The organism is Marinagarivorans algicola, from assembly GCF_001292705.1.
GTDB lineage: Bacteria > Pseudomonadota > Gammaproteobacteria > Pseudomonadales > Cellvibrionaceae > Marinagarivorans > Marinagarivorans algicola.
Window position 1 is genome coordinate 1 of record NZ_LGAK01000003.1, and the last position, 57,671, is coordinate 57,671.

At 44.2% G+C, this 57,671-nt stretch carries 43 protein-coding genes, 2 tRNA genes and 2 pseudogenes (1 of these 47 running past the window's edge); 19 read left to right on the top strand and 28 right to left on the bottom strand.

Annotated features, from left to right (window positions below; translation table 11 throughout):
- Window positions 1-170 precede the first annotated feature (170 nt).
- Genes AC438_RS01145 through AC438_RS16460 form a run of 3 tightly spaced genes read right to left on the bottom strand, consistent with a single transcriptional unit; the run spans window position 171 to window position 737 of the window.
- Window positions 171-509, bottom strand: a complete 339-nt coding sequence (locus tag AC438_RS01145; RefSeq protein ID WP_053979453.1) for a hypothetical protein — start codon at window positions 507-509, stop codon at window positions 171-173.
- Window positions 506-637, bottom strand: a complete 132-nt coding sequence (locus AC438_RS16455; RefSeq protein WP_082353844.1) for a tail protein X — start codon at window positions 635-637, stop codon at window positions 506-508. Before AC438_RS16455 ends, AC438_RS01145 begins: the two co-directional genes overlap by 4 nt.
- Window positions 612-737, bottom strand: coding sequence for a hypothetical protein (locus AC438_RS16460; RefSeq protein WP_082353847.1), 126 nt, complete (start codon window positions 735-737; stop codon window positions 612-614). The genes AC438_RS16455 and AC438_RS16460 overlap by 26 nt, the downstream gene beginning before the upstream one ends.
- A 394-nt stretch (window positions 738-1,131) precedes the next feature.
- On the opposite strand from AC438_RS16460, the gene AC438_RS17300 reads away from it, so the two are divergent.
- Entirely contained in the window at window positions 1,132-1,461 is a 330-nt protein-coding gene (locus AC438_RS17300) for an HNH endonuclease family protein (RefSeq protein ID WP_274377600.1), read from the top strand.
- A 10-nt stretch (window positions 1,462-1,471) separates the two neighbouring features.
- Window positions 1,472-1,831 (top strand): endonuclease I family protein, encoded by a 360-nt coding sequence (locus tag AC438_RS17305; RefSeq protein ID WP_274377601.1) that lies wholly within the window; start codon window positions 1,472-1,474, stop codon window positions 1,829-1,831.
- A 237-nt stretch (window positions 1,832-2,068) separates the two neighbouring features.
- Here the strand turns inward: AC438_RS17305 and AC438_RS01155 are convergent, their stop codons facing one another.
- Together AC438_RS01155 and AC438_RS01160 are read right to left on the bottom strand one after the other, a co-directional pair.
- On the bottom strand, window positions 2,069-4,627 hold the full coding sequence (locus tag AC438_RS01155; RefSeq protein WP_082353850.1) for a glycoside hydrolase family 3 protein: 2,559 nt from the start codon (window positions 4,625-4,627) through the stop codon (window positions 2,069-2,071).
- 83 nt (window positions 4,628-4,710) lie between these two features.
- On the bottom strand, window positions 4,711-6,054 hold the full coding sequence (locus AC438_RS01160) for a glycoside hydrolase 5 family protein (RefSeq protein ID WP_053979455.1): 1,344 nt from the start codon (window positions 6,052-6,054) through the stop codon (window positions 4,711-4,713).
- A gap of 390 nt (window positions 6,055-6,444) precedes the next feature.
- Here AC438_RS01160 and AC438_RS01165 point away from each other — a divergent pair, with 390 nt between their 5' ends.
- Together AC438_RS01165 and AC438_RS01170 are read left to right on the top strand one after the other, a co-directional pair.
- Complete coding sequence (locus tag AC438_RS01165) at window positions 6,445-7,953, top strand: glycoside hydrolase 5 family protein (RefSeq protein WP_053979586.1); 1,509 nt, start codon at window positions 6,445-6,447, stop codon at window positions 7,951-7,953.
- A gap of 192 nt (window positions 7,954-8,145) precedes the next feature.
- Complete coding sequence (locus AC438_RS01170) at window positions 8,146-9,642, top strand: cytochrome P450 (RefSeq protein WP_053979456.1); 1,497 nt, start codon at window positions 8,146-8,148, stop codon at window positions 9,640-9,642.
- 70 nt (window positions 9,643-9,712) lie between these two features.
- Here the strand turns inward: AC438_RS01170 and AC438_RS01175 are convergent, their stop codons facing one another.
- Window positions 9,713-10,351, bottom strand: a complete 639-nt coding sequence (locus tag AC438_RS01175) for an HAD family hydrolase (protein WP_053979457.1) — start codon at window positions 10,349-10,351, stop codon at window positions 9,713-9,715.
- The gene (locus tag AC438_RS01180; RefSeq protein ID WP_053979458.1) at window positions 10,335-11,285 is read right to left on the bottom strand and encodes an RluA family pseudouridine synthase; all 951 of its coding nucleotides are present in this window, start codon (window positions 11,283-11,285) and stop codon (window positions 10,335-10,337) included. The genes AC438_RS01175 and AC438_RS01180 overlap by 17 nt, the downstream gene beginning before the upstream one ends.
- 921 nt (window positions 11,286-12,206) lie before the next feature.
- Here AC438_RS01180 and AC438_RS01190 point away from each other — a divergent pair.
- The 6 genes and pseudogenes from AC438_RS01190 to AC438_RS01215 all read left to right on the top strand — a co-directional run.
- Window positions 12,207-15,386, top strand: a complete 3,180-nt coding sequence (locus AC438_RS01190; RefSeq protein ID WP_053979460.1) for an Rne/Rng family ribonuclease — start codon at window positions 12,207-12,209, stop codon at window positions 15,384-15,386.
- 155 nt (window positions 15,387-15,541) lie between these two features.
- A tRNA-Ser gene (locus tag AC438_RS01195) sits at window positions 15,542-15,629 on the top strand.
- A 441-nt stretch (window positions 15,630-16,070) separates the two neighbouring features.
- Window positions 16,071-16,158: transfer RNA gene (locus AC438_RS01200), tRNA-Ser, on the top strand.
- Between the two features lie 329 nt (window positions 16,159-16,487).
- Window positions 16,488-16,823 carry a hypothetical protein gene (locus AC438_RS01205; protein ID WP_053979461.1) on the top strand — a complete coding sequence of 112 codons (336 nt, stop codon included), beginning with the start codon at window positions 16,488-16,490 and terminating at the stop codon, window positions 16,821-16,823.
- Entirely contained in the window at window positions 16,813-17,073 is a 261-nt protein-coding gene (locus AC438_RS01210; protein ID WP_053979462.1) for a hypothetical protein, read from the top strand. Before AC438_RS01205 ends, AC438_RS01210 begins: the two co-directional genes overlap by 11 nt.
- A pseudogene (locus AC438_RS01215) lies at window positions 17,070-18,200 on the top strand (PepSY-associated TM helix domain-containing protein); the annotation flags it as partial. The gene AC438_RS01210 and the pseudogene AC438_RS01215, both read left to right, overlap by 4 nt.
- A gap of 794 nt (window positions 18,201-18,994) precedes the next feature.
- Here AC438_RS01215 and AC438_RS01220 read toward each other — a convergent pair.
- From AC438_RS01220 to AC438_RS01285, 13 genes and pseudogenes are all read right to left on the bottom strand, one after another.
- Window positions 18,995-21,130 carry a TonB-dependent receptor domain-containing protein gene (locus AC438_RS01220; RefSeq protein WP_053979464.1) on the bottom strand — a complete coding sequence of 712 codons (2,136 nt, stop codon included), beginning with the start codon at window positions 21,128-21,130 and terminating at the stop codon, window positions 18,995-18,997.
- Window positions 21,131-21,270: 140 nt separating this feature from the next.
- Entirely contained in the window at window positions 21,271-21,537 is a 267-nt protein-coding gene (locus AC438_RS01225; RefSeq protein ID WP_156316957.1) for an ATP-binding protein, read from the bottom strand.
- 232 nt (window positions 21,538-21,769) lie between these two features.
- A complete protein-coding gene (locus AC438_RS01235; RefSeq protein ID WP_053979467.1) occupies window positions 21,770-22,456 on the bottom strand; it encodes a response regulator transcription factor in 687 nt (228 codons plus the stop codon).
- Between the two features lie 137 nt (window positions 22,457-22,593).
- A pseudogene (locus AC438_RS01240) lies at window positions 22,594-23,850 on the bottom strand (saccharopine dehydrogenase family protein).
- A gap of 124 nt (window positions 23,851-23,974) precedes the next feature.
- Window positions 23,975-24,712 (bottom strand): type III PLP-dependent enzyme domain-containing protein, encoded by a 738-nt coding sequence (locus tag AC438_RS01245; RefSeq protein ID WP_053979468.1) that lies wholly within the window; start codon window positions 24,710-24,712, stop codon window positions 23,975-23,977.
- A 9-nt stretch (window positions 24,713-24,721) separates the two neighbouring features.
- Entirely contained in the window at window positions 24,722-25,600 is an 879-nt protein-coding gene (locus AC438_RS01250; RefSeq protein ID WP_053979469.1) for a sugar phosphate isomerase/epimerase family protein, read from the bottom strand.
- Entirely contained in the window at window positions 25,597-26,889 is a 1,293-nt protein-coding gene (locus AC438_RS01255; RefSeq protein ID WP_053979470.1) for a DUF6005 family protein, read from the bottom strand. The genes AC438_RS01250 and AC438_RS01255 overlap by 4 nt, the downstream gene beginning before the upstream one ends.
- 36 nt (window positions 26,890-26,925) lie before the next feature.
- On the bottom strand, window positions 26,926-28,071 hold the full coding sequence (locus AC438_RS01260; protein WP_156316958.1) for an AMP-binding protein: 1,146 nt from the start codon (window positions 28,069-28,071) through the stop codon (window positions 26,926-26,928).
- Window positions 28,072-28,209: 138 nt separating this feature from the next.
- Window positions 28,210-30,111, bottom strand: a complete 1,902-nt coding sequence (locus tag AC438_RS01265) for an IucA/IucC family protein (RefSeq protein ID WP_053979472.1) — start codon at window positions 30,109-30,111, stop codon at window positions 28,210-28,212.
- The gene (locus AC438_RS01270; RefSeq protein ID WP_053979473.1) at window positions 30,101-31,993 is read right to left on the bottom strand and encodes an IucA/IucC family protein; all 1,893 of its coding nucleotides are present in this window, start codon (window positions 31,991-31,993) and stop codon (window positions 30,101-30,103) included. The genes AC438_RS01265 and AC438_RS01270 overlap by 11 nt, the downstream gene beginning before the upstream one ends.
- Before the next feature lie 858 nt (window positions 31,994-32,851).
- Window positions 32,852-34,231, bottom strand: coding sequence for an MATE family efflux transporter (locus tag AC438_RS01275; RefSeq protein ID WP_053979474.1), 1,380 nt, complete (start codon window positions 34,229-34,231; stop codon window positions 32,852-32,854).
- Between the two features lie 245 nt (window positions 34,232-34,476).
- Window positions 34,477-34,773 carry a DUF2218 domain-containing protein gene (locus AC438_RS01280; RefSeq protein WP_053979475.1) on the bottom strand — a complete coding sequence of 99 codons (297 nt, stop codon included), beginning with the start codon at window positions 34,771-34,773 and terminating at the stop codon, window positions 34,477-34,479.
- 96 nt (window positions 34,774-34,869) lie between these two features.
- Window positions 34,870-35,535 (bottom strand): response regulator transcription factor, encoded by a 666-nt coding sequence (locus tag AC438_RS01285; RefSeq protein ID WP_162230672.1) that lies wholly within the window; start codon window positions 35,533-35,535, stop codon window positions 34,870-34,872.
- Between the two features lie 260 nt (window positions 35,536-35,795).
- Between AC438_RS01285 and AC438_RS01290 the strand changes: the two genes are divergently transcribed.
- Window positions 35,796-36,176, top strand: coding sequence for a DUF6746 family protein (locus AC438_RS01290; RefSeq protein WP_053979477.1), 381 nt, complete (start codon window positions 35,796-35,798; stop codon window positions 36,174-36,176).
- An 80-nt stretch (window positions 36,177-36,256) separates the two neighbouring features.
- Here AC438_RS01290 and AC438_RS01295 read toward each other — a convergent pair whose 3' ends face one another.
- Window positions 36,257-37,273: a Gfo/Idh/MocA family protein gene (locus AC438_RS01295; RefSeq protein ID WP_053979478.1), complete on the bottom strand. Its 1,017-nt coding sequence runs from the start codon at window positions 37,271-37,273 to the stop codon at window positions 36,257-36,259.
- 285 nt (window positions 37,274-37,558) lie between these two features.
- On the opposite strand from AC438_RS01295, the gene rep reads away from it, so the two are divergent.
- Complete coding sequence (gene rep, locus AC438_RS01300; protein ID WP_053979587.1) at window positions 37,559-39,583, top strand: DNA helicase Rep; 2,025 nt, start codon at window positions 37,559-37,561, stop codon at window positions 39,581-39,583.
- Window positions 39,584-39,732: 149 nt separating this feature from the next.
- Here rep and AC438_RS01305 read toward each other — a convergent pair whose 3' ends face one another.
- From AC438_RS01305 to trmH, 4 genes are read right to left on the bottom strand one after another with little or no spacing between them, the layout of a single operon-like run.
- Complete coding sequence (locus tag AC438_RS01305; RefSeq protein WP_238376295.1) at window positions 39,733-40,098, bottom strand: rhodanese-like domain-containing protein; 366 nt, start codon at window positions 40,096-40,098, stop codon at window positions 39,733-39,735.
- A 27-nt stretch (window positions 40,099-40,125) separates the two neighbouring features.
- Window positions 40,126-41,910, bottom strand: coding sequence for an alpha/beta hydrolase (locus tag AC438_RS01310; RefSeq protein ID WP_053979479.1), 1,785 nt, complete (start codon window positions 41,908-41,910; stop codon window positions 40,126-40,128).
- Complete coding sequence (locus AC438_RS01315) at window positions 41,892-42,605, bottom strand: pseudouridine synthase (RefSeq protein WP_082353860.1); 714 nt, start codon at window positions 42,603-42,605, stop codon at window positions 41,892-41,894. Before AC438_RS01315 ends, AC438_RS01310 begins: the two co-directional genes overlap by 19 nt.
- The gene (gene trmH / locus AC438_RS01320) at window positions 42,598-43,326 is read right to left on the bottom strand and encodes a tRNA (guanosine(18)-2'-O)-methyltransferase TrmH (RefSeq protein WP_053979480.1); all 729 of its coding nucleotides are present in this window, start codon (window positions 43,324-43,326) and stop codon (window positions 42,598-42,600) included. The genes AC438_RS01315 and trmH overlap by 8 nt, the downstream gene beginning before the upstream one ends.
- Before the next feature lie 441 nt (window positions 43,327-43,767).
- Here trmH and AC438_RS01325 point away from each other — a divergent pair, with 441 nt between their 5' ends.
- From AC438_RS01325 to AC438_RS01350, 6 genes are all read left to right on the top strand, one after another.
- Window positions 43,768-44,802: a PhoH family protein gene (locus tag AC438_RS01325; protein ID WP_053979590.1), complete on the top strand. Its 1,035-nt coding sequence runs from the start codon at window positions 43,768-43,770 to the stop codon at window positions 44,800-44,802.
- Window positions 44,795-45,343: an rRNA maturation RNase YbeY gene (gene ybeY / locus AC438_RS01330; RefSeq protein WP_053979481.1), complete on the top strand. Its 549-nt coding sequence runs from the start codon at window positions 44,795-44,797 to the stop codon at window positions 45,341-45,343. Before AC438_RS01325 ends, ybeY begins: the two co-directional genes overlap by 8 nt.
- A gap of 154 nt (window positions 45,344-45,497) precedes the next feature.
- A complete protein-coding gene (locus AC438_RS01335) occupies window positions 45,498-46,358 on the top strand; it encodes an HlyC/CorC family transporter (RefSeq protein WP_082353862.1) in 861 nt (286 codons plus the stop codon).
- Between the two features lie 71 nt (window positions 46,359-46,429).
- Window positions 46,430-47,986, top strand: coding sequence for an apolipoprotein N-acyltransferase (gene lnt / locus AC438_RS01340; RefSeq protein WP_053979482.1), 1,557 nt, complete (start codon window positions 46,430-46,432; stop codon window positions 47,984-47,986).
- 99 nt (window positions 47,987-48,085) lie between these two features.
- Window positions 48,086-50,395, top strand: coding sequence for a HAMP domain-containing protein (locus AC438_RS01345; RefSeq protein WP_156316959.1), 2,310 nt, complete (start codon window positions 48,086-48,088; stop codon window positions 50,393-50,395).
- A gap of 593 nt (window positions 50,396-50,988) precedes the next feature.
- Window positions 50,989-52,059, top strand: a complete 1,071-nt coding sequence (locus AC438_RS01350; RefSeq protein WP_053979484.1) for a 3-deoxy-7-phosphoheptulonate synthase — start codon at window positions 50,989-50,991, stop codon at window positions 52,057-52,059.
- A gap of 161 nt (window positions 52,060-52,220) precedes the next feature.
- Here the strand turns inward: AC438_RS01350 and tilS are convergent, their stop codons facing one another.
- Window positions 52,221-53,504 carry a tRNA lysidine(34) synthetase TilS gene (tilS, locus tag AC438_RS01355; protein ID WP_053979485.1) on the bottom strand — a complete coding sequence of 428 codons (1,284 nt, stop codon included), beginning with the start codon at window positions 53,502-53,504 and terminating at the stop codon, window positions 52,221-52,223.
- Window positions 53,505-53,565: 61 nt separating this feature from the next.
- A complete protein-coding gene (locus tag AC438_RS01360) occupies window positions 53,566-54,450 on the bottom strand; it encodes a hypothetical protein (RefSeq protein WP_053979486.1) in 885 nt (294 codons plus the stop codon).
- Between the two features lie 261 nt (window positions 54,451-54,711).
- On the opposite strand from AC438_RS01360, the gene AC438_RS01365 reads away from it, so the two are divergent.
- A complete protein-coding gene (locus tag AC438_RS01365) occupies window positions 54,712-56,202 on the top strand; it encodes an RsmB/NOP family class I SAM-dependent RNA methyltransferase (RefSeq protein ID WP_162230673.1) in 1,491 nt (496 codons plus the stop codon).
- Between the two features lie 266 nt (window positions 56,203-56,468).
- On the opposite strand, the gene AC438_RS01370 is transcribed toward AC438_RS01365, so the two are convergent.
- Window positions 56,469-57,671, bottom strand: partial view of an ankyrin repeat domain-containing protein gene (locus AC438_RS01370; protein WP_053979488.1) — the 3' portion only. 816 nt of this gene lie beyond the right edge of the window; only the last 1,203 of its 2,019 coding nucleotides appear in the window; its start codon lies off the right edge, out of view; its stop codon occupies window positions 56,469-56,471.

A 57,671-nucleotide genomic window follows, 5' to 3' on the forward strand; every position in this document is an offset into this window, starting at 1 on the left:
TAAAAAGAGGAAATAAGGAAACAGAAGATACTGACAGCAGGCCGATGCCTGCAAGGGGAGGGAAATAAAGACAGCGAAGCCCAGAGCTCGCCGCCTCTATTAAAAACGGATTAAAAACTGATTGAAAACTTAAAGACTAAAAACCTAAAAAGCCCCACATCGAGCAACCCTCAAACCACGACCCGATCACAAGAGACACTCAGCGATCCACCATGACTCTTCACCGAAATATCAACAGAATCAATGCGCCACAAGCCATTAATGGAAGAATCAAAACCCGAGACCTCTAAACGACCCTCAGCGGCTATATCGATAAGATCGAGCGAAAGCGCAGCCGTCGCCGTGAACGACTCTTTACCACCCTCAGATGCTCTAAGATGGGCTTTTGCAGCGGCTTTAGCCTCAGATTTAGTCGTGTAGGTGTAAGCTAGGGTAAACACAGGCTCACCCGCACCCACTTCCACATTGCCGGCCACGCCTTTTGAGTCATCGCTATAACTCGCTGTCACACGCTTAACCCCTTTCGCTGATCAGGGTTAGCCTCTAACACATCCACAAAGCGGCTCTCATCGCCATATTCATGCCAGCAAATGCGATCTAGCACATCACCCTCAAGCGTTATGTAAGTTCGCGCCATAAAACGTTAACTCCAGTGTAAATGCTTGCCTGCGCGCAGCGCCGCCGGCGACAAAACGGGTGCCCACCTCTTCGGCATTTGTCACCACCCAATAACCCATGACCTCACCGGTGCTGGCTACCCATCAATAGCCGTTTAACTCGTGGCACTTGCAATAATATAAAAATCTGGCATCTTGTCGCTGGTAAGGTAAAGATATGGACTCGCAGTTCTATCTCTTATCATGACGTTATAGACTTCGCGTTTGAATCCAGAGGGTTTTTTACTGCCTAAATATCTAGGATGATTTAAAAATGCAAAACACCGCACCACCCATCTTTTTATTTTTTAGTCGATAAAATAAAACTCAGCTTAACCGCTATAAATCACTATACCCCTCTGCTTTTATATCGCACCCATTCACAGAGCCCGCATTTTCGCACACACACGGACGCGTCAATTTAAGCGTTTGCTGCCTCATCTAACACACAAATATTGAATAAACCAGAGGCTTTATGCGCGCCCTAATCACTGCACTACTATTCATATTACCTGGCCCGCTTGTCGGTGCTGCACAACAGTCACTAAAACCGCCACAGTCTTTTAGTCAAGCTAAGCGAATAGCAAGGCAAATTTACCAAGATCACCCCACGAGTTTTTATTGTAATTGCGCGATTACCTGGAACGGTAGAAAAGGAACACCCGATTTAAAAGCCTGCCAATACAAAGTAAGAAAACAACAAAAGCGCGCCAACCGTATCGAGTGGGAGCATCTAGTTCCCGCCTCGCAACTGGGTAATCAATTACAATGTTGGCAAAACGGCGGGCGTAAAAACAAGTGCTAAATTTCGTAAAATGGAAGCCGACCTTCATAATTTAGTCCCCGCTATTGGTGAGGTCAATGGCGATCGCAGTAATTATAATTTTAGCGAATGGAACGGCAAAGCCACTCAATATGGGCAATGCCAAATGATTGCCGATTTTAAACAACGACAAGTTCAACCGCCCGAGCACACTCGTGGCATGATTTCTCGCACTTATCAATACATGGCAGAGGTGTATCATTTAACGCTCTCTTCGCAACAACAAAAACTACTGCGAGCCTGGGATATTATGTACCCGCCATCACAATGGGAATGCCATAGAAACGAAAAAATCACTCAACAAACTGGCAGCTATAACCATCACACTAAGGCCAGGTGTGCAAACCCATAATTTACGGATACGGCCATACGCTCTTCATATGGCCGTTAAACTCACGCCTCAATTAACCGCTAAAATAATACCTAAAACCATCAATAATGCTATTTTTTTAAATGTGTATTATTAGGCTTTAGATAATGACACTCTAAATGCTTTTTACTTTAATGGGGACTCGGCTAAATTAATGCCGGTAACAGCCACTTGCTTTGTTGACTGGCATTAATTTAGCTGTATGCCTTAACGGCCAGTTCAATCACATGTTATATGCTGTTTTGCGCGGCTTAGGCTAAACCCTACATCTTTAATGTCAATATCCAATGCACCCTCAGTATCCAAACCAAACGGTATATCAACTTTGCTCATATCGGCGCGCTCGCGTGTAAAGCAATTTAAATCAACAGTGAGCCGCTGCCATTGATTGTGCGGTAAAGCGGCTAGCGCTTGAGTGATATCGACAGGAGTTGCGGCTAAATGCCCGCTGGCAATAATCGCGTTAACAGGTAAATTAGGTGCCTGCTTAATCCGCACCGTTAACTCAAGGGCTGCGCCATAGGCGTATTGCAATAAAAAGTCGTTATCGGGGCGACCATTGCGTAATACGACGCGGCCAAAACCCTTGCCGCTCCACTGCAGTGCCACACCCGCTTCACCGTTTAAGGGCTGGGCTTTAATGTTTTCCATCGCGACTGGCGCATCAATAACTTTACGTGCTAATGATTTTTTTTCTAAGGCAAAAAACCAGTCATGCGAGGCCAAATTAGCCGCCTGATATGCTGGGCGCTTAGCCCCCATTAAACAGCCATAAGACCCAGCTTGCGTGCTTTCGGGCAATGGCCGCCAAGGTTTGATATGAGAGTCATAGCCTAAACCAAAACCAACAGCATATAAGGGTTTAGCACCTGCTTCGCCTTGGTTAATGACCGCATCACACACGCCTGCTGGCCATGAAAACGGCAACTTACCGGTAAAGTTATACTGCACTTTACCGTGTTTATCGCTGAGCAATACATCGGCTATACCTTGGCCTTCGGTGCCGGGCAGCCAAGCCGCTACAAAAGCATCGGCGGCATTTAATTCTTTATTCACCCACAAAGGACGGCCACTTAAAAACACCGCGACCGTTGGAATACCGCGTGCTTTTAAGACTTTGAGCTGTTGTAGTGCAATTTTATTGTGTTGCTGAAACTCTAGCGTATCAAGGTTTTGAATATCGCCGTACATTTCAGCATAAGGGCGCTCACCAAATACCACAATAGCGGCATCCACATCACCCACCGCTTGCGCGCTATCGCTGTAACTTACTCGCCCGCCAGCCGCTTGAATAGCCGATTGTAAACCCTGGTAAATATGACTAGCTCCTGGGAACATAGCATTGGGAATGTCAGTTGCCTGCCACGTAACAGACCAACCACCCGCTTGGGTGGCAATACTTTTTGCCGCCTTACCTACTACAGCAATGCGCTGCGTGGGGTTGAGTGGTAAAACATGATTATTTTTTAATAACACCAACGACTCGCGTACCGCTTGGCGCGCTAACGCGCGGTGCTTACTATCACCAATAATCTCGCTCATCGCCGTCACTTGACGCTGCTTGGGGCTAGCTTTTTGCCATAAACGGGCGCGCATTTTAACCCGCAAAATACGCGCTACCGCATCATCAATACGTGCCTGTGTAATATCACCGGCGCGCACTTGCGCTAAAGTATTGGCATAAAAGGCCTGCCAATCGGGCGCGTAAGGAATCATAAATAAGTCGATACCGGCATTGACCGCCTGCGGGCAATTATCAATTCGACAGCCTTCAATATGCGCCATTCCTTGCCAGTCACTCACCACAATACCGTCAAAATTTAAACGCCCTTTGAGCACATCGGTTAACAAGTAAGTATTGCCGTGCGAATGCACACCTTGCCACCAGCTATAACTGGCCATTACCGTTTGCACACCCGCCTCAATAGCCGAAATATAACCGGGTAAATGCGTTTTAATCAGCTCGGCTTCATCACCGAGGGTATGACCTTGGTCATCACCTAATGCGGTACCACCATCACCAATAAAATGCTTAGCAGTCGCTAGCACTCGCCGATCGGATAAAAAATCTTGTGTGTCCGCTGCACCTTGCAAACCGCGTACAGTAGCGGCCCCCAAGCTAGCCACTAATGCGGGGTTTTCTGAAAAGCTTTCGTACGTTCTACCCCATCGGTCATCGCGTGCAACTGCCACGGTAGGCGCAAAGTTCCAGTCAATACCCGATACTGCCACTTCTAATGCGGTTGCTTTGGCAATTTCCTCAACAAGATCAGCATTACCGGTCGCACCTAAAGCAATATTGTGAGGATATAACGTAGCACCTTTTAAATTACCGTGACCGTGCACGGCATCGGTACCCCAAAGTAATGGGATAGCCACTTTGCCCGCCTCGGGTTTCATGGCCGCTTGATACAACATCTCGGCATAGGCTGCCCACTCGCCTACCGAAGCGTCGGGGTTTTTATTCGGTGGCTGGCCACCCCCATTTAACACTGAGCCTATACGGTATTGTGTGATATCTTCGGGTGTCACATGCGCCAAATCCACTTGAATCATTTGGGCAACTTTTTGCTCAAGACTTAATTGGCTTAATAGCTCTTTAACGCGCGCCTCTATGACAGGGTCTTTTTTAACACCGGGGGTCACCGCTGGCCACTGTGTCAGCGCACGGGTAACAGGCTCTGCACGTGCCCCATCAGTCTCTATTGATTGGCAGCCAAGTACACTAGCCGCTGCCATGACCACAGTTACAGAGCTGAATAATTTTATCGCTTTCATATCTCTACTCGTATTATTATTGTTACTATTTAGAGGTTATTTTTTGGTTAGAGGGTATTTTTTGGGTCTTTAAGCACTGAGCGTTAACGTTTAAGGTTTTTGGCATGCTGAGTCATTAAGCGGATCGTTGAGGTATCATCAGCATAGACCGAGTTTAAACCTTGCTCTTCTTGTGGTGGGTCACCAACAAATTGGTTATCGCCTGCGCGCCATCGGTAATCGCTATGCTGCGCTTTACCAAAACCACCCCACGCCCATATATTACTGCCCACTAACGGGCCACCTGCGGCGCTATTGCGCTCTATTTCATCATAAACCAGCGCATAAAAATCATCGCGGTAGGTGGTGGCTACTGCCGGGTCAAAACTGCCAGCATCGCGTTCTAAACCAAATTCCTCTAATACCGCCGGTAGACCCAAGGTATTGGCAAATCCAACATGCTGCTTAATATAAGCGCGAGCTGTTTTTTGGGCGGTCTCAAAAGTAGCCTCGGGATTAGCCGCATCATACCAACCCCAATTTTTCATCCATAAGTGAAAGGTCATATAATCAATGCCTGTCTCTTTATGAGAATCCATCACACATTGAACGCTTTCTAGGCAGCCCATCGTGCCTTCTGAGCCTAGCGAAACCAGTTGGTGAGGCGCTTGTGATTTAATTAAGTCCGACGTTTTTTTGATCCAATCGTAATAACTGGGCAAATAAGGTGTGCTGTGGCTTTTATGCCCTGGGCGTGGCTCATTGGCGAGCTGCCAAGCCATAATGGTTGGATCGTCACGATACGCCTCGCCCGAAATAAGATTAACCCTTGAGGTTATCATTTTTACATAATCATGAAATAACGCGATAGCCGCAGGCTCGCGATAAAATTGCGAAGTAAATATCGGAAAGGCCGGCCACGGAGTTGCCGCATCACTGGGGTCAACAATTTGGCCATCTTTAACCCACGATAAATAAGTGGCCATACCACCTGACCACTCCCAGAAATTATTAAGATAAATAACTGCACGCATATTGCGCTTGCGCATCTCGACCAATAAAAAGTCTAAGCCCAGTAAAATATCATCGCGCTGAATATTGCCTCGATCATTAATGGCTGGGTTAATCGCATCGCGTAATATTGATTTTTCAGAGGCGCCTAATACGCGAATATTCGTTACCCCCATTGCACTTAAAAAATCAAGCTCTTTAATTAAGCGCGTACGGTCACCAATATCAGCTTTTGGAGAGCCTAGATAAGCCCCATACCACATATTGACACCCACATAACGATAAGGCTGCCCGGCAACAAAAAATTGATTGCCCTGCACACGAACAAACGCATCACTGCCTTGCGCTTGAAGAGTGTCGGCGTTGCGCGACTGTGCACAGCCCACCGCCCATAGCGCAAAAGCAATCAATGCACTGCGCATAAAAAAATTCGACATATTATTATCCTAATTGATTGGGCGGACAATCACACCGCTATACGCTAACGATGAGACTAACATTTAAGCAATATACTAAACATGCCTTATTTAGTATATTCGCCGAGCGCACAATTTAACAAGAAAACTTAGATGCCATTGCAATATTCAAGCTGTGCACCTTGTATAGGCCCACAAATAGCGTCTTACACAAATAGCCGGCAGTTAGTAGAATAGGCATACAATAAATACTCAACACTAAACATAAAGCTCACGGGTATACTCACTCGCTTTTGCCCTAGAGCTCACAAAATAAAATTTATACGCTAGCCATAGAAGCAGGTATTGGACCCAATCCAGTATTTGCACCTCATAAGGATCGATACAATGATGAGAATACTGATAATTAATATGCGTCTATGTGTTGGTATAGCACTGTACTTAAGCACGCATATCGCATCGGCAGAGTTTTCGCATTTTATTAGTCGCGATGGGCATCGGTTACTCAACGGCAACCAAGAATTTCGATTTGCTGGTATACACGCCCCCGAGTTGCATCGCATTGAAAATGACGCGGCAGGCACCTGCTCACAAGACCCAAGAGGTTGGGGTCAGTATTTTCAGTGGCCCACAGCCGATGAACAAGAAAACTGGATAAAAGCCCTCGTGCGTACCGGCCACAAAGCCATGCGCATTTATGTTTTGTCGGTGGCAACGCCCTACGATAAAGCCTGCAAAAGAGAAACCCACATTTTACCCCCCGCAACCCCAAACGGTATGCCAAGGCTCAATGAGAATGCAATGGTTGTTTACGACCGTATGATTGCCCTAGCCGAAAAACACCACTTACGCCTAATACTGCCCTTTATTGATCATTGGGAATGGTGGGGCGGGCGCAAACAACTGGCTGCCTTTTATCAGGAAACAGCCGAAGACTTTTACGACACTCAGAGTAAAACCTACCAAGCGTATTTACATATTATTCGCACTGTTATTAACCGCAAAAACACATTAACTGGGCGTTTGTATTCACAAGAAAAAGCGATTATGGCTTGGGAAACCGGTAACGAGCTCCGCCACTCCAACGCGGCTTTTGTTCAGCAAACAGCCGCGGTCATTAAGCACAATGCGCCGCAGCAATTGGTCATCGACGGTACTTATTTAACAATATTACCCTCCTCGCTTGACGACCCCAATATCGATATTATTTCTAATCATTTTTACACGACAAATAACAACAATAACCCCGAGCAAATAGAGCATGACCTTAAAGCAATTAACGGTAAAAAAGTGTATTTTATTGGTGAATATGGGCTCAAAGATGCGGCCAGCCTAGATGCCATTATGCAAAAGGCAGTGCACTATGACTATAACGGCGCGCGTGCAGCTGGCGCGTTTATTTGGGGTTTTCGTGGGCATAGGCATCACGGCGGCTTTTATTGGCATAAAGAATATACCGGCCATTACAGCTACCGCTTACCCGGCTTTACCGAAGGTGACTCTAATGAAGAGCGCCTAGTTATTGATTTAGTACGTCAAGCACAGGCGCAGTTAGATGGACGCAGTGTCGCGCAGCCACTGCCCGTGCCTGAGCCCCCAATACTGCGCAATATAACAACAACCGGCGCCATTACATGGATGGGCTCGCCCGTTGGCCAACACTATCGTATTGAGCGCAGTCTCAAAAATCCGTTGTGGCAAGTATGGCAACCATGGGGGCCTTGGGTCACTATAGGGCGTCATATCAGTGACGGCCAGCAGAGCTTTAACCCCAATATAGACACGCTATTTATTGATACACTGATCGCGCAAAACCCGTTAAGCCGCGCGATTTATCGCTACCGCATTTTTGCGGCTAATACATCTGGCGAGTCGCCAGCCTCAAATATTATTAAAACCCAACAGCATCAGTATGAATAGGAGCTAGTTGGCACTGAGTGACTTCAAGGGCTAGCGTTAATAATTGTCAAAAGTACGTGATAGTAGCTCTTTAGGCGCTCTTTTTTTAAAAACGGCGCCAATAAAAAGCAAACGGTCCTCTAATTATCAATAAAAGGCTAGGCAGTATCGATTCAGCCGCTAGAATGCACAGTTTTTTAGCTTGGATACCTAATGCCAAACATCCCCAGAACGCTCAAAGACCTTCCCTCCCCTAAAGAGCATTGGCTCAAAGGTAGCCTTGGGCAGTTTAAACCGGATGAAATTCACACCTATTTTTACACCCATGCCAAAGCACTCGGCGACATGTACAAAATTCGTCTACTCAATAAACCCGTGGTGGTGGTCTCTAATGCCGCTGTGGTATTTGATATCCTTAAACAGCGGCCCTCACGCTATCGGCGAGCCAAATCAATTGCGTTGACCTACAAAAATGCGCGTATTCACGGTGCTTTTTCAAGCGAAGGAGAACAATGGAGAAATTATCGCCAACTATTAGCACCGGCATTTAAGCCTAAATACATCGCGCGAATGCTGCCTATTATTCAGAAATCAGTCATGCGTTTTGTAGCGCATATCGAGCAAGCACCGCAACCGCTTGATATACAAGTCCCGCTGCAGCGACTAATTGTTGATATCACCTCTGAGTTAGCTTTGGGTTACGATATAAACTCCCTCAGCAACCCCGACAACCAACTGCAAGACCACCTTAATATTATTTTTGAGCATCTCAGCCACGCCAATACTCCGCCGGCCTTTTATTCCCGTCTTGTCCAGCCTTGCCCCAAAACACTAGCAATCTCTTTAGCCTATGTGCGCAAAAACATCTTATCGTTGATTCGCACCACCAAAAGCCAGCTCACCCCCGAGCACGCACCCAACACGATTTTAGAGGCTTTATTACTCGCCAAAGATGAGCAAGGCCAAACGTTTAGTGAAGACATGATTTACCGCAACATTATTTCCTTACTCAGTGCAGGTGAAGATACCACCGCCAGCACTGTCGCTTGGGCGGTTTACTATCTCGCCAAAAACCCCAGCGTGCAACAAAGCCTGCGCAATGAAATTACTGCCAACTACCCACAAAAAGGGACGCTGCAATGGCAAGATTTAGAAAACTTTCCATTGACACTAGGGGCATGCCAAGAGGCACTGCGCTTAGCACCAGCCATTCCCTTTTTGTTGCTAGAGCCGTTAGGCGATGAGGTCATCAATGGGGTCTATGTTTCTAAGGGCACCACAGTAGCCGTCCTTTTAGCATCAGACAATCACAATGCTTCGCTTTTTAAAGACAGCGAGCAATTTCACCCCAACCGCTGGCCAGCTTTTACTGACGAGCAAAAAAAGCAAGCGAGCATAGCACTCAGCCCCTTTGGTGGCGGCCCGCGCTTGTGCCCTGGCATGCAACTCTCGCTCATCAAACAAAAGGTTATTCTTATTGAATTGCTTAAGCATTATACTCTCACACTCGACAGTACAGTGCCCGTCACCAGCCATTATCGCCTAGCTGCTGCGCCATCGCATTTAAAGGTTAAAACAGCAAAGGTCGCGACAACACGTGTGGCACCACCACTTGCCATCAAAACCGCTAATGCCCTAGCGTCAAAGACACATCAGACCCAAGCGCTGGAGCATCATGCCGATAACCAAACACCACACGCCATTGATTAACTTGAAAATAATCAACCGCACTTAGAAAAGCGCACCTGAGAATAAGGTGCGTCATACTCAGTGCTCACACTCAACGACTCAATAACTGACGGCTCATATCCAATAAGTTACCCACACACAGTATGGGGTCGTAGTTTTTTAGGCGATCGATAGCGTGCGCGCCATAATCAACCGCAATACGCGGCATATTAATCGCCTGCGCCATGGCCATATCAAATTCTGTATCTCCTACCATAATCGCATGCTCAGCAATACTACGATGCTCTTGCAATAACTCATTGAGCATTTGAGGGTCCGGTTTTGAGGCAGTCTCATCGGCGGTGCGGGTTGCGTTAAAAAAGCCCTCAAGCCGCAGTTGCCTTAATACACGGTTTAAACCTTGGCGACTTTTGCCCGTCGCAATACCCAGTGCCACACCAGCATCACGTAACTGCTCTAAGGCTTCACGGGCGCCAGGGTAAAACCCAGGCACCTCACAATCGGCAACATAATGTTGACTATAGGCCTGTGCCAAAGCCTGAATACCTGCGTTATTTAACGTCGGATAAAGCTCGGCCACTGCCTTGGGCAAACTTAAACCAATAATCTCTTTAATTTGTGCAGGTGCCAATGTAGGCAAATTCAGAGAACGCCCCGCCTGCTGTACACAGCGCACAATTTTGCCCGTCGAATCGCTCACGGTGCCATCCCAATCAAAAATAACGAACATCAAACGCCTCCAAGCCCATTTTTTTTAAGGGTGCTGCTATTTCTGTCGGCAGATCGGCCATGACGCTGACCGGCGTCTTATCGGCGAGTGTCAGGTCTAAATTGTGCGCGTGTAAGCACAAACGCTTAAAACCCTGGCCACGCATTGCTTTATTGAGCTCTGGCGGCGTGTATTTATCGTCGCCCACTAGCGGGTGACCAGCATGCAATGCATGCACCCTAATTTGATGCGTACGACCGGTTAACGGCTTCGCCGCAATTAAAGTGCAGCCTTCAAAATACTGAATCACTTTAAAATGCGTCACCGAAGCCTTACCCTCATCATGAACACGCACCACCCGCTCGCCATTAGGGTACTCGCACCGCTTCAGCGGCACGTCAACCACCGTCATATGCTTTGGCCAATGACCATTCACGACCGCTAAATAACGCTTCTGGATAACACCTTTATGCCGTAGGGCCTCTTGTAGGTGTTTTAATACGCTACGCTTGCGCGCCACCATCACGCAACCAGAGGTATCTCTATCTAGCCGATGCACCAACTCCAAAAATGGTGCCTTATACGCTTGACGCAATGCTTCAATAAGCCCAATATTAATTCCGCTGCCGCCGTGTACAGCAAGTCCAGAGGGCTTATTAATAATCAACAGGCCCTTATCATCATGTATAACGGCTTTATCCAGCGTATTAATCAGCCCTTGTGAAGGCGTCACGGTTACAGTCTCTGTCACGCGAATAGGCGGTACGCGGACTATATCGCCACTTTCAAGCTTACGATCGGGCTTAGCACGCCCCTTATTGACCCGCACTTCCCCCTTGCGAATGACACGATAAATCATGGATTTAGGTACGCCCTTTAAGCGTGCCAACAAAAAATTATCGAGCCTTTGGCCCGCATAATCTTCGGGTACTTCTATCAACCTGACTTCACTCATGCTCTATGCCCTAAAATGCACCAGTGCGGTTTCTCTGGCGCAAAAAAAAACCATTTTACACGCATTGCAACCCGCTTAAAAATATAAGCCATGATTAAAGTGGCAAGATATTTGAAAGGCTGAAAACCAAGTGCTACACTCATACGGCTGTCACACTGCTAGGGCAGTATTTTTTAGCGCATATCTATGCCTACCTAGTAGACCGATTGAGTGGCCAGCACATAACAGATTTAACCATACAAAGACAGGCAACCCACCCGTTAACTCTCTCGAGTTATCACCGCACTATGAGCATGACATCCATAGCGCCGTGATTCACAACCAGAATTAACCCGTGCGCGCGCCAACGCGATGGTGTTAAGTATTTAAAGCATGCTGACTCCGGTAAAGCTTTACTACCCTCTAGCACCATCAGCCTACTTAATACTGAGGCAAAAAATAACGGCGCTAATAAAACGACGGCCAATCCAAAAGCCCTAGACTAACCGCCATAAAAAGAAACATTAAGCACTAAACAACGCACAAAATCGTGCGAGTAGTTTTTGTTAGCTTGCGAGCCATTATCCGCAAACTAACCAATTTTGAGGCCAAACCTTAAAACACTGACCTTAAAATACTGATGAATAACGCAGTGCGCAGCCAAATGCTTCGCATTGATAAGCAAACAAGCATTGCCTTAGCTCACATTAGCTAAACAACCGAGCATACTGGCTTTAACGGCCTGCACACTCGAAACCAACGGCAACTACACAAGGTTAACGCGCTAACAGACGGCGCCAAAACCCTAGGAAACCCGCGCCAATAACGCGACGTCCGACGCTTGAGCTTCACACTGCCAAGGCCTCAATACGCGCCTAGCTCATCGGCTACTTGCCTGCTATTTGTGCTTTGCATTAGGCTAATGCAAAGAGAATACACATCATGAAAAGAATGCTGATTAATGCCAGTCAACCCGAAGAAGTCCGCGTCGCCCTTGTCGACGGCCAGTGGCTCTACGACTTAGATATCGAAAATCAACAGCGCGAGCAAAAAAAATCTAACGTTTATAAAGGTAAGATCACCCGCGTAGAACCCAGCTTAGAAGCTGCTTTTGTCGACTATGGTGCCGAGCGCCACGGCTTTTTACCCCTAAAAGAAATTGCTCGCGAATACTTTACCGGCGACGGCAAAGGTAACGAGCGCGGCCGCATCAAAGAATTTGTCAAAGAAGGCACAGAAGTTATTGTGCAAGTAGATAAAGAGGAGCGCGGCAATAAAGGCGCTGCACTCACGACGTTTGTCAGCTTGGCCGGCCGCTATCTTGTACTTATGCCCAATAACCCTCGTGGCGGTGGCATTTCTCGTCGCATTGATGGTGAAGATCGCAGCCAACTTAAAGATGCGCTCAGCACGCTTGATATTCCAAAAGGGATGAGTCTTATTGTACGTACCGCCGGCGTTGGCCGGAGCGCCATTGACCTGCAAAACGACTTTAACTACCTCGTACGCGTATGGCAATCTATCGCCGACGCCTCTAAAACCGTTAAAGCGCCTGAGTTTTTGTTTCAAGAGAGCAACGTTATCATTCGCGCCATTCGCGACTACTTGCGCCCCGACATTGGCGAAGTCGTCGTTGATACCAAAGCCGATTTTGAGCGCGCCCTTGAATTTGTGCAGCAGGTTATGCCGCAAGAAAAACACAAAATCAAGCACTATCACGAAGAGGTTCCCCTCTTTAATCGCTTTCAAATCGAAGGGCAAATTGAAACCGCCTTTGAACGCGAGGTAAAGCTCCCTTCAGGCGGCTCTATTGTCATTGACCCCACAGAAGCACTCGTGTCTATCGACATCAACTCGGCACGCGCCACCAAAGGCGGCGATATCGAAGAAACCGCGCTAGCCACCAACCTAGAAGCTGCCGACGAAATTGCGCGCCAAATGCGCCTTCGTGATATTGGTGGACTCGTGGTTATCGATTTTATTGATATGCACCCCGATCGCAACCGCCGCGAAGTTGAAAACCGCATGCGCGATGCACTCAGCATGGACCGTGCACGCGTACAAATTGGTAAAATTTCGCGCTTTGGCTTACTCGAGATGTCGCGTCAACGCTTGCGACCATCACTTGAAGAAACCACCTCAAAAATGTGCCCGCGCTGTACTGGACAAGGCACCATTCGCAGCACCCGCTCACTGGCGCTATCAATTTTACGCATTGTCGAAGAAGAAGCCAAAAAAGAGCGCAGTGCCGAAATTCGCACCGTTGTGCCTGTTCCTGTGGCCACCTATCTGCTCAACGAGAAACGTACCGCAATTAGCAATATAGAAACACGCCATAAAACGCGCGTAGTGATTTTGCCAAATGAGCAAATGGTCACGCCACACTACGATGTACAGCGTATTCGCGATGACGAAACCGATAGCCAGCAAAGCTATAAAATCGACCTTCCCAACCCGCAGGCCGAGGAAATTGCCAACGAAGCTAAAAAAGAAAATTTTGTCGCCAAAAAGCCACTAGTGACGCAAGTGTCTCCGCCACCGCAAGTTGAAGAGCCTACCAGCAAACCAACAAAGACCAAAAAAGCTGGGCCAAACATGCTGTCAAAATTGATTGCACTGGTTACCAACTTGTTCAAGAGCACGCCGGAAGAGCCTAAAAAAGAAGAAAAAACAGGCCATAAAAAGCATCGTAATCCAGGCTCAGGTAACCGCCGCCCACGCAACAACAACCGTAACCAACGCAACGGCCGACGCGATCAACGCCAAAACAGCGCCGAGTCTGATGAGATTGTTGACAATCTTAATGGCGACAACTTTTATCAAGAGTCAGAAAAAACTCAGGGTAACCGGGATGATTCACGCGGCGAAAACACACGCGGTACACGCGGTAAAAATCGCAATCGTCGCAACGGCAACAACCAAAATCGCCATCAAAACCGCGATGATAATACTGAACAAGCGAGCGAGAATACAGAGACAAGCCGCAACGAAAATCAACCACCTAAGCGCCCTAACAACCGTCGCGCACGTCCGCAAGAGCGCAAGCGCGGCAATGTGCCACAACCCTCTGAAGAGGCGCTAAACAGCCAGGTCAATGAGGCAATTGATGCTGCTGAAGGCCAAATCCAACCCGCTACTGCACCATCACAACCAAACGATGAAAGCGAGCGCCCAGCACGTAAGCGTCGTACACGTGGAGGTCGCGGCCGCAGAGACCGCACCAACGATACCGAGAGCAATGCGGAGCAATCAGGCACCCCTCAAGAAGGTAATAGCACAACAAATACATCTAAAGAGCAGGCCCAGACCAAGGTTCAAACAGAGCCAAAAGCTCATGCTGAAGCCAAAAATCGGCCCGAAGCTAAAAAGCAAGCTCAACCGCCGACTCAATCACAAACAGAGGCCAAATCGCCAGTTGCCGTAAAAGAGACACCCGCCAAAGCGCGTAAATCGGATACTACAGCACCTGAAGAAGCCCCTAGAGCGCAAACGGAATCTGCCAAAAAAGCGGAGGCGGCACTCAGTGAGGCGCTTAGCTTACTCGACCCGCAACCCAAAGCCGCGCACACTCTACCCGCCGATGCAACCGAGCATGCTCAAGCGACAGAAAGCACTCAAGCGACAGAAAGCGCCCAACCATTAAGCGCAACGCAAGAGTCAGTATCGGCAGCGGCACCAACAGCTGACACAGATACAGCAACGACGGCATCAACCACTTCTGCCTCAGCCACTAAGGTGCCAGAGACACCAATAAAAGAGGCACCAACGACAGAGGCTGCCGTAGCCGTATCGACAACATCGGCACAAACGCCCAAGGCACAACCCGCGCTAGACACTGCACCAGTAGACGCAGTATCCGAACCGACGTTAAGCTCGCAAAATACCCAAGCGGAAAAGCCTCAGATAGCGATCGATAAGCCTGTTTATGTCCGCGCCAACAACGACCCAAGGAAAAACCCTAACCCGGTCAATGTGAACGTAACGACTGTCGCTGCGAATATCATCAAAGGGCTACCTCTTGATACCGCCTTAGATGCTAATATTGCGCGTAACCCTCGTCCGCTCGCACGCGCAAGTAACGATCCTCGCGGTCAGTTAGCGAGCACTGAGAGCGAAGCTTAACTTGGCACCGGCTGCAATTCAGGCACGATCAAATGCCTTACCTGTCTGCGTTGCAGCCAAATGTTATATCTTTTGATCATTATTAAAAAATAATTAACTTTTTAGAATCAAGCGCTTGCGCAACACCAAAAAGAATGTAGAATGCGCGTCATTCCGGAGAGGTGGCTGAGTGGTCGAAAGCGGCGGTCTTGAAAACCGTTGAGTGTTAAAGCTCCCAGGGTTCGAATCCCTGCCTCTCCGCCATATTGCTGCACTTAGTGCACAAAAAAGCTGCTTTACGCAGCTTTTTTTTCGTCTATTAAAATCTCGCACACATAAACAGCACGCAACCAAAGTGGGCACCAAAGCGAATCATGTACTCGGTGAGACCACCAACTCCCCCCCCCAATAAGTCACCACCCAATAGACGCAAGCTGAACGCTACCCTCCGTATAGGGATACGCAAACATCAATGCCGCAAGAATATACATTCGATAAAAACGACCAAGAAGAACTCCCCAGAGGAGCTGCCGAGCACACCGATAAATTACCCGAAGGTAACTAAGTACCCGCAGGCGGCTTAAACCGCACAACAGCCGCACAACAAGAGTTTATGAGCCCCCCTTCAATAATCACTTTTATTTTTCTTCTTTACTATCAAAGGGTTGCGTATTCCCAAAAAGAATGTAGAATGCCCACCATTACGGAGAGGTGGCTGAGTGGTCGAAAGCGGCGGTCTTGAAAACCGTTGAGTGTTAAAGCTCCCAGGGTTCGAATCCCTGCCTCTCCGCCATAATAGTAAAAAGGTTGCCTTGAGCAGCCTTTTTTTTCGCCCGTCAAAAAGCCCCGCACAAACCGCACCCACACAACCCAATGTAATAAATGTAACGACACCGCATACTTTACACACTTTATGCAGGGCGACGCGTATTATAGCCACCAATATGCATGAGCAATATGCATGGTAAAGGACGCCATTTATAGCGCATGAACCGCCGCAATACATCACACCATCAGAAAATAGAGACGCGTCGCATTGGCCCACCCGCCATGCATTATTAATTGCCTCAGCATTGACTCATCGCAATTTAAGCACTCGAATACGATCGACATGAGAGTTTTATGGATATTGCCTTCAAAATAATAGCCCTACAATTATCTTGGGCCAGCTGCCTGGGCATTTACTTATCATCAGCACAACAGCGACTGATCGGCCAGCCGTTACCGACTAAAGCGGCTGGCCTATGCTTTATTGTGACCGCCACGCTCGCCTTTAGCTTACTATCATTCAACCATCACAGCTTAATGGCCTTTATTATTTTATTGGGTATCTGGATGATGAACTTAATTATTCTGGCGCTATTGCCGCCTCATCGCCCCAATCTAAAAAAAGTCTTTATCGTCGGTAGTGCCATCTCCTTACTCGTATCACTATTAGGAGACCCGCATGTGGTTTAGAACGCTACTCGCTGTGTTTTTAGCGGGCGCACTCAACAGCTCATTAATGCTTAATGTCGCCTTATTAACCCCTATCGAGCGAGCAAACTACGCCTTATTAAGCTTTGTTGGTGGCTTTATTTTATGGTCGGCCTTAGCCACTGTTTTTTATTGCTACATCAATTTAAAACAGCTACTTATCATTGCCTTACCGACACTACTGGCATCGGCCAGCCTTAATACCTTTTTTGCCCTGAGGATGCCATCATGAAACCAGAGACACTTCGCAACGCAGTAGATGCTCACGGCTGGCTTGGGCTTCTTATCTCTATCCCGCTCTTTATTATTTTTTGGACTGGCGCCATGACACTATTTCATCCCGAAGTAGATCACTGGGCAGCAATGCCGCAATTCCCCCTCCCTCAAAACGCACCACAAGTTCCTTTAACCCCGCTGATCAATAAACACATTGAAACGATGCACTTTGATAATAGCCGCAGGCTTTTTATCAGCCCTCCATCCGATCACCACCCCTACCTCAATGTTTATATCCCAGTGATCGAGAGGGCAGCCAGTTCACATAATAGCCACACAGGCACAGCCACCAAAAACGCTCCTCTTAAACCGCGCTATGAAGCTTTAATTATTGACCCCGCCACTGGCAACACTCTCGCCAATAACTCACCATTCCAATTAGCGGGTTTTTTAAATGAAATGCACTTTACGCTAAAGCTCCCTCAAGGCCGCTATCTAGTAGGCATCGTATGCTTTTTTTGTATGGTGATACTATTGACTGGTCTCGTCATTCAGTTTAAAAAAATAATCCGTCACTTTTTTTTATATCGCACTCAAGGTACTCAACGACACCACACTAATGATTTCCATAATGTAATTGGCGTAATCAGCCTACCCTACGGAATTATGTACGCGCTAACAGGGCTCATGTTTAACCTTGGTATTGTCTTTGAAATCCCCACACTTAAAGTACTCTATCAAGGCGATACCGCAGCTATGACTCGTGACTCGGGGTATACCAAGAGCATACCTGAGCCTGCAAATATTGCGTACCCCATGCCAAGTATTGACGCTATAGCCCAGCAAATAGCGCGCGATAACAACGGCAGTATTCACTCTATTCGCCTACACAATTACAATGACGAAAATGCAACTTTTCAATTTTTTGGTGTGCGTGACGACGGCTTCACCGAAAAAATTAACGCCAACTACCATGTCAAAGAGCAAACTTATGACACTCAAGACGAGAATAATAATTTTTCTAATAATGTCGATTTATTATTAAGCTTGCATATGGCTGATTTTGCAGGTTTAGACTTGCGCTTTATCTATTTTGTTTTAGCCATCGCGGTTTGCGCAATGATTGTTGCTGGCAACCTACTCTGGATTATTAAACGACAAAAAAGAGCTCATTACCCCAAAATACTGGCTTTAACGCGCGCACTCACATTAGGCGGCTGCATGGGTATCATTGTGGCAACTGCCGCCGCTTTCATGCTTGAACGCCTACTACCAGTAACCATGGCCGATCGCGCAGATTACGTAGTACTGAGCTTTTACCTTACTTTATTGGCGTGTATCATTATTGGCTTTTTAAATACTCATCCGCTTAAAATAATCCATCATGCTTGCCTAGCCTGCGCCAGTATTTGCCTGTTTATTGTACTACTGGATATCACAACAACCCAAACCGATCTTATTCAGCTATGGCGCGCAGGCTACCCTCAGCCCTTTGGCGTATCTTTTAGTATTTTAATCACCGCACTTACACTCATATTTTGCGCAAAAAAAATTCGAGATACAGCGCCTGAAATTAGCCAGAACACTCATCATAATAGCTATGCAATATACAAAAAAAGTATCACAAAAAGCCTTTAGCGCCAGCGCGTAAAACATAACTATTTAACCAAGCTGAAACAATTCACCTGACAAGAGTGCTGATGGATTATTGCCTGGGCATTTGATCGCTAAGTCTTGCAGAGAAAGAAGGGTGAGATGGTATAAGAGAAACTGTCGAGAACCTTAATCGAGGGCGCAGCCAACTGCCGCTGCCGAGAGAGCCTTTATCGTGCACCCAATAACACCAGCTATTAAATCATCGCCGCTGATTAACAGGCAAAAAAAGCCGCATACACAGACGCGGCTAAAGAGTGGCAGGATAAAGCAATAAAGACTAACTAAAACTGATAACCCAGACTAAGGCGTATATCGCGGCCTACGTCATATTGCCCGCGCAAGCGCTCCCAACCTGCATTTTCACTGTAATCTTCAACAGCTGCATGACTTAAGTATTGCTCGTTAAATGCATTTCTGAGCACTAAGTTCAGCGTTAATGATTCATCCTCTAACGGGCTCCAATTAATAGAAAAATCGTGCACCGTATAGCCAGGCTTAACAACCGTTAGCGACTCACCACCGACATATTGCGTTTGCTTAATGTCATCAATTTTTTGCACAGACTCAATCGTCCAGCCCAGTTTTACGTTTTGAGTTACATCCCAAAAAGCATTTAATACCAGCGTATCCCCGACATTATTAAACTTCCCAGCCCATAAATAGCGTGTTGCTTTTTCGCCATCCACGGTGGTTTCTGCGCTCAAGTAACTCGCGCTGATACCCGCAACCGCTCCTTGGTAGCCCACATCTAACGAGTAACCCTCAGTTTCCATATCGCCATCAAGATTGGCAATAATTTTACCCCAAGGCGCAACACTGATTGGGCCTCCAATAGGGTTGACCCAACCATCATTGCCATCAGCAGTCGGTGATGAGGCAATAATTGCATCCGAAATAATGGTACTAAAAAAACCTAATGCCGAAGTAAAGCCGCTGCGCTGATACTCAATGGCAAACTCAGTATTGGTTGAACTTTCAGCCTGAAGACCTGACTCATACCCTCTGACAGAAACCGCCTTATAAGGGTCGGAGGCCTCAACACCGCGCAAGGCTTCTGCGTAGCCTGCACTGACTGACAAGCCATCAGCGATAATATAGTTAGCACTTAAATTCAGTGAAACACCGCTATCATCGAAAGTCATTCCGTCATTATTTGTAAAATCATATTCGTCGTAGCGAGCACCGCCTGACAACGTCAAAGACTCATTCATTAGAGTGAGGATGTCTTGAATATATAAACCTGTAACGCCACCACTTTCATTTGAAAAGCTCGGGTACTGTATCCACTGGTTAGACTCTGAGTTGAATTCTTGATAGTCATCAGCAAATATGGCTTTATCATCGCGGTAGTTAATGCCGTAAATCACGGTATTGCTTGCAAACTGGCTTGTATTTTGAAGGTTTAAACCCGTACTTTTCGTCCTGCCTACGCCTGTACCCATGTCACCGCCATAGCCACGCTGCTGAAGGCTTTTAGTGGTGTAAGCCGTCATTTTAAAATTCACAAGATCATTGTCAGCTGGCAGCCACGCATAGTTCAACGTTGAGGTTTTGCGCGTAATTTTGGTGGCACTAAAATCAGTTTCGTTGGCACCACTACCAATCGTCCATTCGGTTTTATAAGGTAAGTCGCCTTGTTCTTCGATACTTTCGTAGCTCATTGATAAATTTTGCGACGGCGATATATCAAAGACCGCTTTAGCAAATCCCAAAGACTGCTCCGAGGCTGTCCCTAAAATATCATTACCGTCACCATCTTTTAAGGTATTGCGATTAGAGCTGCCTACACTCAACATACCGCTAAACACTTCGCCGGCCTGCCCTAACATCGTAGCGCTTAACTTGCCGCCATCACCATTCGAAAAATGACTACTGCGAACCAAGCCGCCCAACTGATTATCACTGGTGAGTAAATCACTCGGATCTTTCGTCGTAAAGTGAACCGAGCCTCCCAGCGCACCGGGGCCTGCCGTTGCACTGCCGGGGCCTGCTTCAATTTCTACACGCTTTAATAACTGAGGGTCCAAAGCAATACGGCCAGAATGGTGGAATACACCATTTGTTTGATCAGCGCCATCAATCGAGATATTTAAAGCGTCTTCACCAATATTGCGAACAACAATTTTTTGCCCCGCACTGACCGCGCCACCAGCACTAATAACCGGATCAACACGGAACATATCGGCCATATCCAAGGCAATCATTCCTTCAATGGCATCAGCGGTAATCTCAGAATCGAGACCACCGGTGGCATAACCCGTAACAACAACCATTTCCATGCGCGATGAGGACGTTTCTTCATCTTTTTGGGGGCTCTCGGCAATAGCGTGGCCGCTTAATACAGCAACAGCTATTGCCAGAGGTGTGGAACGAAAGAGATTACGAGGGTGTAGATTAACCATTACTTCAAACTCCATAATTAGCCTTAAAGAAAATGAGAATTATTCCCATTAAAGAGGCTAAGTAAAGAATTGTTGCAATTGTTACAATGACAGGCAGCTATTGAATATACCAAAAAGCCTACTTTGACTGCTGGTAACACAACAGCAAAGAAGCACTATTGCACAGGCAACTTAATGATTATTTCAAGCCCGCCACAACTGCGCTTAGCGGCAACAACTCTACCGCTTACAGCACGCAATTGCCGACCTGCCAACGCCAACCCAAGAGCGCAACCGGTGCGATTAATGGCGCCTGAGGTGCAAGACGCTGTGATGTCTGGTTCTATTAAGCGCGAGGCTTCCACTCTAAAAAAGGGCTCGAATATAGCCTCTAACAGCGCTTCAGGCACCCCGGGTGCCGCGATCTTGTACCACCAGCGCATAATGCGTCTTTTGTTGCTCTAAGCGCACTAGGATAGTGTAGATTTACCAGACTATGGCGCAATGCATTACGAATCACATTTTCAATCGCTTGACCCACCGCACGGTGATTAGAATTCATTAAAGGGGCTGCATAATATGGCGATACAATAGCAAAGCCAAAGCACTCAGCAGTAACATCGGCAACAATACCCAGCACAAAAATCCAACTAATTTTCCACAGCAAACCCCGACTCATGTCAAACGATAACCAGCACCGTGCACAGTCTGCAGGCGTGTACCTTGCCACCCACCTTCATTGAGCTTACGTCTCACTCGACTCAAATGCATATCTAAACTCCGATCATAAGTCCCCAAAGCTTTATTAAGAACTTGCCGAGAAAGGTAGGCTTTAGTTAACATTGTTCCTTTTTGCGTGCCTAGCTCCCACAATAATTTAAACTGCGTCGAGGTCAGATGAATATCGTTTCCACCAATACAAGCCGTTTGCGACACGCTGTCTAAGACTAAAGAATCAATCATGACTTGACTATGATGATGTACAAATTGTGGCTGCGCACGGCGCAATAAAATTCCTACACGTAACACAAGCTCAGTAGGGTTAAAAGGCTTAGAGACATAATCATCAGCACCCTCACGCAAGCACATAATACGCTCTTGCTCTGCACCTTTAGCCGATACAACAATGACAGGGACTTGACTTGTTTTTCGCAACATAGCAAGTAGCGTCATACCGTTATGCATAGGTAGCATTACATCCAAAAGAATAAGCTGGAAACACTCTTGCATTGCCGCGATCAATCCTGAATCACCATTAAAGCAAGACTCCACTTGATAACCAGCACCCACCATAAGCTCTTTCATTTGCCTATTAAGGGCTGGGTCGCCTTCAATAATAAGAATTTTTGATACTACCGACATAAAAATCTTACTCTATTGTAAAATCAATATTCCTATTATGATCTCACAGTAGAGTAAGACTTTTCATGGTGTGTACTGACATACAATTATTGGGGTTGATACTGTACTCAAGAAAATAATATTTTGAGTAACGCCATTTAAGCGCAAAGGGTGCGAGGCAAGCTAAGCTCATCATCAATCGGCGCTTCATGAATACATGTTGATAAACCCATTTCATTTAAAATACTTAAAAAAGGCTCCGGTTCTAACTCTTCCACATTCACCATCGTTTTAATATCCCAGTCCCCTCTTGCAATTAATAATGCCGCTGCGACCGGCGGCACACCTGCAGTAAAAGCAATCGCTTGCGAGCTAACATCATGATATGCCTCTTGATGATCACAAATATTGTAAATGAATACTTCTTTAGGTTTTTTGTTGTAAGTGCCTTTAATAAGAGTACCTATACATGTTTTTCCTATATAATTAGGTGCCAAACTGGCAGGCTCAGGTAAGCAGGCCTTAAGCAAATGCAACGGTACAACGTTTTACCCCCCTGGTATTTGTATTTTTTGGTGATTAAGCAACCCTACATTTTTAAACACATTTAAGCAGTTAATGTAATGATCACTAAACCCCATCCAAAACCGAACAGACTTTACACCCGCAATATTAATCGATAATGAATGCACCTCATCGTGCCCCATAAGATATAATTTATGCAATCCCACCTCGGGAAAATCATATTCCATCGCACGAGAATGATGCTTATAGGTACGCCATTGGCCATCCTCCAAACAGCCCGCATCTTCAATAATTTCTCGCAGATTAATCTCTGGATCGAAATTAGTCGAAAAAAAACGTTCATGATCTCCAGCATTAACATCTATGATATCTATACTATCTATTACATCAAATTCCTTTTTCTGGGCATAAGCGCAATATGCGTTGACAACTCCTGGGTCAAAGCCTGCACCCAAGATTGCCGTCACGCCTTTTTCTTTACAGTGCTGTCTTTTTTTCCATTCGAAGTTAGCATACCAAGGATAAGGTGCGTTCATTACATCATAATCTTCATGCACAGCAGTATCTATATAAGCAGCGCCCGTTTCAATGCAGGCATCAAGAATAGACATATTCACAAAGGCAGTGCAGACATTAATAACAATATCGCTACCCGAATCAACAATCAAAGAAATAACATCTTGCGTATCACAAGCATCAACTTGAGCAGTATAGATATAGCACTCATTAATATTATTTTTATTTTTTATATTATCTAAAATCGAATGACATTTTTCGATATGATGAGAGGCAATGCAAACATCCGAAAATACCTGGCTATTTTGCGCACATTTATTAGCCACGACAGCACCTACAGCACCAGCGCCTATGATAAGAATTCTTTTTTTCATAGTGACCTCCTAAAGGCTTGTTAAGCAATTAATTATGATAAAAAGTCTCTAAAATCTTCATAAGAGCTTTCTTGTGATTGACGCACATTACCCCCTAAATCTTTATAACAAATAGAGGGCATCTTTATACCATTAAAAAAATTCCAGAAAAACACGTTCTACCGAAAACGCGATAAACCGTCTTACCTTCAAATAACATACGAGTAATATCTACCTCGTCAATCACTTCTGCACCTTCTAGCTTAGGCGAAAATTGATAAATTAAAGCATCTAAAGCATGCGTTTCAACGCCGGCATCAACAATGAGTGTAAGCAATTCATTTTCAATAACATCTAATATTTTTACGATTAAAGATGTCGAATTTTTAACAGCAGTCTCACCGGGATCTAAATAAATTTTCACTGCATACTTATCTGAAAATTTATTGGCACGCACACCTAGGCGAGAATAACGAGAAATTATATCGCTTAGCGAATAAAATGAATGGTCAACCTCTGGGTTTAACCTTAACCCCAGAGAAATATTTTTTGTCAAATTTTTAAAACGACTTAATTGACTAATTGAGTTAAAGATAATCTTGTCACAGTATTGAGTTATCTCTTTAATTTCATCATCATAAGCGACACTGTAGCCGTGATTTTCACCGCCAAAATTTTCAAATCCTAGGCGCGCCTCATATAAGTTACTACTTGTTGTACCATCCATATACTGACTCATAAAATCAAAAGTACACCAAGAAGAAAAGTACTTGAGTGCCAGTACCGATTTAGCACCGGAGTATTCACGAATATAACGCATAATCTCTATTGCCGGCAACATTCGCTTTTGATCAATCAAATAATATGGCGTAGATATTGTCATAAAATGACCCTATACTGCAGATATTAAAGAGTGATCGTTTTTGCTAATAAAATTTTTATTGCTATAGCCATGCATAATAAGCTGTTGCTTATCATGCTCTAACGTCGGAATAACGGAAGGGCCAAACCACTCCAAACTAGCATCAAGAGATTTCCATAGACTCCCTCTACTATTTTTTAAGGCATCTAGAAATTTTGGGAAATCATATTCACCCTCAAATAAATTAACCATACCTTCGCGGCTTCCTGCTGGAGCATATACATTATCCGGATTGAAAACATTTAACAGTGAGCGATGGGCAATATTTTTTAAATGAAGGTGCTCAATAAATGGAGACAGTGTATTCACTGCTCTGATAGGATCAGCACCAGACTCCCACACGTGAATAACATCAAAATTAATACGCAAAGCAGGGTGATTAACCTCGTCAATCAATTGCAATGTAGACTCTAATGAGTCTGCCAATGAATTGGGGTGCGTCTCTACTATCAAATACAAACCAAAATTTTGCACCACATTGCAAAGTGATTTTAAACGCTTGACCCAGTCTTGACGCTGCTGTTTAGTTATTTTTTCACTGGCTTTAGACCCCGCAAAAGTACGCAGTTTAGACGCCCCCCAATAATGACATAATCGAGACAATGACTCTGCTTTTTCTACAGCCTCTTGGTGATCACCCTCTAATACCAAATAGTCACTAATCATTGATACATTAAGATTTTGTGATTTTAACCAAGAAAAATCACACTCTAAATCGTCAACCATATTCGCCGCATGAACCCCCCATAACTCTATCCCTTTAAAATCATTATTTTTTGCCCACAAAGCAATTTTCTTGAACGATATCAACTGATGTCTAAAAGAAATAGTGCATACATTTAATTTCATGGCGTACTCTGCGTTTCATTATGTGATTGGTATGAGAGAACATTTTTCTTGCACCAGATAAGGTAGACCGCATATAGCTGGTTCTTCAAATTAAACTCACGTGCATCTTGCTGATCTAAAAGACCAAAAATATTTTTAGCTATCTCTCGATTTTTAGTGAATGACATCTTTATTGCATGAAATTGAATAAGCTTATAAGTTTTAGCGAGATCATCTATCACATCACACCAGTGATCAAATTCTGACTCAGGCAATAATAATTCACGCCAAAAAAATGCAAAACCATGCTCATAAGCATATTTTCTAGGTGCCAATATAGATAGCTCTTCAATTGCTTTTGCTAAATGATTAAGCGGTAGATCATCACCCAACTTATTAACACCATCCAAATGCGCCTTAACTACTGCACGAACAGCATCAGTAACAGGATTAGAATCTATTAAAAAACCACTTTCAAAATATTTTTTGATAGCTTCAGGTGTTGTAGGAGAGGCACTTTTATCAGAAAAAATATAGCCGCCAGATACCGTAGGCTTATTAACAGCATTGATAATTTCATCTTTGCTGGCTATGCCTTCCCAGCGATAGTCAGGGTCATACACCATCCACTCATCAGGATTATTTGTTGGACCTAACATCAAATAATGCGGGAAAGGATCTTTATTAAATTCATTATCTCGATTAGGCAGGTGATACATATCTAACATCACCATAATATGCTGATCTTCTGTTCTATTTTCTACCAATGAAATCAATGTATTAATGTTATCTTCTTTCGTTCTATCCGGTTGATACCACGCCTTGACCTTCATACCATAAAGATATTCATAACTGTCCACAAAGTGAGAATGATCAATGGCATCACTGTGATATTTTAAAATGAAATTATCATCAATGCATACCTCGGCATCCCATACCGAAAAATAAATAATACGATGGTCCAAACCTGGTTGACGTTTAACGATCTCACTTAAATTGCTCGCGACGCAATGTACTTTAAGGTCCTCATAAACTTCAAGCCCCTTCTCGATAGAGGGAAAATTTTGAGCTCTATAGGTACTATTAACAACCTGCCTAACTGTTTCAAAGCTTTCATTAATGAGTGTTTCCTCAGGAATGCTCAAGTTGTATTCCACATCCAAGTACATCAATAACTGCAAAAGTAGTGATGAATCGAGTGCTAAATCATTAATAAAATGAGCATCGCTATTAAAATACTTTAAATTGGGATGAGCCATTGACTCACTTAACACCTTAAAAATACAAATAGCAATTTGCTGTTTAGTCATAAATACATCCAAGTTATAAGTCTAATATTATTGAATTTATGCTAGTGAATCAGCTATTTTATTACGGCTAACTTTACCATTGGGTAAGCGCGGAATCTCATCAACACTAGAGATAACCATAGGTATTTGATGACTAGATAAACGAGATTTGCACCATTGCCTAATTTCGCTATTTAGCAACTCAACATCAGAAACATAATTTAAGCACACCTGATCATGCCCTAATGCATGCTGTCGCTTAAAAACAACAACATCAAGTATATTGGGCATTCCTAAAATGATATTTTCAACTTCACTAGGATATACGTTAAAACCGGACACATTAATCATATCGTCGATACGAGAAGTAAAATGTAAAATATTATTACTATCAAAAAAACCTAAATCACACGTTGAAACCTTATTGCCATCCGGTAATGTAGCTACTATTTCTTTTGGAGTATCGCTATTGCTACCCGCATAAATTTTCAAGTGAGGTAAAACATTACCTACTTCATTTTCAGAAGAGATGTTTTTCGCTAAAGAAATACAGCCCACTTCAGAGCATCCATATTGCTGGTATATATTTAATACTTTAAGCTTAAGATTTTCAAAAAATGGTTTTTGCATGACACTACCTGAAGTCATGACCGCTTTTATTGGAGCATTACCTTCTACTAACATTGCTATAGAACCCAATAAAACAGGAGAAGAGTACACAATATAGCTTTCTAATGACTGTATTCGTTTAAGAATATATTTGGGATTGTTATTGCTTACAATAACTGGATGAACACCTCTCTTTAACGCAACAAGCACACCACAGATCAAACCGTACGAGTGATTAACGGGGCAGGCCACGACAGGTATCATGCTATTGCCTTCAGGAAAAGCCTCCGTGATGTAACTTGATATTTCTAAATCAATACTGGACCAGCTTCTCTCTATAATTTTTGGATCACCAGTAGTGCCCGAACTCATCTGTATCAATGATCCAGAAAACACCTCGGTAGCATCCATCAACATCTCATAATGATCATCAGAAGCAATAGCGTCATCCCCAAATATAAGATATTGACACTGCGCAAGCTTGGCTCTTTCTTGTGCTGCCGCCAGAGGAGTATCTATAGGTAATGGAAACACAGCACCACACTTTTTCTTAATATACAAACACAGCGCAATCCAAGTAGCAATATCACTCATGCACACCGCTATACGCCGACCCTTACACTGAGAAATGATACTATGCTGATCAAAAGCAGTATTACAGCGCTCGAAAAAATTTTCATCAAAAAAACAATCATTAACGTAAATCAAAATTTACTCCTAAATATAAAATCGTTAAGAAATAGAGTTGTTTATTGTGTGAGAATAATATTCTAGTCCATCACCATTCTTTATTTTTTTAATCAGTAAGGATTCAACTAAAATATTAGATTTAAAAGCACCTATTTTTTTAATTCTTTCTGGATCTGTTATTCCTAGGCGCTCATACTCGTCAAGAGATTTTCTCACTCTGGACCAAAACTTTACTTCAGAATAATATTTAGTGCGCTCAAGTAAAAAAGATAATTCAGATAAATTATAAATAAATACAGTATCCATAAATAACTCTGATAAAGACTCTACAGAGCTCATCCGATAACCTTCATTATCAGGAATAATCTTGAAATATGGATCCACACTCTCAAGATCAGGTTGACAGCTTGGATTCCCTAAAAAATCAGAGACATACTCAGTTTCTTCATGGAAATCACGCATCGCAATTTTTTCTGGCCAACCATCTCTATGAACTAAAATCAAATTCTGAGCATGAGACTCAAAAGCAATACCTTGATTAACTAAAAGATGCCAAATAGGTATTAACATGACATCAAGCAATTTATCTAACCATGCCTCTACGCCATAACGCTCAATCCACTCTATAACAAAAGGCTGGCCATCAGACTCTATAAGCATTAACGCTGTAAAAGGTACTGCACTATCGCCATCATTTAATTGATCAACAACACTTTCTCGATATATTGCACCAATACGGCCTTGTAAAAAATCTATTTCTTTTTCTTGTTCTGTCGTAGCATCTGACCTAACAATAGGCTCATACAAAAGGCCTGCATACTCTTTTAATAAAATGACATTACCTCTTGATTTAAGAAAATTATCATTTTCAACAATATCGCCTAACCATTTAGAAATAACCGGAGCCGAACAAACAAAATGCGGCTGAAGATTACGGTGTGAAGAGGTACTAATAACATCTAGAGGCATTTTAATATTAGCTTTATGTGGCTGAGTCACATTAACTAATGTTCGCAAAGACTGACTTGCCTGATAGAAATCACCTACAGCACCTAAATAAATTATTTCATTTTCTTCTATTTTTTTAGACAATCCATTATTTAATATTTTTTTAAATTGCCAAGGGTGTATAGGCACTAAAGAGTACTGATCCCAAGAAGCTTTACAATCAATAAGTTTTTTTGTTAAATAATCATAATTAATTTTACCAATTTCATCTACCCAAAAAACAGATTCATCAATAGGTAGATACTGGTTTAAAACATTTTTAGAAACAGCCAACCAATTCAACTGAAAATGATTGCCTGCCTCAGGGCCATACTGCTCATGATCCTCCACACTAAAGCCTGTTCTAGTTTTAAAACAGGGGTGATACAAATGACCCTCATGAATAGCCGATTCTAAATCTTGAAAAGAAAGGTTTCGCCTAACAATAGAATATACCGACAAGTGATCGAAATTCCATTGGCACAATTTATTTGTTTGATCCAGTTCAGAGAAAATTCTTTTTTTATCGGAACTCCCCATCGGCAAAGAGCCTATGAGATTTAATAGTGTCAAAACAGAATAACCATCTTCATGAAAAACTTTAACCGAACCTTCAGCTATCCTAATACGATCAAATGCCTTTACAGTCCCTAAGCAATGAATATTCAAATTACCGATATTAAAATTAAAAAATCTATCATATATACTTTCAAACCTCTCATCATAAATTTTATTTTCTTTCCTTAAATTAAACGTAAAAGATACTATTTTTTCAAATAAAAGCGCTTCAATGAACTGCCTAACGACTCGCTGCTCAATGAAATTTTCAGCATTTTCACTGGAAAAATAAAATAATAAAATTTGTTTGACATTAGAAAAAATACGGTTATTTTTATCTATTTTTTTATCATTGACTATAGGCAAATCATAGACAACATCATTAATATCATATGGCATAGCAATCTCTTTTATCGTTAAAGTTAGTAACAACACCCAAATCTAAAACCTCTATGGAAGTAACAGATGATTGACTATGCAAAGGGTTATTTAGTGTCGCGTAAACTTTTCTTTCCATACCTTCGTGCAGTTCGTCAATATCATGAACCCTAGCCAATAAATTTGTTTTATATGATAATTTATTGCAAGATAATATATGATCAACAAAATAAAGGCCCACTCCCTTCAACTTGCTTTTAATAGAGATAAGAAGCTCTCGTATTTTAATGAGTAATACTTTCTCTTCAACTAAATCATCAGCCCCCATTCTATAAACAATAGAAAACAATTGATTAATAAAAATATAATAAGATATAGCCTCAAATATCACTTCATCTTGATAAAAAATATCAGACATTGCAGACATTTCATCTATCACTGATAATTCTTTTTTATGCGTCAAAGACAAATAAAAACCTTGATTATCTCTATAATAATATTTCCGTGGGTAGCCACCAGAGATATCCAATAAGCTATTTTGCTGATGAGCTTCTAATGCAATGCCATGCTGGTCATACAGCAAAATTAACGGTTCAATTGAGCAGTACCAATATTTTGAAAACCAATCTAATGCTACAGCTTTATGGGTGCGACCTTCACTTTTAGCAATATCAAAAATAATATGCTGCAATAAACTTTTCACCTTCAAATCACAGCCGCTACTTAATGGATCTTGAGCTAAAGCAAGAATCGAAACAACGCCGCTACCAGCTTCACCACTAAAAATATTGCGGCGTAATATCACCTCAAAACCTGACTCTACATTTGGCTGATCTGGACGCTCTATAGTGATGTAAGCGGGATCATCAACAATACCAAAAGATGGGTTTTCTTTTAAAAATCCTGATTTCCTAAGATAGCGCTCTACCGCCATACCATCTTCTAGCTCATCACGCATATTACTGCGCAATGAATTAGTTATTTTTACAGGTATAGAAAACTTGTACATCCACTGAGCTTCTCTATGAGTAACCGTTCGCACTGAAGATGTCGGTGTGAACTCAACGCCTAACGCGCCAAGATCAATAATTTTTTCTTGCTCTAAAAGCTCTAATACCCAAGGCTGCAACTTCAAAAAACAAGCCTGCAATGGGTGTATAGGAATCAAAAAATGATGCTCGGGGATATCCAATTTAACAGTAGAATGTAAATCTTTTTTTATAATATCACTTGCTTTATGTTTTAGTACTGAACCCTGCTTGATAAGATTTTTATCTACAGAAAAATAATGTAATTTAAATTTTCCATTAGCTTCAGGAGAATAAGCATTTAACGCCCAAAAAGCCATACCCTGCCTACTTTTTGGTGTAGGGTGAAGCCAATGACCGTATAAACTTGACTGCTCAGTCAGTAAAAAATCGACACTGTAAAGCTCATCATCATATGACCGTGAGGATATAAATTTAGCCATCACCTGCGCACTATCAACTAGCCTAGCTAAAAACTCTATTTCATTTTCTTTTGATTTTTCTATAGCATTATCACTATTAATGCTACCTTCTATACTACTTCTAAATGATTGATAAATATCATGTATTATAATCTGTAAAATAAATAGCGGGTCTGATTCAGCCCACTCACTATCAATAATTAAATTACAAGGTTTTGAAAAAATACGCTCAAAGTGATGGCATCCAACAACAGAATAATAAGCAACTTCCATAACAATAGAGAACCTAGAAAACGGAAGCTCTAACACTAAAAAAGAATTTTCTGAATTTTTCTTATCATCTAAAGCTTCATGGGAAGACAACCAATGACCTGAATCAAATTCGCGAAGATAGCAGTTTATAAACGCTTGAAACAATGCGCGATTAGCCATAGCTCTTGGGGTAGATGCCATATTTATACCAATATAAAATATATTAATTATTTGATAGAGGTATAAATATACATGTAAATGATTCCTATTTTCATCAGATTTACATTTGTTACAGTTTGCTATGCTGGCACTTAGGCAGGGTTGTTAATATGCACCATAAATCAAGTAATAAAATAAATAGCAAAGAAAAACTATTAGCAAGGCAGAGTAGATATAAAAAATAGATTGGAAAATATATAGCTTTTTATATATTATTTATTTAAATATCCATGATGAAAGTAAAAATTTATAGCGTTTAAGCAACAATATTTTAAGCGCATAAAACACTCGCAAAAACCTAAGTATAGCGGCTGATGCCAGAATGGCATATTCATCGCGCCAGGCGACGAAATTATTCGCGGATTATATTCGTAAAATAAGTACTATTCAGCGATACCGAAATTGGGCACTCATGAATTATTGTCTGGGTTGTTCAAGCCATCCATGGGCGCTACATAAGCACTCCCGGCGCTTAAATTCCTAGAAAATAACCCTTCCGTCACCTATCAGGTTATTTTTTCAGCTTGACTGAATAGTGACGAAAACATCAATACATCAGCAATACTGTCTCCTTGTATTTTTCTCAAAAAAACAAATCAATCTGCATCTGCAATACTATTTCATCACTACATTATCATCGCCGAAAAGGCACACAAATGATAGCCTCTCTTAATCACTTAACTCATGCAAAGATATTGTTTTTAAATTGCCAATAAAATCGCCCTGCATCTCAATCACGGATTTTTATAGTTGACCTATTCACTCTTAATCAATATTAAATCATCTAATAAGTAACTATTATCTAATAGATAGATATCATATAAAAAATATTATTTACTATTAAATTATAGCCTTCTTAATTTCAGAAGGACGATAACGATAAATAAAAAATACAGCCACAGAAAAGGTAAGCATTTCAGCCAAAGGTAACGCATATAAATAAGTATTACCTTTAAAAAAATAATAAATAATTAATGCCAATATAATGGGCAAAAATAACGAGCGTAGCAACGCTATAACAGTTGAGTGCAAAGGCTTTTGAGCGCATGTTAAATAGGCACATATCAACACATTAAATCCGTTAAAAATAAATATAGGCCAAATTAAAAATATGAATTCAGATACTAAATCGGCAACGACTACAGCCTCATCTTTAAGAAAAAATTCTACAATATTTATTCTAAATATAAAAATCGACGATAAAAATAAAAGGCTTAGAATAGAGATGGAAAAACCAGCCAAACACATAAAATCAAAGACCCTAGAAAACCGTCTAGCGCCAATATTAGGAGCCAATATTGCATGCATGGCATCAACAATACCATAGTATGTCATTAAGCTCACAAAAATAAGATAATTAATGACGCTAAACGCTGCAATTCCTTCAACTCCACTTTGCGTATTAACAATCCAATGAAGAACCAATATAACAACACCAATAGAAAACTCATTAACAAATTCAGAAAACCCATTGTATGCCGTATGCAGCAGTTCTAGCCACGATGTTTTAGGCCACACTATATTTAGCCGATGCTCTTTCATAAAGAAATATCGAGCCAGCAGTAAAATCTGCATAGATTGCGCTATAAAAGTTGCCCAAGCAGCGCCTTGTAGCCCCCAATTAAAATAATACACAAAAACGCTATCGAGTATTATATTAACCACTGCTCCGAGTAGCAAAGCATGCATGCCTAGCTCCGGATAATCATCGGCGCGCAAAAAATAGTATAGAACCAAACCACAAAGCTGCACCACCGTAGAATATATTATGACGTTGAAATATTCATTCATCCAAGGGATAAGTTCTGGATCTGCACCCAGAATGAGAAATAACGGCTGAGCGAAAAATAAAGCTATAGGCACCGTACACGCGGTTATTATAAAAACAGCCATCAGCGTTTTGCTAAAAATTTCAGAGGCTAAACGATACTCTTTGGCGCCAATATAGAGCCCCGCTTTAATAGCGCCACCTACTGCTAGCATTAGCGCTATACCAAATAACAATGAAAAGAATGGCATAAGCAGGTTAATAGCTGCTAAAGCTTCAGTACCCACATAATTACCAATAAAAAATCCATCAATTAAACTGGCTGTTGATATTGCCAATAAACTAAGGATAGAGGGAATAACATAGCGAAAAAAAATGCGTATAACTGAGTGGCTATGAAAACTGGGTGAAGAGACTTGACTAGACATGAATTCAACTACTTTACGGTACATGAAGCGGTATTAATATTAATCAACCCTAGGCAGTAATAAATAATCAACAAGGCCGTTTAGGCCATCTATAACTTAATGCTCCTCGACTGTATGCTTGCAAAATTTTGCCCTTTATTTTTCGCTTTCTTTTTCTACAAAGTTCGCCGCTTAAACATCCAGATAATAATCTGTCAGTATCCTATTAAGTACTTTTTAATTTTTTGGACAGTGGCACAATGATGACTAAAAAGAATTAAATGATTTAACTAAGACCAAGTAACAGTAACGCCTTCTTTGCTGGCAAATCGATCAAAATGCGATTTAATAACATCCATTAATTCTTTTAGCTCATCTACAGAAGGTGATGCGCATTCTATTCGTAATAAATTTTTCTCTATGAATATTTTACACACACCAATACTAAAAGTCATAACTGTCGCTTTCTCTGTATATTGAACATCAATTTTATGAGAAAAATGACGTGATAATTTGGCCATAAGAAATCCAGATTTTTCAGACGAAACATATGCTGTAGCTTGATTTATTTTTTGATAATTCATCATTTATCACTTTAAAATTATTTATCATAAAACGCGCCATAGTACATGCCAGTTAATGCCAAATTAACAGCGATAGTATTATGGCGAGTATTGAGCTGACTAACAAAAGGCGTAACCTTGCCCCCTGACTGTTTTAATACGATCAGCAGCGAAGCCTATGGTTGATAATTTTTTTCTTACTCGGCTTAAATGCATATCAATAGCGCGATCAAAAGCACCATACTCGCGCCCTAGCACTCTCTGATAGGTATAGGGCTTACTCAGTATTCGGCCTTTATACAATACCAGTAGCCATAGCAGTTTAAATTCCACCTGTGTGACCACGAGCTCTTCGCTACCAATATTAATCGTTTGAGTCTGAGGGTCTAGACTCATGCCAGCTTCAGCAATCAATGACTTACATGTTTCATAACTATTTACACGCCCCACAACACCATGAAGTGATCGCTTTAAAATAGCTTTAACCCTAAGCTCAACCTCTATGGGGCTATAAGGCGAGGCAATGCAGTCATCAACACCCAGTTGCAGGCATTCGATACGTTCACAATGAGATTCCCCCACCCCCAGAACAATCAGTGGCTTATCGGTTATCAGTCGTACCATTTTCAATAGCTTTATATTCGGTGCTTTAAGCTCTATGAGTACTAACTCAAAGGAGTCTAAAAGACGAGTAAACGACGTACTATTATCGATACTCTGTAAAGGTTTAACCTCCACACTGTAGCCCTGCACATTGAATAGGTCGATTAATCGCTGAGCACGCATATTGAGAGGATGCCCCAAAAATAATACTCTCGCGCTCACATTCGGCTTACTGACATGCATAATCTATTTAATCCGTAAAAAGAACACCTTGCAAACAGTAATAATTCTCATTACTATTGTCAACAAAAATTAACACCTTATTCCTTTGCGTTACATTTGTTACAACAACGAGTGATGAACAACACAAGTTTTAGCTTTTTTGGCGTGCTAATACATAAGGTGAACAAAGAAAGTTATTATTTATTAAGAGGAATGATCCATTGAAAATTTTTTTAAAAATAATCATAACCACTACTTTATTGACGGCAGCCTTAAGTCAAGCAGAAGAAACAATGCCCGAATATGATCACTTTCAAGGTAAAGAAGTGGCTAACCTCAAAGAAGCTGTCATGTTCTTTAGCCAGCTAAACGCTAAAATAGCTGTCATCCTTAACAAGGGGGAGCCTACCTACGAAGATATGCATAAAATACATGAAATGACTTATACACTCGAAAATGCATTGGCAAAAATTAATACGGAAATGGCCGCGCTGGCCCCTCAGCTCGAAAAGCTGCATAAGGCCTCTGAGCACGGAAAAATAAAGGAGTCTTTATACGAAGGTCAAAAATACTTGGGAATAGCTACTCATATCATCCCTTGAAAATAGGAGTATTGCCGCGTGCCTTGAAAGGGGACGAGGATTACGCCCCTCCCCAACCGAACTAGATCCAACCAACCCAGCTACCCCACCGTCACCCAAGCGCCCGTTTTAATACTGTCAAAAGCGGCATCGATCACAGCCATGTTAGCTAGCGAGTCGCTGAGGGTAATGGGGGCTTCAGCGTTTGTATTAATGGCTTGCACAAAGGCTTCGAGCATAAGCTGATAATGATCGACCCGACTGCCAAAGGTAAACGTTTGTTCTTCATTGTCGGTGATTAACGAAATAGTGCGCTCATCGTCTTTGTCACAATAAAACGGGTGCGTCATAACAATGCGGCCTTTGCTGCCCTCGATAGTGACGCTTTGATTACGCTGCGTTTTGGTGCCGACCATAACGGTAGCGCTCACCCCATCAAAGTCCATTAAACAATGAGCGATATCATCTACCGCAAACTCTGGATGCATGACCGCACTCGCAACCACTTTGCTGGGCTCACGAGCGAGTATCATGCGCGCCACCGAAATACCGTAACTACCAATATCCATTAACGCGCCGCCACCTGCCGCAGGGTTATTACGAATATTGGCAGGGTCTGTATTGCAATAACAAAATTGGCTAGCGACACTTTGAATGACCCCAACTTCGCCATCGCTAATCCAGCGCTGCACCTGCTGCCACTGAGGGTGAAAGCGATACATAAACGCTTCCATCACTTTAAGCGCTGGCTTTTGGCGACTAGCATCAACTAATCGCTTAGCATCTACCGCGTTTAAAGCCAGTGGTTTTTCACATAGCACATGTTTGCCAGCAGCCAACGCTTTTAATGACAGCTCGACATGCAAATCATTAGGTAACGGGTTATAAATAATATCCACATCGGGGTGGTTAATAAGCGCTTCATAGCCCTCTAGCGCTTGCATTGTATGCGCTGCACTTATTCCGTCTAATGACTGAATATACGCTTGCGCTTTAGATAAGCTGCGCGAGGCCACCCCCCAACACTGTAAACCCTCAACGCGACCCATAGCAGGGATAATGTGTGTTTTTGCAATTTTAGCGGCGCCTAGCACGCCAACATTTAATAACTTACTCATTACTACTCTACCTTTATTTATCTTAATTAGGTCTTAATTCGCTTATGATCGCGCCTATGTTGTGACTTTAGAGACAGCAACCGTGTGACTTTAGAGACGGTAACCGTGTTAGTCCTGTATGTACGACACTCACTGACCAATATGCATCAACACTGGGTATCGGCGCATACCACTAAGAGAGCGGCGCAACGACGCTCACTAATAGCCCAGCAAAGCGAAAAGCGCATCAAAAAAACTTCGATTTATGGTATAAATAGCACCCATTTTTACCCTATTGTAGTCACTATGGCCACCAAACTTAACCCCCGCCAAAGTCAGGCCGTGCATTATATTGCTGGGCCTTGTTTAGTCCTCGCTGGTGCTGGCTCGGGCAAAACCAGTGTTATCACACGTAAAATTGCTTACCTTATTGAGCAATGTGGTATGAGTGCGCGCAACATTGCCGCCGTCACCTTTACCAACAAAGCCGCCCGCGAAATGAAAGAGCGTGTTAGCAAGCTCGTTAAAGGCAAAGCGGCGCGCGGCTTGACCGTGTCGACTTTTCACAACCTTGGCATGAACATTATCCGCAAAGAGCATAAAACATTAGGTTTGAAAAGTGGATTTTCTATTTTTGATGCCGAAGATGCCAAAGGCTTACTTAAAGAGATTATGCTCAAACAAAACGAGCTCGATACCGACAATGTTGATATGGTGCAAAGTGAAATATCACACTTTAAAAGCGCCATGATCACCCCGCAAGAGGTGATTAGCAAAGCCGATAACCCACTAGAGCTTCATATTGCGCATGTGTTTGAGCGCTACAACCAAGCCTTACAAGCGTATAACGCGGTTGATTTTGATGATTTAATTTGCCTGCCGGTTAAACTGTTTAACGAGCACGCCACTATTCTTGAGCGCTGGCAACATAAGCTGCGCTATTTATTGGTAGATGAATACCAAGACACCAACGAAAGCCAGTATCAGCTCGTCAAATTTTTAGTGGGCGATAGAGGTGGCTTAACCGTGGTGGGCGATGATGACCAAAGTATTTATGCGTGGCGTGGCGCAAGGCCTGAAAATTTAAGTTTACTCAAGCAAGACTTTCCTACACTAGAGGTGATCAAGCTTGAGCAAAACTACCGCTCGACAGCGCGTATTTTACGCGTTGCTAACGCCGTCATTAGTCATAACCCGCACGAATTTACCAAAACACTGTGGAGTGACTTTGGCTTGGGCGACCCACTACGTTTAATACGCTGCCCCACCGATGATGCCGAAGGCGAGCGTGTTGCGATGGAGATTCTTAATCAAAAAATGCGGCGGGGTTTAAGCTTTAAAGATTTTGCCATTTTATACCGTGGTAATCACCAAAGTCGTATATTGGAAATTAAACTACAGCAAAATCAAATCCCTTATACCCTTAGTGGCGGCACGAGTTTTTTTTCGCGTACCGAAATTAAAGATATTATGGCGTATTTGCGCTTATTGGTTAACGCCGATGATGACAATGCCTTTTTACGTGTCATTAATACACCACGCAGGCAAATTGGCACATCCACTTTAGAGTCTTTAGGGCGCTATGCGACCGAGCGTGAGATTGGTTTATTAACCGCGTGCGACGAAGTTGGCCTACAAACGCTAGTGCCAGAAAAGGGTTTAGCGCGCTTGCGTGAGTTTTCGAGCTGGCTAAACCGTGTGCGTAACAATTGCCATAGCAATAACCCCGTTGAGGCAATGCGAGAAATGATCGATGATATTGATTATGAAGGCTGGCTTTTCCAAAATGCAAGCAGTGCCAAAGTGGCCGAAAAACGCATGCAGAACGTGCATTATTTGATGGACAATATTGCCAATGCCATAGCCCGCGATGATGATGCACAAGACAACGAACAATATGTTAAAAATGCGATCGCCAAATTACTATTAATGGATTTAATGGAGCGACAAGAAGACGAGGACGAAGGCGATAAAGTACAACTAATGACATTGCATGCAAGCAAGGGTTTGGAGTTTCCACATGTATTTTTAGTAGGTATGGAAGAAGAAATTCTACCCCATCGCAACAGTATTGATGAAGATAATATTGAAGAGGAACGTCGCTTAGCGTACGTAGGTATTACCCGCGCACAAAAAACATTAACAATGACGTTAAGTGCTAGCCGTAAACAATTTGGCGAAAAAATAGAAACTTCTCCAAGCCGCTTTATTGAAGAAATTCCTGAAGAAGATTTAGACATGGAAGGCTTTGGTCAAGCCAGTGCTGCACAAGTGCAACAAAAAGCGAGTGAAACGGTGAGTAATATTTTTAAAATGTTTGATGAGGACTAGCGCTTGCCTATAAACAATATCAAGACAAATAATAACTACAGAACATAATAACTACAGAAGATAGTAACTACAGATAACAATTGCCTTCATAAAAGGCACAAAAAAAGCCCCGCACATGCTGGGCTTTTTAATAGCGGCGTTATTTTCTATTAACGCGATATAATTTCTTCATAACCGCCTTCGTTAGTCACATTCGTGTAGCCCATTGCAGTTAATGCCTCTTTGGCCACTTCTGAACGGCGACCTGAACGACAATAAACGCGAATATCAGCTGTTTTGTCTGAGGTAACCGAGGCAATATGATCGGTGATGACTTCATAGGGAATTAATACCGAACCCTTTACATTACCGCCGGCAAATTCTTCTTGCGTGCGTACATCAATCCAGTAAGTCATTTTTTCTCCTGCATAGGCATTATATTGTGATACAAACAGCGCGCTTAACATAAAAGCAAGTAGCGCTATATATTGGGTGGAACGCAACATGATCGGTTGCACATTAATGATACGGGTCATAATAACCTCTTCTGTATGTTTTGACGATTAACCTTTCGCCTGCGCTGGCTCGCCAGGCAACTCAAATACCTCAACACGACATGGCCCTATCACAGCTTGAGTCAATGTGCTGTATGGCAAAGCAGAAAGTCTAACAGCTTCTGCTGTGGCTGTGTTGCTGGTATTACCTGTATCAATATTGCCAATACCAGTATGGATACGGCTGTTAGTATCACTCGGTTGAAGCCAGAGCGCAAAGGCTGCTTTGGGTGATTGCCAGTAGTCACCTAACCACGTGTTGTCACATGCCTCAGTTAAAAGCACACCATGCCCCGCTTTAGGTGCCTGTATGAATACCCCGCCGTATTTTTGCGCCAGCGTCTGTGCACTGAGCGTGGGTGTTACGGGATCTAGTGCGCCACTCATCACAACAACCGGCAGCCACGGGATGCTTGGCGGGGGCCGCCATTGTGGTTGCGCACCGGTTAACTCGCATACCTTCTGCTGTGCACCAGGGGTTAGAAAGCGCCGCCATTTAACCGGTGGTATTACGCTGCGCGCCGCGACTTTTGAGGCGTTATCGTTACATTGCGTTAACCAATATAGCCAAGGGTTTGCCTTGGGACCGTAACTGAATTCTAAAATGTGCGCCAGTATCTCGTAGGGTGCAGCGCTGGGCCATGGTTGTGAATGAGATGGCGACGGTACCGGCAGCACTGACGGCGCAGCGGCCAATGTCACTAACAAATGCGCCACCTGCTGATATGCCGCAGGGTCGTAAAGTAACGCAAACAACAGGTGTGCAAAGGCTTCGGCACCTATTACAGCGGTATATTGGTAATTTTCTAGCTTAAATTTTATCTTGAGAGGGTGTTTATCTAACCGCGCTATAACCGCATCAAACACCACAGCCATTGGCCTGTCACCGGCACAGCTAGCTTGCTCGTCACATAGTGTAAAAAAACGCTCAAGCCCCTGCCACCAATAACGCTGGTGATGGGCCAAGCTTTTTGTTTGCCAACTATAGGGGGAGTCGAGTAATAAACTCTGCGTTTGCTTCGGCGCCAAGGCCGCCAACCACTGTGCTACACGGCTCCCGTAAGATACGCTCATAACATGCCACACCGAGTATTCTAAAGCCTCCAGCGCACCTAGAATATCGCGCGCATTTTGCTCGCTGTTAAATAACTGAAAACTTTGGCCGGCGAGTTTTTGACGCCAACGGTCAACACATAGCTGCAATTGACGGCGCTCATCATCGAGACTTGCCGGCGCGGTAACTTGTATTAATTGATTGAGCGACCACAACCGATAAGCCTCGCATTCAAAATACCCCCAAGCACCTTCGTTGCCTCGGCTATCCCACACAATGAGAGGCCGCTGTATGGAGTTATCTAATAACCAATAGCGCCAGCGCTCTAGTTTTATGCCTTGGGTATTGCCCCCCTCACCTGGGCCGCCCGCCATAAACACCACTGGCGCGGCATTAGCCGGGGCACTGTGCGGGGTTAAAATAGCAAAAGTAATGTACACACCCGCTGCGCCCGCACCCCCTACCCCATGACTATTAGGGTAATAACGACCACAACGGCTGCTGACTAACGCATGATCGGCGCCATCACAAGCGCGCCATACAATAGGTGCCAAAGGCACCAACGTTGCACGTGGATGCACCTGCTGGCCATCACAACCGACCAGCCAAGTCGTGAGTACAAGAATAAGTCCCTTGATGAGCGCAACCGGCATTAAACTTAACCTGCAAGGCCGTAACCTACTGGTGTGCGCGCCTATTAAATCAACAACAACGGTTAAGCTCACAATCCCTTCGGCCATGCTTGCGCCCATACATTACCCAGCGCCGCCAAACGCTGCTGTGCCTGCACGCCTATAAACTGTGCGCCACACACAGGCTTCACCTCAAAGGCGTAATCGGCTCCGCCTAGGGTAAATTTTATCGCTAAGGCATGTAAATACAAACGATCTGCCAGCGCGCCACCATAACGTTTGTCACCCAAAATAGGTGCACCCCAACTTTTTAAGGCCACCCGCAACTGGTGCGTTTTACCACTTTTAGGGCGTAACAGCCACAGCCTAGGCTCACTCTCACTGCCAAAGCTCAAGGCATAAGTGATAGCAGGACTATGGTGGCTATGTAATAATTTATAGCTCCCCCCGCGCGCTTTTTGCATATCACCTTTGATCCAGCCTTGCTTCTTTTTGGCCTTTGCCGTGGTTAGAGCCAAGTACACTTTTTGTACCCGCTGCTCGGCAAAGGCTTGACATAGCGCGCGGTTAGCATCGCTTGTTTTGGCAAAAACAACTAAACCCGACGTAGCGAGATCTAAGCGATGCACAGGATGAATCGTCTCGCTGCCAAAATGCGCACGCACAGCATCGAGTAGCGTAGGCTCATCATGTGCATGAACCGCTATATTGACCGGCTTATTTATCACCACAAAATCACTATGATCAAAAACAATATCAATGGATTCACCTTGCAATGCGGTTTTGGGTATGTTTTCAGGCATTATCCGTGGTCACTTTTGTATTCATCGCGTTATGCTTAATCGCCTTGTCCTTAATCATGCTGTGCCAACCCACAGGATCAGCAATTTCACCATCTGCGGCTATGGGCGGATAAGGCAAGTCACGCTCATCACAAAATGCCGCAACCTGCGGATGCGCCCAGCGAAAAAACAACCTCTCATAGGTGGCCTTAGGTAAGCGGGGCTGATCTAACATGCCGACCCTGCGGCGCTGATGCAGTGCCTCGTTTAAAATAATGGCTGCTGCCACCGATACGTTCAATGACTCAACCATCCCCACCATCGGAATGGTGACAAAAACATCCGTCATGGCACGAGCGGTATCACTAATACCACGTTTTTCATTGCCCATTACCAGTGCTGTAGGCTGAGTAAAATCAACCTCTCGGTAATCGCGTGCCGAGGGCTCTAGCGCGGTACTCACAATTTGAAAACCTTGGTTTTTGAGTGCATCTAAGGGCGTCACCAGCGCTTGGCACAAAGCGACCTCTACCCACTTGGTTGTCCCCAAGGCGGTACCGCGATAGGGGTTATAACCGGCCTCAGGCACGACCGAATAAATTTTGGGGATCCCCACGGCATCGCATGTCCTCACGATGGCCGCCATGTTACGCCCTTTATGTACCTCATCAGCGACCACAGTTAAATCGGGCTGCCGCTTATCAAGTACAGCGCAAATTTTTGCATAGCGTTCGGGTGTCATGGTGACTCCTACAAGTTTCATCATTAAAAAAATACTTGCCAAGCACCAAAAACTAACGGTCGATTCGCCTTACTTTTGAGCCAAAAGTTACCCACAGATTCTGTTGATAACTGTGTGCAAAGCCTCACTTGAATGTCATGCAACACCGGTTTAGCAGGGCTAGCACGCACCTGTGTATTTTTTGATCAGCAATATTTATTGTACTGTGCATTCTACGCAAAAGAGGCCTAGGCCGCTAACTTTTGATCTTTTTTAGCTCGGAGGGTTTGGTGATTATCGATTAGGCCAGCTTTTCACGCATGACGAAAAAGCGTTTTTCAGGCACTTGAAAATGAGTTAATCTACACCTTCACTTTTTTGTTGGACGCTAACCCTTTGGCTATTGAATCGACTGCATCTCAATCTGCAAACACCTCCCCTGAACCCACCCCGGCTAAGAGCCTGACACTGGCTATTACGCTAGAGCCCGCCGACTCCTACCGCTTCAATAATCTTAGCGGCAACCTCGATGGCAACCTAAAACAAATTGAAGCGCGTCTAGGCGTGCAAATCCATCAGCGCGGCGGCGACATTAGCGTTCACGGTAGCCAAGAAGGCACTCAGATAGCACAAAAAGTATTGATCGATCTGTATGCCTTAACCGAACATGATGGTGAAATCAGCCCAGAAGAAGTGCATCTAGCGCTGCAAGAAGCCGGAGCTGATGCCTTTATTCCGATCACATCGACCAAAGAGCCCTCCTTAGCGCCTGTAATTCGCACTAAAAAATGCTCCATTAAGCCGCGCGGTATTAATCAACAAGGTTATGTCATGGCTGTGCGCCGCAACGATATTAACTTTGGTATAGGGCCTGCTGGTACAGGCAAAACCTACTTAGCCGTTGCTTGCGCGGTTGAAGCGTTATTGCGCGATGAGTGCGAGCGCATTCTACTCGTGCGCCCTGCGGTGGAAGCCGGCGAAAAACTGGGCTTTTTACCCGGTGACCTGAGCCAGAAAGTCGACCCTTACTTACGCCCATTGTACGATGCACTGTACGAGATGCTCGGCTTTGAAACCGTAGGCAAAATGATCGAAAAACAAGTAATTGAGATTGCGCCTTTAGCCTATATGCGCGGCCGCACGCTCAATAATTCATTTGTTATTTTAGATGAAAGCCAAAATACAACGCGCGAGCAAATGAAAATGTTCTTAACCCGTATTGGCTTTGGAACGACCGCGGTGATTACCGGTGACCCCAGCCAAATTGATTTACCCCGCGGCAGTCAGTCCGGCTTACAGCATTCAATGAGTGTATTAAAAGATGTTGAAGGCATTAGCTTTACTTACTTTACCTCCAAAGATGTTGTCCGCCATCCTATCGTGCAGCGCATTGTAGAAGCCTATGAGGCTAGCGAGGCCGAGCTACAAGCCATTGAGAAGCGACGCCGCGAAAAAGCCGAGCGTGCACTGACAGTAGGCGACACCTCTGATGAGTAATATTGATCATAACGCTAGCGGCGACGATACCCACACAACGGCTGACGCCAGTGTCGATGTGCAGCACGCTAGCGAGAGTCAACTGTTTAGCCCCACTCACACTCAGTTAGCGCTATGGGTTAACCAAGCACTTAATTTTGCGCATCACACAGGGCCAGACAGTATTCAGGCACATCGGCATTTCCGTAGTGATATCACCGTACGCATTGTAGACGAGGCCGAGAGCCAAATACTCAACCGCGATTACCGCGGCAAAGATGCTCCCACTAATGTGCTGTCGTTTCCCAGCGATCTACCCGATTTTATCGAAGAGCCGCTCTTAGGCGATTTGATTATTTGCACACAAGTGGTTAATCGTGAAGCTTGCGCGCAACAAAAAACCCTCGAGGCTCACTGGGCGCATATGGTCGTACACGGCACCTTGCATTTATTGGGGTATGACCATATTGAAAACGACGAAGCGCAAATAATGGAGGCACTAGAAACACGTATTTTAGTCGCACTTCATTACCCAGCGCCTTATACTGATCAATCATATTAAAGGTAACAGTCACCACATTAAAAGTAACCGTCACCATTCACAAAAGCCGCCAAAGAGCTTGAGCCTGCCCACCAATCACAACAAAGTGAGCAGGCACTACCAATTGCTTTAATACTCTACGCCTTGCCGGCACTAGCGACCCAAAGAGATCATCATGTCAGAAGACCCCCCGAGTAGTCAGTCAAATACGAAAGACAAACCCCAAGAGCGCTCTTGGATTGACAAATTACTCAACAGCTTTACCAATAATGAACCGCAATCACGCGAAGAACTCCTCGATATTATCAAAGAGGCGGCCAGCAACAAATTGCTCGATGATGAAGCCTTAGAGATTATTGAAGGCGCACTGAGTGTGAGCCACTTACAAGTGCGTGAGATTATGATTCCGCGCTCGCAGATGGTGGTCATTAAACAAGATGAGACCCCTGAAGAGTTTTTACCCAAAATCATCGAGTCCTGTCATTCGCGCTTTCCCGTGATTGGCGATAGTATTGATGATGTCAGAGGGATCTTACTGGCCAAAGATTTGCTCCCCTTACTTCTCAATCGCGAACAAGCCTTCACCCTAGAAAGCATTTTGCGCCCTGCCAATATTATCCCTGAAAGCAAACGCCTCAATGTTTTACTGAAAGAGTTCCGCGAAAAGCGCTACCATATGGCTATTGTGATTGATGAATACGGCGGTATCTCAGGCTTAGTGACCATCGAAGATATTCTTGAAGAGATTGTGGGCGAAATAGAAGACGAAACCGATGACGACGATGACGACTTCATTCGCCGCGTATCTGACGATGATTTCATTGTGAAAGCGCTCACGCCGATTGACGACTTTAACGCGTTCTTTGATGGGGATATTGATGACAGCGATTTCGATACCATTGGCGGTATTGTGATGCAGGCTTTTGGCCACATGCCCTCACGCAACGAAGTGGTAGAACTCAAAGACTTCCGCTTCCGCATTTTGTACGCCGATAGCCGTCAAATACATCTTATCCGCGTTACTAAACTGGGCTAACTCCCCTAAAAAGCTAAGGTAACGGGCATAGGCCCGACCTTGGCCCTACGATTTTTAAGGTCTGACTCTTCATGCGCTGGCAGCAATCACTCTTGGCAAATACTCCCCGCCAGTATCACCTGTGGCTGAACATACTAAGCGCAGGCCTCGGTGGCGCACTTTTACCCCTCGCCATGGCACCCTATCATATTTGGCCAGCTAGTATTATAGGGTTGGTACTGGTGGGCCTTAGCTTACGCAACGCCAGCCCAAAGCTGGCAATGGGCCTAGGTTTTAGCTGCGGCGTAATGCTCTTTGGTGTAGGCGTCAACTGGGTTTACGTCGCCATAGCGCAATTTGGTAGTAGCTCAGCAATACTTGCCGCCGTACTCACGGCGCTGTTTGTGATCGGCTTGGCGCTGGTCTTTGCCGCGCCATTTTATTTCTATGGGCGCTTTTTAAGCCATCACATAATGGGGCAAACCTTGGGTTTTGCTGCCTTATGGGTTTTTGGTGAGTGGTTGCGCAGCTGGCTGTTTACCGGTTTTCCTTGGCTATATGTGGGCTACGCGCATGTCGATACGCCACTGAGCGGTTTTGCTCCACTCTTTGGCATTTTTGGCGTCAGCTTGGCCGCTGCATTAACTGCTAGTGCACTCATTGGTCTACGCATATACATACGGCAACGCCACTCAAACCCACGAGCTATTGGCGCCATTTTTGGCATGGTCATAATATTGTGGGCGGGTGGATTAGGCTTAAAAACTATTCACTGGACACAACCTAAACCTCACACCATCAGTGTTGGTTTAATGCAACCCAATATTCCACAAGAGCACAAATGGGACCCCGCTCATCACAGTAAAACACTGGCGACATTTAGCCGTTTAAGCACACCGTTATGGGATCTCGATTGGGTTATTTGGCCCGAGGCGGCTATTCCCTACCCTTACCATCAAGCCACCGAGCTACTCGAGCAAATTGACAGCTTTGCCAAAGCCCGTGGCACCGTTTTTATTACGGGCATTATTTATGATGATTTTGCCGCCTATAAGTATTACAACGCGATTATTGCCAGAGGTGCAGGCGGTGGAGAATACTTTAAGCAACGCCTAGTCCCTTTTGGTGAGTACGTCCCTTTTGAGGAACAGCTGCGCGGACTGATCAGTTTTTTTGATTTACCCACCTCCATTATTCATTTAGGCCCTTACAGCAAAAGTGGCTTAAACGCTAACGGCGTATTAATTGCCGCCGCTATCTGCTATGAAATTGTCTATCCCGACCTCATTGCACAATTAACACAACAAAAAGATGTGATATTAACCATTAGTAATGATGCTTGGTTTGGCTTATCTAATGGCCCTTTACAACATTTTGATATGGCCCGTATGCGCGCAATAGAAACAGGGCGCTATGTGATTCGCTCTACGAATAACGGAGTGAGCGGTATTATTAACCCCAAAGGGGGTATTGAATTAAAAGGCGGCAGATTTACTCAAGAGTCGCTGCAAGGTGAAGTCGTGAGAATGAAAGGCGTAACACCTTTTATGCTCTGGCAGTCTTGGCCTATGGTACTGTTAATACTTCTAATACTCACTTGCAGCTTTATGAGTCAAAAGCGCTATAACTCTCTGCATAATATCAGCTAAAAATAACCTCCCAATCCGTAAAGGATTAAATTTCTGCATAAAAAACGCACAGTGAAAAAGCTTGGCTATACTCAGAAAAGTAATTTCAGGAGTATTACAGTGCGAATATTTAGCGGTATATCAGTCAAGTGGAAAATCTATCTCATTGCCATTGTTAGCATTATTGGTTTTGGTAGTTACTTAGCCTTTAATGTGTGGATTAACACCAAAAACACCGATTTGTTAACCAATGTTCGAGATACCTATTTCCCTATTCTCGAGAAGGCAACAGCCAACGGTGTACGCTTAGAGCGGATATCAGAGCTCTTTAATACCGCCGTATTAACTGGCGAGCTCGAATATTTACAATCGGCAGAAACAACAGCCAATACGATGAATCAGGATTTTTCGGCTATTTTAGCGCTAGAACCCAATAAAAAGGAGGACATCCAAGCCATTCAGAAAAACTTCAGTGATTATTACAACGAAGCTAAAGGTATTGCCGAAGAGATGGCCACCGGCGAAGCTGATTTTGCCACTATAGGGCAAAGGGTAAAAAGTAAAGAGGTACTACTGGAGTTACTTGAGAGCAAGCTAGAATCCTTTCGAAAATATTCGCATGCCAATTTTTCTGGGAATATTAATGAGGCCAATAAAAACTCAGAGTTCATGTTGACCTCTGGCTTTGTTATTTGGGTATCCAGTATTTTGGTGTTAACCATGACGGTCTACACCATTGCCAGCATTATTATTGGCAGTATTATTAGCGTCTCCAAATCACTCCATTCTATTGCCAAAAGTGGTGATGTCGCACAAAACATCCCCGTTAACTCAGCCGATGAAATAGGCCAATTAACACAAAGTTTTAATGAGCTGATGGATAAACTACGTGAACGCACTCACGACCTGATGAGTATGATGCAAAATATGCACCAAGGTTTATTCACCATTACTGAAGACGAAACGATTCATAAAGAATACTCCGCATATATTGAAAAAATCTTTGAAACTGAAGATGTCGCCAATACAAAATATGACGCCCTGCTCTTTAGCCATGCCAATATAGGCAGCGACCAAATGGATCAAATTCATACCGCCATCTCTAGCTTACTAGGGGCCGACGAAATGATGTTTGCCTTTAATTCTCATTTATTAATTCCTGAATATAACGCCTCATTCCCTAGTGGCGAAGGCCAAGCAAAAACGAAAATACTCGAGCTAGACTGGGACCCGATTATCTCTGAAGGTACGATCACCAAAATTATGGTGACTGTACGCGACGTTACCGAGCTACGCGCTATGCAAGCCGAAGCCGAAGAGCAAAAGCAAGAACTCGACATCTTGGGTGAAATCATCAAAATTGCCCCCAATAAATTTACAAGCTTTATTGATAACGCACGTAAATTGCTGGATGAAAACCAGGCCATCATCGAAAAACACGACAGTAAAGATATTGAAGTTGTGGCTAACCTATTTGTGAATATGCATACCATCAAGGGTAATGCACGGACCTACCAATTCAATGCCATCACCGACTTAGTTCACGAGGCAGAAACCACCTACGATCGACTGCGTAAAGAGGAGGCCTTTCCTTGGGAGCCAGCAACGCTTCTACACGAATTACAACTTGTACGCGACGCCATTGAACACTACGCCAAAATAAAACAAGAAAAACTGGCCAGCAATCAAACTGCCGAGCTTCCTGCAGGTAGCATTCTCATTTCTCAAGATGATTACAAGCATATGCTGAGCACTTGCGAGCAACCACAGCCATCAAATCAGGCTATTGCAAAGATGCTAAGGCGCTTTGATACAATACCTTTTGAATCGGCTATTGACGATCTTATCGCTTCCCTACCATCGGTAGCTAAGCAACTCAACAAACCCGCACCGCTCATCAAGATAGAGCTGAGTGGCTTACTCTTGCATAAAAGTTATAGTGAATTAATGGGGAATGTTTTTACACACCTTTTACGCAACGCGATTGATCACGGTATAGAGACCGCCGAAGTCAGGCAACAAAAAGGCAAAGTAGAGCAAGGTACCATCTACCTAGAGTCTACTTATGAAAAAGATGGCGCCACTATTTGGCTGTGGGATGACGGCCAAGGTGTAAACCTTAAAAAGCTCAAAAATAAAGCGCTCGCCTCTGGGCAAATCAGTGCAGAAACGCTGGAAGACCCCAGCGCAGTTGCTAATTGCTTATTTATGTCTGGTGTGTCAACCGCTGAAGAGGTAACAGCAATTTCAGGTAGGGGCGTAGGTATGGATGCGGTTAAAAAATACCTACAAAGCAAAGGTTGTGACATTGCTATTGTGATTGATGAGAACGTCGATAAGCACGCAGAGCTAGTGCCTTTTAAACTCAAGCTCACCCTTGCTGATACCCTCATTGAGCACGCAGACAATACCAACCATCAAGCCGCTTAATATTCTCGCTTATAACGTTTTGTAAAATAAATCGGGTTATTTTACAAAGCGTTATTTTTTTCTAAATGCTTTTTCTCAGCATTCGTTTACTCAGCGCTGACTCGATAGCTGACTCATAGATCGTGCAAGCATGGAAATGATTAGTTTAACCCTTCACCTCGTCATGCGACGAGTATCATAATCTCCTAGTATCGCAACCTAATCATATATCAATCGCTTGATATTACGGTCTATTTTTAGCCTTCACCTTTACCCTAAGTCAATCGATGATATTCCCTGCATCACCCATATTAAAGACTCTATCAACATGCTTGTACTGCACTTTGTTTTTGTATGCGTTATTGAGATGGGCTGATATTTTGTGAGTACAGGCCAAGCGCAACCCACACAGTGCTAAAGGTAATCTTCATCACACCGCTCTCAAAAAAGGTGAAGTGGCTATAAGTATGAAAATAATTTTACTGTATCAGAAATCTCCTGTATTTTAACATTTAGCATCGATTCATACTCAGGTTGTTTGATTAACGCTTACCTTCAAGGCTGTTACTCAGTACAATACAAAATTACTTCTTCAATTAAGCACTCAACGGGCTATGACTAATTCAAATATCGACGATTTAAACTTGGTCTCTCAAGAGATATTAATCTCCCCAGACCAACTCAAAAACGAGCTACCTTTAAGCGCAGCAGCTGAACACACTGTCACCAAAGGGCGCACAGCCATTCGCAATATATTAGACCGCCAAGATCACCGTCTAATGGTAGTGATTGGTCCGTGCTCTATTCACGATACTAAAGCGGCAATGGACTATGCACATCGCCTGAAAGTACTCTCTGATAAAGTCTCTGATACCTTACTGATTGTCATGCGTGTTTATTTTGAAAAGCCACGCACGACAACAGGCTGGAAAGGCTTAATCAACGACCCATATATTAATGACTCGTTTAAGATTCAAGAGGGTTTACATGTAGGCCGCCAGTTATTACTTGATGTTGCCGAGTTAGGCCTGCCAACCGCCACCGAAGCACTCGACCCGATTTCACCGCAGTACCTTCACGACTTAATCTCTTGGTCAGCCATTGGAGCGCGCACTACCGAGTCACAAACACATCGCGAAATGGCGAGCGGTTTGTCTTGCCCTGTTGGCTTTAAAAACGGTACCGATGGCGGCTTGACCGTGGCAATCAATGCCCTGCAATCCGTTAGCAGTCCTCATCGCTTTTTAGGTATCAATGGTAGCGGTCAAGTCTCTATTATTCATACTCGCGGTAACGCTTATGGGCACGTCGTATTGCGCGGCGGCAACGGCAAGCCTAATTACGACTCAGTTAGCGTTGCCATTTGCGAAAAAGAGCTTGTCGCGGCTAAAGTTCCAACCAACATTATGGTCGACTGTAGTCATGCCAACTCGAATAAAAACCACGAGTTACAGCCTTTAGTCATGGAAAATGTTACACATCAAATTTTAGATGGCAACACATCGATTACCGGCTTAATGATTGAAAGTAATATTGGTGCTGGCAATCAAAAAGTACCCGCCGACCTCGCCGATTTAGAGTATGGCGTCTCGATTACCGACGCCTGCATTGACTGGGCAACCACCGAGCAAACAATGCTTAAAATGCACGCAGAGCTCAAAAACGTATTACCCAAACGCGTATAAAGCCCACCTCATCCAAAAAGCGAGCGCCCGACTCACAAAGGGCGCTTAACAAACCGGTTTTTTTTGGGATTATCATTATTGCGCGAAGCGCACTCAGAGTACTCGTACTTACCAGACTCTTGCCATGGCCATTGCTGCGGGTAAACGCAAGCAATAATGATTTAACGGCCTGCCATGCTTGGATAGCACCAAGACACAACCACGTCTTTTGAGACTCCCTCTTCAAGCCAGTAATCGCCTACGGCAATAAGATTTTCACCTCGGTAAATTAAAGGCACCTGATACCTTAACCATGGGGGCACACGGTACTCTTGCAGCAGCTTTTTAAGCACCTGAGAATGTCCACGCCCCTGGGGCCTTGCTCTCTCACCGCCTACTCGAAAACGTACAGATAAGGGAGCGCTACACCCTGCTATTTGCAAGCGACTTCCGTCAGATAAAAAAAGTGCTTCGCCCTGCCACTCAATGCTTTTACTGGTTTCCGCTGTTAACGCCCACGGGAGTAAATACAGCCTACCGGCAAATCGACTAAAACCATAATCAGCCACCCATAAAGCGGGGACGCTATCATTTTTGGCTGTCAAAACTTTTTGCAGCTCATCCAAATGCTTCGCCTCAGGTGCCAAATACCCCAACCCACGCAACCAATAACGTACAACTTGCTTTTGCCTAGGCGGCGACAATAATTGCAACTGATGAAGGCATAATGAGCAGCCAAATTTTTCAGCTCGAACCCCTAACTGAGCCAAGTCTGCTGCGGCATATTCATTCAGTAGTTGCTGCGCTTCAAGCGCGTGCTCAGCTGCTTGTGCAATTTTATGGGCAGCGTGAGGCCAACGCTGATGTAATACAGGAAGCACATCCCGCCTAAGCAAATTGCGATCAAATCGGGGGTCACTATTACTCTCATCCGTCACCCATCGTAATGCGTGCGCAGCAGCATAGCTTAAAAGAGTATTTTTTGGCGTGTTTAAAAAAGGACGCCATAACTGCGCGTGCCCCAGCGTACGAACACTAGACATTGCCGCTAGACCTTGCACTCCCGCCCCGCGCATTAATCGCAATAAAAATGTTTCGGCTTGATCGTCTTGGTGGTGACCGAGCATCAATACATCGCCCGCTGCCAACTCTGCCTCAAATGCTTGATAACGTGCTTTTCGCGCAGCGTGTTCTAGGCCTTGACCACGTACCATCACATCGACGCGCCTAACGATTAAGGGCACTCCCCAGTCGGCACACACACGCATCACGTGCTGCTGCCACGCATCGCTTTGAGCAGACAACTGATGGTTAATATGAATAGCTTTAAGCTCAATATCTTGCGCAGCAAGTGCACGACTATTTTGGGCAGCCCAATGCAATAAAACAATCGAGTCAACCCCCCCACTAACCGCCACCCACACATGCTGGCAATCGGCTGGTAGATTTAAATTGGGCAGGGGCATAAATAGACCTTATAGCAATAACAATGAAGGCCAACATTGTAAATCAAAAGCTCATATGGTCCTAAAACGTTTCAATATCCTCAGCGAAGCTCTTCCAGACCAATGTCCCCTGCCCGTAAATAGCTTCTAGCATTTCACAGCGGTACCATTCATTTTCTAAGTACTCCGGATCACACACGCTGTACTCGTTCAGCATAAAACCTAGGGTCACGGCATCCATCTCCCGGTTGCGCAGCATAGCCGAACGATAGACCGGCTGCCCATCAATGACCTCTATCTGTGTTTCGTTTTTATGACATAAAGCACAGCTGCTTAGCTCATTGCTTTCATAAAGGTTAATGTCCACATACGGTGCTTTACGCGACAAGGTTTCTGTAATGGGAAACTTAAATTCACCCTTAATTGATTGTCGTGTGGGCAAATCAGTATCCACTTCTAAAGAAACCTCCAATAGCTGCACACCATCGACATCCCAAAACTTTTTATCACGGCCGGTAACAGGGTCTTTAATATTTAAGCCTGTTTCAGGGTCCTTCTTCGGCTCATCTTGCTCATCGGGTACAACCGTGAGCACGAGTTTATCGATAAGAAAAAATACACGCGGACTGCGCTTGCCTTTTGAGCGCTGAGCACTAAATGTACTTTTCGTAGCATTGTAATACATCGGGCGCGGTAAACTGCTAATAAAGCAAGGCAAGGTTAAAGGCTTCGGCATTGCATTGATCCACTCCACAACAGAGTCAATGTCGGTCAAGGCGAGTCCAACTGGAGCTTCGCATGAAGGCTCCTCTGCGGCCACACTAGAGTGCGAAACTGAGGAGCCGCTACTCGAAGAGCCTTCGTCCACAATAGACGCTCCTCCACAGCCGCCTAAGAGACCAAAAAACATGATTAACATGAGCACAAAAAAAAGGTGCCGAGTAAATAGATTACGAGACGGAGCCATGGCGTAAAACCTTACAGTGGTATATTGCTATTTTATGCATGCTTTATATAACGCTCATTGCCTTTACGCAATGCGCGTGTTGGCTGTTGTTGCGCTAATTGACCTATATCAAGCTTTATTTTGGATGTGCGGAAGCAGATCTCACCCCCAACGTTAACTGCATCACAAAGCTTTATACCCGTCACTTGTCACACTCAGCGCTCACACCATTTGCAATTAGCTCGCATATCTCGAATAATGTCTCAATTTTTAGAGATACTTGTGACTAAACAACACCGCGCCGCCAAAAATACCCGCACCTCTCGCCCAGAGCGTAGCCCTAAGCCCACTCAAGATAGGTCAACTTCAAGCCAACAATACACAAACAACAAACCAAAAGGCGGGCAAGGCCATAACAACAGCTTTGACCGTACCGCCAATCAAATGCGTCAAGCTCTTGAACTGTGGCAACAATGGTTAAGTGAAAGTAACTGGTATCAGCTTGATCGCTGGCTTAAAAACACGCTCGGCAGAAACAAAAAATACGGTAAACGTGATCGTCTTTTCTATGGGGATGTGCTCTTTAACGCTACACGTTTTGGCTACTGGGCAGCCCTTGTCATAGAAGGCCAACAGAACAAAAAGCTCGATAAATCAGATACGGCCTTAATGGCTGATTTTATTGGTCAATTTGCGGAACAAGCACCGACTGCAACCGCGATTAAGTCACAGCTCCGCCTACTGGCGCTCAGCTCACAAGGGGCCGAGTTTTTAAGCCTTTGCCAGTGGCGCGCAAAAGGCGATCGTACAGCAGTATTACCTGAGACCCTGAGTCATTACACCCCTAGCATTCAGGCTATTTTGCAACTGAGCGAGCATAATCGACTAGGCCAGCTCGCTTGGCACGGCATACCCGTACAGTACTTTGCCGATATTGAAGCGCTGAGTGTTGTGACTCACCGTGCAGATGCTGCGGATGATTTTCTTGCGGCACAAGATACGCGTCCACCGCTATGGTTAAGACTGAACCATATCGATAAAAAAGATACGGTTTTTAAAGAACTGAGTGAATTTTACACCGTAGAACTCGATGGTGCCGCCTTATCCGTTGTCGGTGAGCGAGGTATTTTTGGCCTCGAGTGTTATAAAACAGGTCTGGTCGAAATTCAAGACTGGGCCTCACAGCAGCTAGCACTCAAAGTAGCCGCCACACCGGGCCAGAAAATATGGGATACCTGTGCCGGCGGCGGCGGTAAAACACTCGCCATTGCAGCTCCGCTGGGCAATAAAGGTGCCGTATGGGCGACTGATATCAGAGAACATAAATTAAACGAAGTAAAACGCCGCGCCAAGCAAGCTCATTTTTACAATATCCGCACGGCACCCTGGGAAGGTAAAGAGGCTTTTAGGTTACCCAAAGAAATTGCGCGTGACGGTGGTTTTGACTGGGTATTGGTCGATGGCCCTTGTAGCTCAAGTGGCACCTGGCGCAGAAATCCTGACGCAAAACTACGCAACCTAGGTGAAGACTTAACAGCGCTGAATGAATTGCAACTTAAGCTCCTCACGAACGCCAGCCTGAGCGTTAAGCCTGGCGGTAAAATAGTTTATGGTACCTGCTCTATTTTTGAATGTGAAAACAACGCCATTGTACAGGCGTTCTTAAGTCAAAATACTGGCTGGAGACTAGATAGTGCCGAACTTATGGGCTGCCCAGATCATAACAGTGACTCTTTATTTGCCGCCGTGATGACCAAAATCAAGCCTGAGTAACGACCTTTTTTTGCAGCGCCTTTGACAGCTGGCCATATGCCGCTCTGTGATTGAACAGTAGGATAGCAAGTGCTCACACTGGCACGAGTACACTAAACGGCTGCAAAACTAAAGACTGTAAGACTAAGGAATTCAACAATAGCGATACAATCAAACGGTCACTGACCTCAAAAAGCGCGGGGGCTTTCGTTTCCGCGCCATATAAGGCGCCATATAAAAAGCAGCCCTGGGGCTGCTTTTTATATTTTTTAAGCGTTTACAAAGTGTTAAAAAAACGATTTAGAGCTTTTATAGTTTTCTAAATACTTCACCACCAGTGTATGCCCCTCCTCTTCAGCCAAAACTGCCGCTGTCTTACCATCTCGATTGCGACGCTTAGGCTCAGCACCGTGTTCAAGCAATAATTTCACAGTCGATAAATGCCCGCCCTGAGCGGCTAGCATTAAAGGTGTTAGAGTCATGTTATTACGCGCCCCAAGATTCACCTCGCGCGCCAATAACAAGGCGACCATATCGTCAAATCCGGATTGCGCCGACAACATCAACGGCGTATTCCCTTGCTTATTCGGAATATCAATTTTTAAATCGTAAGGGGCAATCGCCGAAAAAACATCCGTAAAGCCCATTTTGGCCGCGTAGGTTAACGGTGCATATTCATCAACATCCATTAAGGTCACATCAGCACCAGCTTTTATCAAGGCTTCAACCGCTTTCACTTGATTTTTTGAGGTCGCCAACCACAGCGCTGTGCGCTGCAAATCATCTCGCACATCTAAATCAACCGACGTTTTTACTAGCGCAGTAATCGCATTAATATCACCAAGTTCAGCAGCCCACATCAAGGCTGTTTTACCGTTAAATTTAACGCTCAACTCCGCTGCTTCATTCGCATAGGAAAATTTCACTAACTGCCATGCAATTTTAGAGTACTGCTTGCGCAAAGCTATGTGTAATAACGGCTCCAGCTTCTCGCCACGCGTTACCCTTGCATTTTGGGCAATTAAGGCATTCACCACAGCTAATTGATTATTCTCGACCGCAACCGATAACGGGCTTTGCCCCTGTTCAGACACAAAATTAATATCCGCACCCTCGCTTAATAAGCGCTCCAGTACTTCAAGATGCCCATGCCATGCCGCACGCACTAGTGGCGTTAAGCCCTCTTGATCCAAGCTATCTATATTGAAGTCGGCTTTTTGGCGGTCTTTAAGGATAACTTCGACTAACGTCATTTGACCACGCCACGCCGCTATATTCAGTGGCGGCCAACCCTTAAAGGGGTTGTTATCATCATCGATCATCGCCGCTTGGCGCTCAATATTACTGGCTAATACACTATCGCTGGGCTCAGTTCTGGGGCCCGTGAAGGCTTCGCGTTTACCACTTAGCGCTCCTGCGGCCAGTAACGCAGCCTTAACCGCATCGTCTTTAGCGTTATCGAGCGCTGTAAATTCTTTTTTATTTTTAAT

What these genes read in the sequence shown, in the direction of transcription:
- AC438_RS01160 (WP_053979455.1), bottom strand. Translation starts at nt 6,054, where the DNA reads ATGTCGAATTTTTTTATGCGCAGTGCATTGATTGCTTTTGCGCTATGG.
- AC438_RS01180 (WP_053979458.1), bottom strand. Translation starts at nt 11,285, where the DNA reads ATGAGTGAAGTCAGGTTGATAGAAGTACCCGAAGATTATGCGGGCCAA.
- AC438_RS01250 (WP_053979469.1), bottom strand. Translation starts at nt 25,600, where the DNA reads ATGAAATTAAATGTATGCACTATTTCTTTTAGACATCAGTTGATATCG.
- AC438_RS01260 (WP_156316958.1), bottom strand. Translation starts at nt 28,071, where the DNA reads ATGAGTGATATTGCTACTTGGATTGCGCTGTGTTTGTATATTAAGAAA.
- AC438_RS01280 (WP_053979475.1), bottom strand. Translation starts at nt 34,773, where the DNA reads ATGATGAATTATCAAAAAATAAATCAAGCTACAGCATATGTTTCGTCT.
- AC438_RS01245 (WP_053979468.1), bottom strand. Translation starts at nt 24,712, where the DNA reads ATGACAATATCTACGCCATATTATTTGATTGATCAAAAGCGAATGTTG.
- AC438_RS01335 (WP_082353862.1), top strand. Translation starts at nt 45,498, where the DNA reads ATGTCAGAAGACCCCCCGAGTAGTCAGTCAAATACGAAAGACAAACCC.
- trmH (WP_053979480.1), bottom strand. Translation starts at nt 43,326, where the DNA reads ATGACACCCGAACGCTATGCAAAAATTTGCGCTGTACTTGATAAGCGG.
- AC438_RS01255 (WP_053979470.1), bottom strand. Translation starts at nt 26,889, where the DNA reads ATGACTAAACAGCAAATTGCTATTTGTATTTTTAAGGTGTTAAGTGAG.
- AC438_RS01275 (WP_053979474.1), bottom strand. Translation starts at nt 34,231, where the DNA reads ATGTACCGTAAAGTAGTTGAATTCATGTCTAGTCAAGTCTCTTCACCC.
- AC438_RS01190 (WP_053979460.1), top strand. Translation starts at nt 12,207, where the DNA reads ATGAAAAGAATGCTGATTAATGCCAGTCAACCCGAAGAAGTCCGCGTC.
- rep (WP_053979587.1), top strand. Translation starts at nt 37,559, where the DNA reads ATGGCCACCAAACTTAACCCCCGCCAAAGTCAGGCCGTGCATTATATT.
- AC438_RS16460 (WP_082353847.1), bottom strand. Translation starts at nt 737, where the DNA reads ATGGGTTATTGGGTGGTGACAAATGCCGAAGAGGTGGGCACCCGTTTT.
- AC438_RS01350 (WP_053979484.1), top strand. Translation starts at nt 50,989, where the DNA reads ATGACTAATTCAAATATCGACGATTTAAACTTGGTCTCTCAAGAGATA.
- AC438_RS01170 (WP_053979456.1), top strand. Translation starts at nt 8,146, where the DNA reads ATGCCAAACATCCCCAGAACGCTCAAAGACCTTCCCTCCCCTAAAGAG.
- AC438_RS01295 (WP_053979478.1), bottom strand. Translation starts at nt 37,273, where the DNA reads ATGAGTAAGTTATTAAATGTTGGCGTGCTAGGCGCCGCTAAAATTGCA.
- lnt (WP_053979482.1), top strand. Translation starts at nt 46,430, where the DNA reads ATGCGCTGGCAGCAATCACTCTTGGCAAATACTCCCCGCCAGTATCAC.
- AC438_RS01225 (WP_156316957.1), bottom strand. Translation starts at nt 21,537, where the DNA reads ATGCGCTGGTGGTACAAGATCGCGGCACCCGGGGTGCCTGAAGCGCTG.
- AC438_RS01155 (WP_082353850.1), bottom strand. Translation starts at nt 4,627, where the DNA reads ATGAAAGCGATAAAATTATTCAGCTCTGTAACTGTGGTCATGGCAGCG.
- AC438_RS01175 (WP_053979457.1), bottom strand. Translation starts at nt 10,351, where the DNA reads ATGTTCGTTATTTTTGATTGGGATGGCACCGTGAGCGATTCGACGGGC.
- AC438_RS01360 (WP_053979486.1), bottom strand. Translation starts at nt 54,450, where the DNA reads ATGGCTCCGTCTCGTAATCTATTTACTCGGCACCTTTTTTTTGTGCTC.
- ybeY (WP_053979481.1), top strand. Translation starts at nt 44,795, where the DNA reads ATGAGTAATATTGATCATAACGCTAGCGGCGACGATACCCACACAACG.
- AC438_RS01310 (WP_053979479.1), bottom strand. Translation starts at nt 41,910, where the DNA reads ATGGCCGAAGGGATTGTGAGCTTAACCGTTGTTGTTGATTTAATAGGC.
- AC438_RS16455 (WP_082353844.1), bottom strand. Translation starts at nt 637, where the DNA reads ATGGCGCGAACTTACATAACGCTTGAGGGTGATGTGCTAGATCGCATT.
- AC438_RS01270 (WP_053979473.1), bottom strand. Translation starts at nt 31,993, where the DNA reads ATGGCATCTACCCCAAGAGCTATGGCTAATCGCGCATTGTTTCAAGCG.
- AC438_RS01220 (WP_053979464.1), bottom strand. Translation starts at nt 21,130, where the DNA reads ATGGAGTTTGAAGTAATGGTTAATCTACACCCTCGTAATCTCTTTCGT.
- AC438_RS01305 (WP_238376295.1), bottom strand. Translation starts at nt 40,098, where the DNA reads ATGACCCGTATCATTAATGTGCAACCGATCATGTTGCGTTCCACCCAA.
- AC438_RS17305 (WP_274377601.1), top strand. Translation starts at nt 1,472, where the DNA reads ATGGAAGCCGACCTTCATAATTTAGTCCCCGCTATTGGTGAGGTCAAT.
- AC438_RS01265 (WP_053979472.1), bottom strand. Translation starts at nt 30,111, where the DNA reads ATGCCATATGATATTAATGATGTTGTCTATGATTTGCCTATAGTCAAT.
- AC438_RS01315 (WP_082353860.1), bottom strand. Translation starts at nt 42,605, where the DNA reads ATGCCTGAAAACATACCCAAAACCGCATTGCAAGGTGAATCCATTGAT.
- AC438_RS17300 (WP_274377600.1), top strand. Translation starts at nt 1,132, where the DNA reads ATGCGCGCCCTAATCACTGCACTACTATTCATATTACCTGGCCCGCTT.
- AC438_RS01285 (WP_162230672.1), bottom strand. Translation starts at nt 35,535, where the DNA reads ATGCGTGCTCAGCGATTAATCGACCTATTCAATGTGCAGGGCTACAGT.
- tilS (WP_053979485.1), bottom strand. Translation starts at nt 53,504, where the DNA reads ATGCCCCTGCCCAATTTAAATCTACCAGCCGATTGCCAGCATGTGTGG.
- AC438_RS01235 (WP_053979467.1), bottom strand. Translation starts at nt 22,456, where the DNA reads ATGTCGGTAGTATCAAAAATTCTTATTATTGAAGGCGACCCAGCCCTT.
- AC438_RS01210 (WP_053979462.1), top strand. Translation starts at nt 16,813, where the DNA reads ATGTGGTTTAGAACGCTACTCGCTGTGTTTTTAGCGGGCGCACTCAAC.
- AC438_RS01165 (WP_053979586.1), top strand. Translation starts at nt 6,445, where the DNA reads ATGCGTCTATGTGTTGGTATAGCACTGTACTTAAGCACGCATATCGCA.
- AC438_RS01205 (WP_053979461.1), top strand. Translation starts at nt 16,488, where the DNA reads ATGGATATTGCCTTCAAAATAATAGCCCTACAATTATCTTGGGCCAGC.